The following is a 57,671-nucleotide window of genomic DNA, read 5'->3' as shown; positions in this document are numbered from 1 at the left end:
GACCTGCGGTCGATCCCCGGCCTGCGCCTCGTCGACGCCAGCACGCTCGCGAACCCGGACCACACGTGGCAGGCGACTGCCGACGACGACAGCTCCGTGCTCCCGCGCGCGAATGCGACCGCACAGGTCGCCGACGGTCACCTGCGCGTCGAGGTGCCGCCGGTCTCGTGGAACGTGGTCCGCCTGACGACCCAGGGCTGACGGGCGCGACCCGGGGAGGGCGCTCGGGTCACAGGACGCGCTCGAGGACGTAGTCGTCCTCGATGCGGGAACCCACGCGGAAGTGCTTGGTACCGACCCGGCGGAAGCCGTGCCGGTGGTAGAAGCGCTGCGCGCGCTCGTTGAGCTGGTTCACGCCGAGCCAGCAGCCGAGGGCGCGACGACCCCGCGCGTCCTCCAGGCTCGCGTCCATCAGCAGGTCCGCCACACCCGCGCCGTGCCGCTGCGGGCGCACGTAGCACTTCGAGAGCTCCACCGTGGGCCACAGCGAGAGCGTCGAGCGCACGTCGGGGTCGGCGGGCATGCCCGCCACGAGCATCGCGTACCCCTGGAGCTGCGTGCCGTCCTCGTCGTCCTCCGCGACGAGCACGGTGCGCCGGCCGTCGGCGAGGTAGCCCTCGAACGCGCTCTGCGAGAGCACCGTGTCGACGAACGCGCGCTGGTCCTCGGGGGTCGACCCCGGAGGGCACGCGAGCGGGAACGTCACGGCGGCGAGCTCGGCCAGGGCCGGGGCGTCGTCGTGCCGGGCAAGTCGGACATGAACGGTCACGGCGGACCACCTTAGGCGGCTTGCCCCGGGCGATCAGCCCCCGGTCAGGGCGCTGGCACCCAAGCAGACCGGTCGCCGACGAGGTCGCGAAGCGGCGTTCCCGTCGCAACCGGGACGTAAGGTTCAGGCCCCGCCTGCCTCGGTGACCGCCTGACTTGGTCTGCCGACCGCCGCGGTGGCCGTCGGGCTCGGTGTCCGTCGGGAGCAGCAGGTCACTGGCCGGACGGGGGTGGTGGGCTCAGCGCTCGGCGCGGGACAGGAACGCGCGTCGTGCCGCTCGTGCGGTGACCGCGACCGCCCACGCGCCGCCCGCGAACGTCGCGGCACCCGCGCTGCGGCGGGCCGTGCGACGCGCGGGCCGGAAGTCGCGCACCGGCCAGCCGAGCTGGGCCGCGCGGCGGCGCAGGCGGCGGTCCGGGTTGATCGCGCACGGGAAGCCGACGCTGCGCAGCAGCGGAAGGTCGTTCGTCGAGTCGCCGTACGCGTACGACTGCGTGAGGTCGAGGTGCGCACGCTCGGCCAGCGCCTGGACGGCCCGCGCCTTCGCCTCGCCGTGCAGCATGTCCCCGACGAGCCGGCCCGTGTAGAAGCCGTCGACCTCGTCCGCGATGGTGCACAGCGCGCCGGTCGCTCCCAACCGTCGCGCGAGCAGCTCGGCGATCTCGCGCGGCGACGCCGTCACGAACCAGACCGGGAGGCCCGCCGCCCGGTGTGCGTCGAGCAGCGCGCGCGTGCCGGGGTAGATCCGCAGGTGCAGCACCTCGTCGTACACGTCCTCCGCGATCGCGGTGACCTCCGCGACCGAGTGCCCGCGCATGATCGAGAGCGCCTCGCCGCGCAGCTTGTCGATCTGCCGGCGGTTCTCGCCGAGCATCCGGTACCGCAGCTGGTGGCCCGCGAACCGCACGAGGTCCCACGGCCGGAAGAACCCGCGTCGGTAGAGCCCGACAGCCAGGTGGAACGCGCTCGCACCCCGCACGATCGTGTTGTCGACGTCGAAGAACGCGGCCGCGCGTGGAGCGCCCTCACGGTCGGGACCCGCCGGATCGGCGTCGACGGGACCGCTGGGCTCGGACACCCGGCCACTGTATCCAGGCTCCCTGGGAGCCCCGTGCCGGGCTCGGTCGGACCGTCGACGGCTCGGCGCGCCCGGCCGTCCGTCGCCCGCACCCGCCGCCCGGTGGGCCACGGACGAGGCGCTGCGGCGCTCTGCCGGGCGAGGCGGTCCGGCGCGGTCGGCGTCGGGCGAGGCGTGTCGGGATCGCAGGCGATGGGCGAGACGGCCCCACGACGGCCCTCGTCGGGTCTAGTGTCGGCACGTGCCCGACGAGCCGACGACCGCCGCCCGTGTGGTGCTCTTCTCGCGTGAGGGATGCCACCTGTGCGCCGACGCGCGTGCGGTCGTGGCCGCGGAGGCCACGCTCGCGGGCACGACGTGGCGCGAGGTGGACGTCGACCGCGACGTCGAGCCCGGGCGGGACCTCGGCGAGCTGAGCGAGCTCGTGCCCGTGGTCGAGGTGGACGGCGTCCGTCAGGGGTACTGGCGGATCGAGTCGGCGCGGCTGCGGCGTGCGCTGGCCGCCCGCTGACGGAGCGCACGTGGGCGCGACGAGGAGCATGGCTCTGGCGACCGCGGCGAGCATCCCGGTGGGCACGGACGTCGCCGGTGGGGGCCGATGAGCGCGGCTCAGGTCCCCGACGCGACCGTCGCGCGCCTTCCCCGCTACCTGCACGCGCTCGAGGCGGTGCGCGACGCGGGGGTCGTGACGTCGCAGGAGCTCGCGCGCGCGGCGGGCGTCTCCCCGGAGCAGCTCCGCAAGGACCTGTCGTTCCTCGGCTCGTACGGGCGGCGCGGGGTCGGGTACGACGTGGCGCACCTCGAGCAGCAGATCGGTGTCGTGCTGGGCGTGGCGACGCGGCGCACCGTCGTGATCGTCGGGATCGGGTACCTGGGGCACGCGCTGGCGAGCTACGGCGGGTTCGCCGAGCGCGGGTTCGACGTCGCGGCGCTCGTGGACGTCGACCCGCAGGTCGTCGGGACGCGCGTGGCGGGGCTCGTCGTCGAGCCGATCGAGGACCTGCCGCAGGTCGTGGCGCGCACGGGCGCGTCGGTCGGGGTGATCGCGGTGCCGGCGCAGCACGCGCAGTCCGTGTGCGACGCGCTCGTGGCCGCGGGAGTGACGGGGCTGCTGACGTTCGCACCGCGTGCGCTGCGCGTGCCCGACGGCGTGACCGTGCGCGCCGTCGACGTCGCGAGCGAGCTGCAGATCCTCGCGTTCCACGACGCGCGTCGGCACGCCGACCTCGAGCGCGCCGCGGTCCCGCCGCGCGCCCGCTGACGCGCGGGCTCACGGCCTCGAGGACTCGCACCGCGCCGTGCTCCGGCGCAGACGCCGCGGGGCGGGCCCGACGTGCGGACCCGCCCCGCGGCGGTGAGTGGCTCGCCGACCGGCGAGCGCTGCGTCAGGCCTGCTTGATGGCCGAGACGTCGAGCGTGATGGTGACCTTGTCGGAGACGAGGACGCCGCCGGCCTCGAGGGCCGCGTTCCACGTCAGGTCGAAGTCCTTGCGGGAGATCGTCACGGACGCCTCGAACCCGGCGCGCGTGTTGCCGAACGGGTCGACCGCCGAGCCGTTGAACTCGGTCGCGAGCTCGACCGGACGCGTGACGCCGTGGATCGTGAGGTCACCGGCGATGACGTACTCGCCGCCCTCGGGACGGATCTGGGTCGAGGTGAACGACCACTGGCCGAACTTCTCGACGTCGAAGAAGTCGCCGCTCTTGAGGTGGCCGTCGCGGTTCGCGTCGCCGGTCGAGACGGTCGCGGGGTCCAGCGTCGCCGTGACCGACGTGCTCGCCAGGTCCTCGCCGACCGCGATCTGGCCCTCGGTGACCGCCACCGTGCCGCGAACCTTGGAGATGCCCGCGTGACGGACGGTGAACGCCGCCTCGGTGTGCGAGGGGTCGATCGCCCAGGTGCCCGTGGTGAGGCCGGCGGGGAGGGCGGTGGTCGTGGTGCTCATGGCGAGTGCTCCTGTCGTGGGGGGTCGTGCGGTTCGTCGTTCTCGGGTCGTGGTGCTCGGTCCGTCGAGATCGTTGAACTCTCAACAACCTGTTAGTTCAAAGTTGTACTACAGTGGGGGGCGGAGCGCAAGTGCTCGTGGTGCGCATCACGTCCGTCACGCGTCCCGGCTGCCAGACTGCGAACCGCAGGTTCGTGCGTGTCGAGCAGTCGCAGGGACGCGACCGGCAGGCGAGCGAGCCCGTGCAGGCGTTCCACGCGTCCGCCCGACCCGCAGGCCGGACCCGGCGCGACCGGCTCACGACACCGCCGCGTCGTCGCCCGCACGAGAGAGGTGACCCGTGACCGACCCGACCGCCGCGACCGTCGCGCGCGCTGCCGACGCCCGCGACCCACGCGAGGCGACCGCCGAGACCGACGCCGACCGCACGACCGTCACGGGAGACGCCCTCGACACGAGCCGCGATGCGACTCGCGAGACCGACGCCACCGGTGACGCCGCGGGCGGCGCCGACTCGGCGGAACCGCCCGTGCGCTGGCTCACCGCCGACGAGCAAGTCTCCTGGCGGTCGTTCCGGACCGCCACCGCGATGCTCTCCGACGTGCTCGCGCACGAGCTCGACCAGCAGTCGGGACTCTCCATCCACGAGTACGAGGTGCTCGTGCGGCTCTCGGAGTCGCCCGACCGCACCATGCGCATGTCCGAGATCGCGACCGGCCTCGCGCACTCGCGCAGCCGGCTCACCCACACGATCCGTCGCATGGAGTCCGACGGGCTCGTCGAACGACGCCCGTGCCCGTCCGACGCGCGCGGCGTCGACTGCGTCATGACCGAGCAGGGGTGGCAGCGGCTCGTCGCCGCGGCGCCGGGTCACGTGCGGTCGGTACGGGCCCACCTCGTCGACGTCCTGACTCCCGAGCAGTTCGCCGCGCTCGGCGAGGCGATGGAGGCGGTGCGCGCCCACCTCACCGGTGGCGGGTGTCACTCCGTATGAGGGCGGACCGGGCCACGAGCACACGGGTGCGTGAGGGACACTGACTGCCATGGTCGCGACCACCGTCCATCTGATGCGTCACGGCGAGGTGCACAACCCCGGGGGTGTGCTCTACGGCCGCCTGCCGGGCTACCGCCTGTCCGAACGCGGCCGCGCGATGGCGCGCATCGTCGCCACGCACCTGTCCGGACGCACGTACGACGGCGCGTGGCTGAGCGAGCTCGGGCACGACGACGAGGCCGCCGACACCGTCGCGCGCGGCGCGGTCAGCGACGTGCCTGCGGGACCGCGGCGTGACGTCGTGGCCGTGATCGCCTCGCCCCTCGAGCGTGCGCAGGAGACCGCGGGTCCGATCGCGGCCGCGTTCGGCCTGCCCATCGGCACCGACGCGCGCCTGATCGAGGCCGAGAACCACTTCCAGGGCATGACGTTCGGGGTCGGCGACGGCTCGCTGCGGCACCCCCAGCACTGGCCGTTCCTGCGCAACCCGTTCCGGCCCTCGTGGGGCGAGCCGTACCGCCAGCAGGTCGACCGCATGCTCGCCGCCGTCGAGGACGCACGCGAGCAGGCCCGCGGCCACGAGGTCGTGCTCGTCTCGCACCAACTGCCGGTGTGGGTCACGCGGCTCGCGCTCGAGAACCGCCGCCTGTGGCACGACCCGCGCAAGCGTCAGTGCTCGCTCGCCTCGCTGACGAGCCTGCGCTACGAGGACGACGAGCTCGTCTCGATCACCTACACCGAGCCCGCCGCCGCGCTGCTGCCGGGCGCCGCGACCGTGGCGGGGGCGTGACGTGAGCGTCCGTCAGCGTCCTGCCACGCGCCGTCGCGCCGTCGGTCGCGTCGCGCGCCGCCCGTTCGTCGGCCTCGCCGTGGCCGTGGCCGCGGTCGTCGTGCTCGCCGGGTGCGGCCCCGCGGAGCAGACGAACGACGTCGTCGGCCAGAACTACCAGTCGGGCGACGGGTCGACGACGACCTGGGCCGTCGGCGACCGCCAGGGTCCCGTGGCGCTCTCCGGCACCGACTACGCGGGCCAGGAGCAGGACGTCACGGCGTGGCAGGGCGACGTCGTCGTCCTCAACACCTGGTACGCGGCGTGCCCGCCGTGCCGCGCGGAGGCCCCCGACCTCGTGGCGCTCGCGAACGACTACGCCACCCAGGGCGTCCAGGTCCTCGGGCTCAACTCGCGCGACGAGGCCGGCGCGGCCGAGGCCTTCCAGCGCACGTTCGACATCCCGTACCCGAGCATCGACGACCGCACCGGCGCGGCGGTCGCGGCGCTGCAGGGCGTCGTCCCGCTCAACGCCGTGCCGACGACGGTCGTGCTCGACCGGTCCGGCAAGGTCGCCGCGCGCGTCGTGGGGCTCGCGGACGCCTCCACCCTGCGCACGCTGGTCGACGACCTGCTCGACGAGCCGGTGGCCTCGTGACCCTCGCCGCGACGCTCACGTCGGTGACTTCGGGGACGACGGCGGCCGGCCCCGTGCTGGCCGACGCCGGTGACGCGTTCGGCCGGACCGCCTCGAGCGGGTCGCTCGCGCTCGCGATCCCCGTGGCCGTGCTGGCCGGGCTCGTGTCGTTCGCGTCCCCGTGCGTCCTGCCGCTCGTGCCCGGCTACCTCGCGTTCCTCGGCGGCATGACCGGCGCTGCGTCGGGCCGGACGGCACCCGCCGTCGGTGGAGCTCCCGTGATCGCCGGGGGCATCGTGCGCGGCACGGCACCCGGCCTCCCGCCCGTCGGCTCGTCCGCGGGGTCCTCCGCCTCGGGGTCCTCGACGACCGCCGGCTCGTCGGTGACCTCGGCACCCGGCCGTGGGCGCGTGCTCGTCGGGGTGGGCCTGTTCGTCGCGGGGTTCTCGCTGGTCTTCGTCGTCTTCGGCGTGCTCGCGGGCACGCTCGGCGCCGCACTCGTGCAGTGGTCGGACACGCTGTCGCGGGTCCTTGGCGTCGTCGTCATCCTCATGGGGCTCGCCTTCCTCGGGTTCGTGCCCTTCCTCCAGCAGGACAAGCGTCTGCACCTCGCGCCTCGCGCGGGGCTGTGGGGGGCGCCGCTGCTCGGCGTGACGTTCGGGCTCGGGTGGACGCCGTGCATCGGCCCGACCCTCGCGGCGATCTACACGCTGTCGCTCGACCAGGCGTCCGCCGCGCGCGGGGCGGTGCTCGCGGTCGCGTTCTGCGTGGGCCTCGGGCTGCCGTTCCTGCTCGTCGCGCTCGGCGTCGAGCGTTCCGCGCGCGCGCTGGCCTTCCTGCGCCGGCACCGGCTCGCGATCATGCGGGTGGGCGGCGGCCTGCTCGTCGTCCTGGGGCTCGCGCTCGTGACCGGCGTGTGGGGCCAGTGGGCGCAGTGGCTGCAGGGCGTGTTCACCGACGACTTCGTGCCGGTGGTGTGACATGACCGCCTACCGCCCTGACGGCCTCGAGGACACGTTCGCGACGGCGGGCTCCGACGCCGACACCTCCGACGCCACTGACCCCGCCCACGGCGACGCCACCGGCACCGCCCGAGCGGGCTCGGTCACGCCCGGCCCGCGGGCCGCGGGGGAGCGGGACACCACCGCGGCCCAGCTGCCGTCGCTCGGGTTCGTCGGCTGGGCGCGCTGGGCGTGGCGCCAGCTCACGAGCATGCGCGTGGCGCTGCTGCTGCTCATGCTCCTCGCGGTCGCGGCCGTCCCCGGGACGATGTTCCCGCAGAACTCGCAGGACCCCGCCAAGGTCGCGGAGTACCTCGTCGACCACCCGACTCTCGGCCCGTGGCTCGACCGGCTCGGGTTCTTCGACGTGTACTCGTCGATCTGGTTCTCGGCGATCTACCTGATGCTGTTCATCTCGCTCGTCGGCTGCATCCTGCCGCGGGCCCGCGCCCACCTCGGCGCACTGCGCGGCCGCCCGCCGCGCACGCCCCGCCGGCTCACGCGCTTCCCGGCGCGCGCCGACGCGACGAGCGACGCCACACCCGAGCAGGTCGTCCTCGCCGCACGTGACGCGATGCGGCGCGGCCCCGCGTGGCTCCCGTTCGTGCGGTCCTACCGCGTGGACGTGCACGACGAGGGCCAGGGCACGTGGTCCGTCTCGGCCGAACGCGGGTACCTGCGCGAGACGGGCAACCTCGTCTTCCACCTCGCGCTCGTCGGGCTGCTCGTCTCGATCGCGGCCGGGCAGATGCTGCACTACCGCGGGCAGGCGATCATCCTGCAGGGCCGGGGCATGGCGAACGCCGTCAAGGAGTACGACACGTTCGAGAAGGGCACGGCGTTCCGCGAGGACAGCCTGCAGCCCTTCACGGTCCGGCTCGACGACTTCACCGCACGGTTCGACGAGGAGACCCTCGAGCCGCGCGACTTCGCCGCCTACGTGACGGTCACCGACCCCGACGGCACACCCCACGCGGAGACGATCAAGGTCAACCACCCGCTCGAGCGTGACGGCGGCAAGATCTACCTGCAGGGCAACGGGTACGCGCCGGAGCTCACCGTGCGCGACGGGTCCGGCGAGGTCGCCTTCGCGGGCGCCGTGCCGTTCCTGCCGCAGGACGAGGTCTACACCTCGCGCGGCGTCGTGAAGGTCCCGGACGTGTCCGACGACCAGCCGCAGATCGGGCTCGTCGGCTACCTGCTGCCCACCGCTGTCGAGGTCGCCGACGGCCTGTTCCGGTCGGTGCACCCCCAGCCCGACTCGCCGCTGCTCGTGCTGTCCGTCTGGTCGGGCAACCTCGGGCTCGACACCGGGGTGCCGCAGAACGCCTACCAGCTCGACGAGTCGCGCATGGAGCAGGCGGTCGACGACTCCGGCAAGGCGATCACGCTGTACCTGCGACCCGGCGAGACGGTCGAGCTGCCCGATGGGCTCGGCTCGGTGACGTTCGGGGACGTGTCGCGCTACGTCGCGCTCGACCTGCGGCACGACCCGGCACTCACCTACGTGCTCGTGTTCTCGCTCGCCGCGTTCGCGGGTCTCGCCGCGTCGCTGTTCGCCCCGCGCCGCCGTCTGTGGATCCGCGCGACCCCGACCGCCGGCGCTGGGACGTCCGAGGGGCGGCCCGCACCTGACGGTCAGCCCGCACCCGACGGTCAGCCCGCGCCCGACGGCAAGCCCGCTGCAGACGGTCAGCACGCGTCCGCCGGCGAGCAGTGCGCTGGTGAGCACGGCGCTCGTGACCACGGTGCTCGTGAGCACGGCGCTCGTGAGCAGGGCGCTGACGGTGCGGGTCCGAGCCAGGGATCTACAGTGGTGACCGCCGCCGGGCTCGCGCGCGGCGACGACGTCGGCCTCCAGCCCGAGCTCGAACGCGTGCTCGTCGCGGCGCTCGCCGCCGCCGACCGTGTCCAGCACACGTCGGGGCCGAAGCCGCACGGCGCCGACCGAGCACCGGACGCGCAGCGCGTCACTGATGAGGAGAAGGCATGAACACGGGTGATCTGAGCACGCTGCTCGTCTGGGCGGCGGCGACGGCATTCACCATCGCGCTGATCGCCTACACGGTCGACCTCGCGCGGCTCGCCGACAACGCCCAGCGGCGCGAGGGCGCCGACGCCGACGCGGCCGGTGCCGCGGCCGTCCAGGACCGCGCGAACGTGCCGGCCACCGCGGGCGTCGGTGCGGGTGCGGGCTCGTCGGCACGCGTCTCGTCGCCCCTCTCCGGGAGCGCGACGGGCGGGGGCAGTGTCTCAGCCGTCGCGGGCTCGGCCGCCGAGGCGGCGCCCGGTCGCTCGCCGCGCGCCGAGGGCATCGCGCGCTCCACGACCTATCTCGGCAGCGCGCTGCTGTTCGTCGCGATCGTGCTGCGGGGTGTGGCCGCCGGTCGGTGGCCCACGGCGAACATGTACGAGTTCACGCTCGTCGGTGTGTTCGTCGCGACGACGGTGCTCGCGATCGTGCAGCGCCGTCGCGTCATCGCCTTCCTCGGCGTCGTCGTCATGGGCATCGCGGTCACGGCGCTCGTCGTGGCGCTCGAGAGCTTCTTCGTCCGGGCCGACGCCGTCCGACCTGCGCTGCAGAACTACTGGCTCGTGCTGCACGTGGGCGTCGCGATCATCGCCACCGGCATCTTCACGGTCGCGTTCGCGACCGCGGTCCTGCAGGTGCTGCGGCACGGCCGCGAGACCGGTCGCTCGCACCTCGACCACCCGTGGAAGTCCGCCGACGGCCTCCGTCAGGCCTTCTCGGGCCTGGCCGTCACCGGCCCGCGGTTCCGCTGGCTCGAGCAGGTGCCCGACGCCCGCCGCCTCGAGGCCCTCTCGTTCCGGCTCAACGCGGTTGCCTTCGTCCTGTGGACCCTCACGCTGATCGGCGGCGCGATCTGGGCCGAGGACGCGTGGGGTCGGTACTGGAACTGGGACTCCAAGGAGGTCGGCACGTTCGTCGCGTGGGTCGTGTACGCGGGCTACCTGCACGCACGCACGACGCGCGGGTGGAGCGGTCGCAAGGCGGCCTACTTCGTGTTCGTCGGCTACGCGTGCGTGCTCGCGAACTTCACGGTCGTCAACCTCGTCCTCCCGGGCCTGCACTCGTACGCCTTCTAGCCCACTCACGCGCCTGGGGGCGGCCACCGACTCGCGTGCGAGCACGCGCTGCGTGACCGGGGCGCGCCGTCGCGCGCCGCCCGCATCCTCAGGGTCGGGGGCTGGCCGTCGCACGCCGCCCGCGTCCTCAGGGCTCGGGGGCGGGCGGTCTGCCCGCCGAGACGCGCCCCGTGCTGCGGTCACCCTGTCATGGTGCGCTCCTCCCTCACGTCACGGCGGACGGTCGTCGGCCTCGGGGAGATCGGAGGTCGTGCGCTCGGAGTCCGTGCGGGCTGGGCCGGTGGCGTGCGAGTCGCCGGTGGCGTGCGAGTCGGGCTGGTCGGACGCAACGACGCGGCCGTCGCGCGTGCGGAACGTGTAGCCGACCTGCCGGATCTCGTGCGTGCCCCCACCGGGCGTGCGGGCGATCACGAGGTCGCGGCGGTGCACCTCGTGGTGGTGGTAGCTGCACAGCAGAGCACCGTTCTCGACCGACGTCGCTCCGCCGTCCCGGTCCCACTACTGGATGTGGTGGACCTCGCACCACCGGGCGCGTGCGCCGCACCCTGACCACACGCAGCCCCGATCGCGGGCGATCACCGCGCGCCGCAGGTACCCCGAGTACAGCCGCTGGGTCCGGCCCACGTCGACGGGTCGGCCCTCGGCGTCGACGACGACGCGCGTGAGCTCGCAGTCGCACAGCAACCGCACGACCTCGCTGACGGGGATCGGAGCGCCCTCCTCGTCGGCGGGTGGCGTCACGCCCCGCAGCCCTTCCGCGAGCATCTCCGCGGGGGATCGTCGGGCGGATGTGTCCGTTCGGGGCGGGTGGAGGACGGACGAGAGCGCCGCCCACGTGTCCTGCGAGAGAACCACCGACACGTGCGGCGCCACGGACGCCGAGGGTGGTGAGTCGGGAGCCGACAGCGCGTGCTCTGCGATCGCGACGAGCGCGTCCGCACGACGCTGCTCGAGCGAGCGCGGGTCGTCGGTGGTCGGACGCGGGCTCGCGGCCTCGAGGGCCAGGCGCAGGCGATGACCCGCGCGCAGGTCGAGCAGCCCTCGCACCTGCGTGCCGCCTGGCGTGTCCGTCACGTGGAGGTGCCGGCGCTCCCGCTGGGCGGCGTGGTCCCGCTCGACCGCGACGGGGTCCACAGCCGCCGCCCAGCGGTCGACCGCGCTCGCGAAGTGGCGACCGTCGAGCCGACGCCCGAGCTCCACGAGCGCGAGCTGCTGCTCGGGCTCGGCCAGGGCCGCGGCGACCGCGGGCGTCGCCTTGGCGGCGGTGCGGGCGAGGACGTCGACGTGCCGCTGCGACAGGGTGCGGTTCGCGAGCCCCTCCTCGACGGCGGGCATCGATGTCACGACCTCCGCGGCCCGTACCTCGGCCGAGGCGGCGGGTGCGCCGCCGCGCGTGACTCGCCCACGCCACGCGGCGAAGTCGCGGTCCCCGCTCCCGGCCCAGCTGCCGGCCCGCTGCTCGGCGCTGAGCAGGTGTGCCCGCGCGGCGATGAGCGCGGCGACCGCGTCGTCGATCCCGGCGATCGCCGACTGCCGGTCAGCGCCGGCCCACCGCGCGGACGCACGCGCCGGGGCGAGCAGTGACCGGGCGAGCCTGACGAGCGAGGCCACCGCGCTCGCGACGTCCGTCCCCGACCCAGCGCCGACGTCTGGCGCTCCTCCGCCGGGTCCGCCGTTGCGCGCGGCTCCAGTCCCCGGCCCAGCGCCGGTGTCTGGCCCCCCGACGCCGAGATCGCCCGGGCGCGCGACGCCCGCCCCGGCCCCGGCGTCAGGAGCCACGACGCCGAGCGTGCCGGAGTGCGCTGCGGTGCTCGAGCGCGCGCTGCCGCCCGCGACGACGGCGACCCCCTCGGCTGCCGTCGCCGCGGGAGCACCGGAGTCCCACAGCATCGAACGCATGTACGAATCGTACCGAGATCGCCCGACATGCCCGTGTCGTCATCCACAGAGGGTGGAGCCCAGGGAAGGACGGGCCGGGGCAGCCTCCTGAAGAGGCCTCGCGCTGCGAGCATCTGCCCGCAGTCGGAAGGGTCAGCTAGGAGCGGGGCCCGTCGAGTCGCGGGGCTCGTCGTCGGTCCCACGGCCCTCGCGCCGACGGCGCTCCTGCTCGAGCCGCCACAGGAACTCCGGGTCGTCGTCGGGGGCGACGGGACCGCTCGCCACCGGCCCGGCGGCCTGCCGCGGTGCGCGTCCGGCGCGTCGCGTGCGGCTCACGGCGAGCCACACGACGCCGCCGATCAACGGGAACAGCACGACGAGCAGCACCCACAGCGCGGGGTGCACGCCCAGGCGCTCGTCGTCCTCGCTGCGCACGATGTCGATCACGCAGTACACGACGAGACCGATCAGCAGCAGCGTCCCCAGGTACCTCATCCCGGCAGGCTATCTGCTGGGGGCCGCGCCGTGACGGTCGGTGTGGTGCAGATCGCGGCGGTGGGGCCTCGGCGCGGCCCGACGGGGCCGCGGGCCCGCCTACGCTGGCTCCGTGCCAGTCCTCGTCTACACCCTCCTGCGCCTCGCGCTGTTCGCGGTCGTCACGGTCGCCCTGTGGTTCGTCGGCATGCGTTCCTGGCTCGCGCCGGTCGCGGGCCTGTTCGTCGCGTGGGCGCTGTCCTACGTGCTGCTCGGACGGCAGAGCCGCGCGGCGGCCGCCTGGGTCGAGCAACGCGCCACGGCCCGCGCGGGGTCGCGCCGGGTGACGGCGTCCGACGAGGACGCGAGCTATGAGGACGCGGCGGTCGACGCCGCCGAGGCGCGTCTCGCCGAGCACCCCGAGGACCGAGCGGCTCGCGAGCCGCGTCCGGCCGCGCCGCCGTCCGACGACACCGCGCGGGTCGACGCACAGGCCGAGGCACAGACCGAGGCGGACGCCGACCCGGCCGCACCCCAGGCCGACGAACAGCCGGCCGCACCCCAGGCCGACGAACAGCCGGCCGCACCCCAGGTCGACGAGCAGCCGGTCGAGCGTCAGACCGACGAGCAGCCGGTCGAGCGCCAGACCGACGAGCAGCCGGTCGAGCGTCAGACCGACGAGCAGCCGGTCGGACGTCAGACCGAGCCGCGCGCCTGACGCGTCAGAGCGCGAGCCCCAGCCCGAGCAGCACCCCGAACGCGAGCTCGAGCAGCCCCGTCCCGGCGAGCACGGGCACGAGCGCCCGCCCGCGCGCCCCGAGCAGCACGACGACGGCGAGCACCCCGGCCGGCGCGAGGAGCACGCTGACCATGAGCGCCCACGGCGCCGCGAACGCGCACACGATGCCGAGCAGCACGGGCACGACGACGAGCGCCGCGTACGCCCACCGGGCGCGCCGGTCGCCGAGCCGCACCGCCAGGGTCCGTTTCCCGACGAGCGCGTCGGTGGGGATGTCCCGCAGGTTGTTGACCATGAGCAGCGCGCACGCGAGCAGGCCGACGGCCACGGCCCCGACCCACGCGACCCACGAGAGCCGCCCGGCCTGCGTGTACGTGGTGCCCAGGACGGCGACGAGCCCGAAGAACGTGAACACCCCGACCTCGCCGAGCCCCAGGTACCCGTACGGCGTGCGCCCGCCGGTGTAGCCCCAGGCCGCGAGGATCGCGAGCGCGCCGACGGCCAGCAGCCACCACGTGCCGGACGCGGCGACGAGCCACAGCCCCAGCACGGCCGCGACGCCGAACGCGAGGAACGCGGCGTTGCGGACGTCGGACGGTCGCGCAGCGCCCGACGCGGTCAGCCGCATGGGGCCGACGCGGTCGAGGTCGGTCCCGCGGATGCCGTCGGAGTAGTCGTTCGCGTAGTTCACGCCGACCTGCAGCGCGAGCGCGACGCCGAGTGCGAGCAGCGCGCGCCCGAGATGGGACGCGTCGAGCTGCGCGGCCGCGCCGGTGCCGACGAGCACGGGGGCGGCCGCGGCGGGCAGCGTGCGGGGCCGCGCGCCGGCGACCCATTCCTGCGGTGTGTTCACGCGGGGCTCCCGGATGAGGTGGGCTGGGCGGTGGACGACGCGAGGTGGGTCTCGACGACCGTGCGGGCCGTCCGGCGGTCGGGCTTGCCGGGTCCGCGCAGCGGCAGCGCGTCGACGACGACGAGGTGGCGCGGCGCGAACGGCGCACCGAGCGCGCTCGCGACGTGCGCACGCACCGTGGCGAGGTCGACCGACGGCCGTCCGTCCGAGGAGGTCGCGCCCGACGACGGGGCGGCCGAGGTGTCGAGGACGACGAGGGCCGCGACCGCCTGGCCCCACTCGTCGTCGGGGACGCCCACGACGAGCGCCTCGGCGACCCCCGGCAGCGTCGCGAGGGCCGCCTCGACGGCCGCGGGCGCGACGTTGACGCCGCCGGTGACGACGACGTCGTCGGCGCGCCCGAGCACCGTGAGGCGGTCGTCGTCGATCCGCCCGAGGTCGCTCGTGCGCAGGTAGCGGGTGCCGTCGCGCTCGACGAACGTCGTGGCGTCGAGGTCGGGACGGCCCAGGTAGCCCGCGGCCAGGACGTCGCCGCCGAGCAGCACGCGGCCGTCGTCGTCCAGCCGGAGCTGCACGCCGTCGAGGGGCACGCCGTCGTACACGCACCCGCCGCACGTCTCGGTCATGCCGTACGTCGTGACGACGCGCAGTCCCGCGTCCCGGGCGCGCGCGAGCAGGGGAGCCGCAGCGGCCGCGCCGCCGAGCAGGATCGCGTCGAACGTGCGCGCGGCCGCGGTCGCCGCGTCGTCGTCCAGGATGCGCACGAGCTGCGTGGGCACGAGCGAGACGTACCGCGGCAGCGAGCGGCGGACCGCGGGTCCAGCAGCGGGTTCGACAGCGGGCCGGCCGCCGGGTGCGCTGCTGGTCGCGCCCGCGTCGGCGGTCGCCGCGTCGTCGGTCGCGGTGTCGCCGCGCTCGTCGTCGGTCATGGTGGCGACCGCCGCGGTGAACGCGTCAGGGGTGAAGTGCGCGCCGGCGACGACGGCGGGGCGCGTCCCGGCGAGCACCGAGCGCACGAGCACCTGAAGCCCCGCGACGTGGTCGACGGGCAGCGCGAGCAGCCACCGGCCCGGACCGGACAGGCGCCGCTCGGTCGCCAGACCGGAGGCGCGCAGAGCGGCCGCGGTCAGGAGCGCCGCACGCGGCTCACCGGTCGAGCCGGAGGTCGCGACGACGAGCGCGACGTCGTCGGGCACCTCGTCGTCGCGAGCCCGATCGTCGGACGCCTCGTCGGCCGTGCGGGCGGCGCCCGAACCGGGCGTGCACGACGTCACGCGCAACGCGGGACCCGTGCCGTCGAGCGCCGGGCGCAGGAGGTCGAGCAGGAGGTCGACGCGTGCAGCGACGTCACGCAGCGGCCGGCTCACGTTCCCCAGCCTAGGTCGCGCACGCGCGTCGGCCGAACCCGTCCCGGCCTGCCGCGACGTGATCGACGCGACACGACGCACGCCGTCGTGCGGAGGCGAACCGAGCACGACGGGGAGGAACGAGGGAGAACACGGACGAACGTGGTCCGGATGCACGCGCCCGCTGCCGTCCGTGGCACCCTGGTCCCGCTGACCCTGGGGGGAGACACCGATGACGCCCACGTCCATCCGACGACCGCGCACGAACAGCGTGCGTGTACTCGGCCTGCTCGGCGCGCTCGCGCTGACCTTCACCGCCGCCTGCAGCTCTGCAGACCCGCAGCCGGCGCCCACGCCCGTCACCGAGAAGGCGACGATCGACGCCGACAAGCAGCCGGTCCCGACGCCGTCGGTGGCGGCGACCTGGCCGCTCACGGGCGTCCCGATCGAGGGCGAGCCGGTGAACCGTCCGGCGATCGGCGTGAAGGTCGAGAACACCTCGGCCGCGCGCCCGCAGACGGGCCTCGAGAAGGCCGACGTGGTGTGGGAGACGATCGTCGAGTTCCAGGTCTCGCGGTTCGTCGCGGTGTACCACTCGCAGGTCCCGGAGTCGGTCGGCCCGATCCGCTCGGTCCGCCCCATGGACTGGACGATCCTCAAGCCCCTGAACCCGCTGCTCGCGTTCTCGGGCGGTCAGCCGGGCATCGTGGCGCTCACCAAGGACGCGGGCATCCAGCTCCTCAGCAACGATGCGGGCGTCAAGGGCATGTCGCGCTCGAGCGCACGCCCTGCGCCGCACAACGTCTACGGCGACATGGCGGTCTTCTGGGGCCTCGCCGACGCGAACCACCAGAACTCCCCGGCGGAGCAGTTCGGGTTCGCCCGGACGGCCGAGGAGGCCACGGCGGTCACCAGCGGCACGGCCGCGAGCACGCTCTCGTTCCGCCTGTCGGCGGCGTCGAACCCGACCTGGACGTGGGACGCGGCCAGCGGCACGTGGCTGCGCTCGGAGGGCTCGACGCCCGCGATGGCGGCGAGCGGCGAGCGCCTCTCGGCGGTCAACGTCGTCTCGATCGTCGCGGTGCACGAGCAGACCAAGTTCAAGGCGCAGGGCGGCACGCTCGTCCCGACGTACAAGCTCAAGGGCGAGGGCGACGCCACGATCGCGACCGGCGGCAAGACGATCGCGGTGACGTGGAAGAAGGCCGCGCCCGAGGACCCGATGCGCCTCTACCTGCCGGACGGCACCGAGGCGCTGCTCGCGCCCGGGAACACGTGGGTCGAGCTCGTGCCGCAGGGCAAGGGTTCGCTCACGGTCAGCTGAGTCCACCTGTCGTCGGCCGGGCCGTCCACCCTCGGGTGGAGGCCCGGCCTTCGTGCACCCGCCCGCGGTGGGGTGAGCGCGCTGGGAGGACCGGTCCGGCGGCCGACGCGGTGACCGGTGCCCGCGGACGAACCTGGGTCCATGACCACGGATTCCGCACATGAGCTCGTCGAGCACGATGTCGCCTCCGCAGGCGCGGTCGTCGCGGCGGGCGTCGTCCTGCTCGCTCTCGTCATCGGCGCGGCGTTCGTCGTCGCGCAGGTCGTCGACGTCATGGCCTGGTTCGCGTCCGGCAGCTGACCCGGCGCCGGTGGGTGGGGGGCAGGCGCCGGCCCGACGAGGCCGCGCCGCGACCCGACGCCCGCGTCAGTACGCGTACGGGAAGCTCGACCAGTCCGGGTCGCGCCGCTGCAGGAACGCGTCGCGCCCCTCGACCGCCTCGTCCGTCATGTACGCCAGGCGCGTGGCCTCGCCCGCGAACACCTGCTGGCCCGCGAGGCCGTCGTCGGCCAGGTTGAACGCGAACTTCAGCATGCGGATCGCCTGCGGCGACTTGGTCGCGATGATCCGCGCGTACTCCAGGCCGGCGTCCTCGATCTCGTCGTGCGGCACGACGTCGTTCACCGCTCCCCACGCGTACGCCTCGTCGGCCGAGTACTCGCGCGCGAGGAAGAAGATCTCCCGGGCGCGCTTCTGGCCGACCTGCCGCGCGAGCAGCGCCGAGCCGTAGCCGCCGTCGAACGAGCCGACGTTGGCGTCGGTCTGCATGAACCGCGCGTGCTCGCGCGACGCGATCGTCAGGTCCGCGACGACGTGCAGCGAGTGCCCGCCGCCCGCGGCCCAGCCGTTGACGAGCGCGACGACGACCTTGGGCATGGTCCGGATGAGGCGCTGCACCTCGAGGATGTGCAGCCGGCCGGCGCGTGCGGGGTCGATCGCCTCGGCGGTCTCGCCCTCGGCGTACCGGTAGCCGTCGCGGCCGCGGATGCGCTGGTCGCCGCCCGAGCAGAACGCCCAGCCGCCGTCCTTGGGGCTCGGGCCGTTGCCGGTGAGCAGGACGGTGCCCACGTCCGACGACATGCGCGCGTGGTCGAGCACGCGGTACAGCTCGTCGACGGTGTGCGGGCGGAACGCGTTGCGGACCTCGGGCCGGTCGAACGCGACGCGCACGACGGGCAGGTCGCGCACCGCGTCGCCGGAGCGGTCCACGCCGCGGTGGTACGTGAGGTCCGTGAGCCCCTCGAAGCCGTCGACCACGCGCCAGCGCTGGGGGTCGAACGTGTCGGAGACGCGGGCGGGGACGGGGGCGGACGGCTCGGTGCTCACGGCGCTCACCCTAACGAGCGGGCGGCAAGGCGGCCGACGAGCAGAGGGGGTCGCAGGTGCGGCACGTAACCTGGACCGATGCTCGCCCCGGACGTCGTCGTGTGGTCGGTGCCGATGCGCACCCGGTTCCGCGGCCTGACCTCGCGCGACGGCGTGCTGGTCCGTGGGGACGCGGGCTGGGGGGAGTTCTCGCCGTTCTGGGACTACGACGACGAGGAGTCCTCCTCCTGGTGGCGGGCCGCGCACGAGGCCGCCGAGCTCGGCTGGCCCGAGCCGGTCCGGGACCGGGTGCCGGTCAACGTCACGGTCCCGGCGGTCGACGCGGACACCGCGCGCCGCATCGTGCTCGCCTCGGGCGGGTGCCGCACCGCCAAGGTCAAGGTCGCCGAGCGCGGGCAGGACGTGTCCGACGAGGTCGCGCGCCTCGAGGCGGTGCGTGACGCGATCGGCCCCGACGGCGCGATCCGCGTCGACGCGAACGCCGCGTGGGACGTCGACGAGGCGGTGCGCCGGCTCGCGGTGCTCGACGGCGCGGCGGGCGGGCTCGAGTACGCCGAGCAGCCCGTGCCCACGGTCGACGACCTCGCGGCGCTGCGGCGCCGCACGCACGTCCCGATCGCCGCGGACGAGTCGATCCGCCGCGCGGCCGACCCGCTCGCGGTCGCGCGCGCACACGCCGCGGACGTCGTCGTGCTCAAGGTGCAGCCGCTCGGGGGAGTGCGCGCGTGCCTCGAGCTCGCGGAGCGCATCGGGCTGCCCGTGGTCGTGTCGTCCGCGCTCGAGTCGTCGGTCGGGCTCGCCGCGGGCGTCGCGCTCGCGGCGGCGCTGCCCGAGCTGCCGTACGCGTGCGGCCTGGCCACCGCGCAGCTCCTGACGGCCGACCTCGTCGCCGACCCGCTGCTGCCGGCCGACGGCGCGCTGCCCGTGCGCCGGCCGCTACCCGACGCCGCGCTCGTGGCCGCCGCCGCGGCCGACGACGAGCTCGACGCCCGCTGGCGTGCCCGTACGGCCGCGGTCCGTGGTCTCCTCACGCGTCCGGAACGGGCATGATGTCCGGCGTGACGACGGCGCCCGCTCCCGGATCGCCCGCTGTCGCGGCCGCCCGCGTGCTCGTGCAGGCGCTCGCGGCGCTGGGTGTCGAGGACGTCGTCCTCGCCCCCGGCTCGCGCAGCGCGCCGTTCGCGTACGCGCTCGCGGACGCGAGCGCCCCCGACGGCGAACGCCCCGAGCACGCGCCCGCGCTGCGGCTGCACGTGCGGATCGACGAGCGTGCGGCCGCGTTCCTCGCGCTCGGCCTCGCCAAGGCCTCCGCGCACGCCGACGACGGCCCCGCGACCGCGCGCCCCGTCGCCGTCGTGACCACCTCGGGCACCGCCGCGGCCAACCTGCACCCCGCGGTCCTCGAGGCGCACCACAGCGGCCTGCCGCTCGTCGTCGTCACCGCGGACCGCCCGCACGAGCTGCGCGGCACGGGCGCCAACCAGACCACCGAGCAGGCGGGCATGTTCGGCTCCGCGGTGCGGCTCGGCGTCGACCTGCCCGCGCCCGTCGGCCTGCCGCACGAGGCGCGCGACCTGCGGCGCGTGGCGTCACGTGCGGTCGCCGCGGCCACGGGCGCGCGCACGGGCGACCCGGGTCCTGTGCACCTCGACGTCGCGTTCCGCGAGCCGCTCGTCCCGGGCGACGAGCCGTGGCCGGAACCCTCGCCGGAGGGCCTGACGCATGTGCAGTCGCGTCCGCACCCCGTGGTCCCGACGACGACCGGCGCGATCCCCGCGGTCCTCCAGGCCGCCACGAGCGGCACGACCCCGCGCACGTCCGAGCCCGCCGAGCGCGCGAGCCGGCGCGGCCCCGGCCGGCTGAGCGGCATCCCGACCGTGGTCGTCGCCGGTGACGGTGCCGGCGCCGCCGCGCGGCGCCTCGCCGAGGTCAACGCGTGGCCGCTGCTCGCCGAGCCGTCGTCGGGCGCCCGCGGCGGGCCGTGCGCGATCAGCGCGTACCGCCTGCTCCTGGCCGACGAGCGGCTCGGCGGTCGCGTGCGCCGCGTCGTCGTGCTCGGCCGCCCCACGCTGTCGCGCCCCGTCCAGCAGCTCCTCGCGCGCGACGACGTCGAGGTGATCGTCCTCGCGCCGCGCGGCGCCGACTGGTACGACGCGGCGCGCTCGGCCGACCAGGTGCTGCTCGAGGCGCCCGCGCGCATGCGCCAGGGCCGCATGCGCGGACCCGCGGGCTGGCTCGAGTCGTGGCTCGCGGCCGACGAGGCCGCACGGGCGGCGATCGACGCGGTGCTCGACGACGGACCCGAGGCCGTCCGCGGCCGCCGCTCACGCACGGGTGCGCGGATCACCGGCCCGGTGCTCGCACGCACGCTCGCGCTCGCGAGCGCACCGCAGGACGTGGTCGTCGTCGGCTCGTCCAACCCGGTGCGGGACCTCGACCTCGTCGCGCGCTGGGACACGCCCCCGCTCGTCCTGGCCAACCGCGGCCTGGCCGGGATCGACGGCACGCTGTCGACCGCGACGGGCGTCGCCCTCGGCCTGCCGCACCGCCGCGTGCGTGCGCTCGTCGGTGACCTCACGTTCCTGCACGACGTGGGCGGGCTGCTGCGTGGTCCCGGCGAGCCCGCCGTGGACCTGCAGGTCGTGGTCGCGAACGACGACGGAGGGTCGATCTTCGCGACGCTCGAGCACGGCGAGCCGCACCGCGCCGCGGTGTTCGAGCGCGTCTTCGCCACGCCGCACGGCGCCGACCTCGCCGCACTGTGCGCGGGGTACGGGGTGCGGCACACGCGCGTCGTCGAGGTCGACGCGCTGCTGCCCGCACTCGCCGCTCCGGGGCGCGGGGTGAGCGTCGTCGAGGTGCGGGTGGACCGCGCGGGACGACGAGCGCAGACGCAGCTGCTCGCCCGGAGCGTCGCAGCCGCGGCCGCGCAGGCGCTCGACGCCTGAGCCCGGCCGTGCGGGTGCGTTCCGGCCGCCCTCTCGCGTGTGCACCAAACTTCCAGCGAACTCACAGGTTCATGCAAGCGTGCGCCCAGATGCGCGACGTTCCATGGAGGCCGAACCGAGGAGGAGCTCGCGACCATGACCACGACACCCGAGAACCACCCGCAGGCAGAGCCGACCCAGCCGCTGCCGCCGGTCCCCGCACCGCCGACCCCCGCACCGCCGACCCCCGCGGCGCCCACCGGGGCCGTGCCGACGACTGCCGCGCAGCCCGCGATCCCCGCGGCCGCGCCTGCGGCGGCCCCCGCCGCGTACGCCCCCGTGCACGCCGGCCCGGCGCAGCACCAGCCGCAGCCGAACCCGTGGGCCGCCGGGCCGCAGCCGACCGACCCCGCGGCACCCGCCGCGCCGGAGCGCCCCAAGCGCCGCATCTGGATCCCGGTGACCGCCGCGGCCGCCAGCGCGCTCGTCGCCGCCGCAGCGACGCTCGGCATCACGTCCGAGCTCGACCGCGGTCCGGCCGCACCGGCGGACTCGAACGGCTCGAGCTCGTTCGCGCAGCTCGGCCAGTCGTCCACCGACACGGTGCCGGTCTCCGGCTCGTCGGACGACGCCCCGGACTGGCAGGCCGTCTCCGCCGCCGTGCAGGCCTCCGTCGTCGCGATCGAGACGACGTCCTCGTCGGGCACGGCGCTCGGCTCGGGCGTCGTGATCGACGACGAGGGCCACATCGTCACCAACAACCACGTCGTCGCGGGTGCGCAGGACGACCAGGTCGAGGTCACGCTGACCGACGGCCGCATCTTCACCGCGGACGTGGTGGGCACGGACCCGACCACGGACCTCGCGGTGATCAAGCTCGTCGACCCGCCGTCCGACCTGCAGCCGGCCGCGCTCGGCACGTCCGAGGGCGTGCGCGTCGGCCAGGCGGTCATGGCGGTCGGCAACCCGCTCGGCCTGCAGAGCACCGTGACCACCGGCATCGTCTCGGCGATCGACCGTCCCGTCTCGACGCAGGACGAGTCGGGCTCCGAGACCACGGTGACCAACGCGATCCAGGTCGACGCGTCGGTCAACCCCGGCAACTCCGGTGGTCCGCTGTTCGACGCTCAGGGCCGCGTCATCGGCATCAACTCGTCGATCGCGACGACGTCGCAGCAGTCCGGGTCGATCGGCCTGGGCTTCGCGATCCCCGTCGACCTGGTCAAGAACGTCGCGGGCCAGCTCATCGAGTCCGGCACGGCGAAGCACGCGTTCCTCGGCGTCGGTCTCGACGACGGCACCGCGACGGCCGACGGCGTGACGCGTGCGGGTGCGGTCGTCAAGCAGGTCAACGAGGGATCTCCGGCGGCGAAGGCCGGCCTGGAGGTCGACGACGTGGTCGTCGGGATCGACGGCGACGCCGTGGGCGGCGCGGAGTCGCTGACCGCGTTCGTCCGGGCGCACGCGTCGGGCGACCAGGTCACGCTGACCGTGGTGCGCGACGGCAAGGCGATCGACGTCGAGGTCACGCTCGCGACGCGGGAGGACGCGACGCCGGACCAGCAGCAGCCCGAGCAGCAGCAGCCGGGCGGCGGCCAGGGCCGCAACCCGTTCGGCCAGGACCAGGACCAGGGCCAGGGTCAGGACCAGGGCGGGGACCAGGGCCAGGACCAGGGCAGCCAGATGCCCGACCTGAACAGCATGACGCCCCAGGAGCTGTGGGAGTGGTTGCAGCAGAACCAGGGCTGACCTGAGCTCTCGGCGGGGCTCCCCCCTGAACCCGCCGAGAAGCCGCGGGACCCGGCACCCCCGGTCCCGCGCCGAGGCCCGGTCGAGTCGGCGCACGCCGACCGGCCGGGCCTCGTGCTGCCCGTGCGGGTCAGGCGTGGGCGCGGGCCGGTCGGGCGCGGGTCAGGTGCGCGTCAGGTGCGCGTCAGTCGGATCCGATGGCCGTGCGCATGGGCACGAGCTTGGCCTCGGACTCGGCGAGCTCGGCCGCCGGGTCGGACGCCGCGACGATCCCGCAGCCCGCGAACAGGCGCACGCGGTGCGGGTCGGCCGCCGACGTCTGCGCCGAGCGCAGCGCGATGCCCCACTCGCCGTCGCCGTCGGCGCCGAACCACCCGACCGGGCCCGCGTAGCGCGCCCGGTCCATGCCCTCGATGCGCCGGATGAGCGTCGCGGCGGCCTGGGTGGGCGTGCCGCACACCGCGGCGGTCGGGTGCAGCGCCGCGGCGAGCGCGAGCGAGGAGGGGTGCGCGTGGGCCTCGCCCCCGAGCACGCCGGTGACGTCGGACGCGAGGTGCAGCACGTTCGGCAGGTGCAGCACGAACGGCACGTCGGGGACGTTGGTCGAGGAGCAGAACGGCTCGAGCGCGTGCGCGACGGACCGCACGGCGTACTCGTGCTCCTCGAGGTCCTTCGACGAGTGCGCGAGGATCGCGGCGCGGGCCAGGTCCGCGGCGTCGTCGCCGGTGCGCCGGATCGTGCCGGCCAGCACGCGGGACGTCACGAGGCCCTTCTCGGAGCGCACGAGCAGCTCCGGCGTGGCGCCGAGCATGCCGTCGACGCTGAACGTCCAGCACGACGAGTACCCGTGCGCGAGCCGCTGCAGCGCCCAGCGCACGTCGAGCGGGTGCTCGGTGCGGGCCTCGACGTCGCGCGCGAGGACGACCTTGTCGACCTCGCCGTCGCGCACCGCGGCGATCCCGGCGGCGACCACGTCGCGCCAGCCGTCCGCGGTGACCGCGCCGTCGCCGTAGGTGACCGCGCCGGGCGACGCGGGGGCGGGCGGTGCGCCCACGAGCTCGGCGAGGTCCGGCACGGGCCCGAGCGCGGCGCCCACGGTCATCGTCGTGAGCCACGCGCGCCCGCCTCGTCGTCCGACGACCACGCGCGGCACGACGACGACGCCACCGGCCGCCGAGTGCTCGTCGAACGCGAAGGAGCCGAACGCGACCGGGCCGGTGCCCGGGAGCTGGACCTCGTCGCGGACCACCGCGTGCGCGAGCACCTCGCGCCACGCGCGCTCGGCCTGCGCGAACCGCTCGGCGCCGGCGACCTCGAAGCGCAGCAGCTCACCCCAGCCGACGAGCCCGTCGCCGCGGCGCACCCACGCGAGCGGCGCGGCACCGTCGGCGGCCTCGCTGCCCGGCGCGGGCAGCAGGTCGAGGAGGTCGGTCGGGTCGGCCTCGGGGAGCGTCCCGTCCGTGGGGGGCGCGGCCGCGGGTGTCGCGGGGGCGCCCGGCAGGTCGAGCGCGACGGTCCGCACGACGAGGGGGTGGGGGAGTCGCTCCGCAGGGGCGGAGGTCAGCGTGCTCATCACCGACCAGGGTAGGCCCGTGCGCGCGGTGGTCGACGCCACGCGCCGCGCCGTCGTCGGTGGCCGCGTCGTGCCGAGCCCGCGTGGGCTGGCACGATGGGCGCATGGCGCGAGCGAACCTGGACAAGCAGCCCGACGAGGTCGCAGCGATGTTCGACTCCGTGGCGCAGCGTTACGACCGGACGAACGACGTGCTCTCGATGGGCCAGGACCGGCAGTGGCGCAAGGCGACGCTCGCGGCGCTCGGGGCGCAGCCGGGCGAGACGGTGCTCGACCTCGCGGCGGGCACGGGCACGTCGTCGGAGCCGCTGGCCGACGCGGGTGTGCTCGTCGTCCCGTGCGACCTGTCCGAGGGGATGCTCGGCGTCGGCAAGCGCCGCCGCCCGGACCTGCCGTTCGTCGCGGGCGACGCGCTGCACCTGCCGTTCGCCGACGAGTCGTTCGACGCGGTGACGATCTCGTTCGGTCTGCGCAACGTGCCGGACGTCCCGGCGGCGCTCGCGGAGATGCTGCGCGTGACCAAGCCGGGGGGCAGGCTCGTCGTGTGCGAGTTCTCGACGCCGACGTTCGCGCCGTTCCGGGCGGTCTACACCGGCTACCTCACGCAGGCGCTGCCGCGCGTGGCGCGTGCGGTCGCGCGCGACTCGGACGCCTACGTGTACCTCGCGGAGTCGATCCGGGACTGGCCGGACCAGCGCGAGCTGGGGCTGACCATCAAGCGTGCGGGGTGGTCGGGCGTCGCGTTCCGGAACCTGTCCGGCGGTATCGTCGCGCTGCACCGGGGGACCCGTCCGGCGTGACGGGTGCGGTGCGGTCGCGGTCCGCCCGGGGCCGGGTCGGTGTCCGTTTCCCGGTGTTCGCGGGGACTGGGCCGACTCGCGCCACGAGGTGAGGTAAGCCTTCGCAGACACCCTCCGGAGGGCCCCTATAGACTCGCCCGAGCGCAAGTGAACAACGTCACAAGTGGAGTGAAGTCGTGGTGGTCGCAACCGATGACGCAGACGTCATCGTCGTGGGCGCCGGTCCCGCCGGGGCCGCGACCGCGTACCACTGCGCGCGTGCAGGGCTCGACGTCCTGCTGCTCGAGAAGGCGTCGTTCCCGCGCGACAAGGTCTGCGGCGACGGGCTGACGCCGCGTGCGGTCGCCGAGCTGGTCCGCATGGCCGTGCCGATCCGCGAGCAGGACGGCTGGATCCGCAACAAGGGCCTGCGCGTGCTCGGCGGCGGGCACCGCCTCGAGCTGCCGTGGCCCGAGATCTCCTCGTACCCCTCGTACGGTCTGGCCCGTTCGCGCATGACCCTCGACCAGATCCTGGCCGAGCACGCGCGTGCCGCGGGCGCCAAGCTGCACGAGCTGACGAACGTCACGGGCGCCGTGCACGACGAGCGCTCGGGTCGCGTCGTGGGCGTGACCGCGCGTCCGGTCGACGCCGACGGCAAGCGCGCGGGCGACGAGATCACGTACCGGGCCCGCGTGGTCGTCGCCGCCGACGGCGTCAGCGCACGCCTCGCCACGGGCGTCGGCCGCACCAAGCGCGACGACCGCCCGATGGGCGTGGCCGTCCGCACGTACTTCCGGACCCCGCGGCACGACGACGCGTGGATGGAGTCGCACCTCGAGCTGTGGGACGGCGCGCCCGGCCGGTCGCACCTGATGCCCGGCTACGGCTGGATCTTCGCGCTCGGCGACGGCACGGCGAACGTCGGCCTCGGCTCGGTGAGCTCCACGGCCGCCGCGACCAAGGTCGACTACAAGGCGCTGTTCGCCGCCTGGATGCGCAACGCGCCCGCCGAGTGGGAGTTCACGCCCGAGAACCAGGTGGGCCCGGTGCGCGGCGCCGCGCTGCCGATGGGCTTCAACCGCGGACCGCTGTACGCCGACGGCCTGCTGCTCGCGGGCGACGCGGCCGGCATGGTCAGCCCGTTCAACGGCGAGGGCATCGCCTACGGCCTGCAGGCCGGGCGCGTGGCCGCCGACGCGATCGCGCAGGGCCTCGCGCGCGGCACCGCCGCGGGCCGCGAGCGTGCGCTGCGCACGTACCAGAGCCGCATGAAGGACGACCTGGGCGGCTACTACACGCTCGGCCGCGTCTTCGTGAAGCTCATCGAGCACCCCGAGGTCATGCGCATCTGCACGCGCTACGGCCTGCCGCGCCCGCTGCTCATGAAGTTCGTGCTCAAGCTCCTGTCCGACTGCTACGAACCGCGCGGTGGTGACATCGTGGACCGCACGATCGCCGGCCTCGCCCGGATCGCCCCCGCCGCATGACCCCGCCGCTCTCAGTGCCGAGGAAGGACGCCCGATGACCAACCCGTACGTGCCGCTCCTGTGGCTCATGGGCATCGCCGCCGTCCTCGCCCTCGGTGGCGTCGGCGCGAGCGCCATCCTGGGCCCCAAGCGCTACAACCGCGCCAAGCTCGAGGCCTACGAGTGCGGCATCCAGCCGACCCCGCACGCCATCGGCGGCGGACGGTTCCCGATCAAGTACTACCTGGTCGCGATGACGTTCATCGTGTTCGACATCGAGGTCGTCTTCCTCTACCCGTGGGCGGTCAGCTTCGTCGAGCTCGCGCTGTTCGGGCTCGTCGCGATGGTCGCCTTCCTCGTGCTCATCACGGTGCCGTTCGTCTACGAGTGGCGCCGCGGGGGCTTCGAGTGGGACTGACGCCACGACCGGGCGGGTCCGTGCGGCCCGCCCCGCACACCACCAGCACAGCCCACGCCACGAGCACGTCCGGCACGACGAGGAGGTCCTGACATGGGGATCGAGGAAGCACCCTCGGGTTTCCTGCTGACGACGATCGAGGACCTCGTCGGCTACTTCCGCAAGGGCTCGCTGTGGCCCGTCACGTTCGGTCTCGCGTGCTGCGCGATCGAGATGATGGCCGCCGGAGCGCCGCGCTACGACCTGTCCCGGTTCGGCATGGAGGTCTTCCGCGCCTCGCCCCGCCAGGCCGACCTCATGATCGTGGCCGGGCGCGTGAGCCAGAAGATGGCCCCCGTCGTGCGCCAGGTCTACGACCAGATGTCCGAGCCGAAGTGGGTGCTGTCGATGGGCGTGTGCGCCTCGTCGGGCGGCATGTTCAACAACTACGCGATCGTGCAGGGCGTCGACCACGTCGTGCCCGTGGACATCTACCTGCCCGGCTGCCCGCCGCGGCCGGAGATGCTCATCAACGCGATCCTGACGCTGCACGACCAGATCCAGAACGAGCCGCTCGGCGTGAACCGCAAGGAGGCCGCCGCGGCGGCCGAGGCGGCGGCGCTGGCGGCCACGCCCACCTCGCACATGACGGGTCTGCTGCGATGAGCGACGACGTGAAGAAGGACGCCGACCAGGCGACGAAGCCGGGCGACGGCTCGCTCGAGGCGCAGGCCACGAGCGAGGCCGCGCTCGAGTCCGGCTCGCAGAACGTGCCGGCCGCCGGGGCGCGCACGCCGCTCGACCTGGTCGACGTGCGGCGCGGCATGTTCGGCGCGCACGGCTCGGGTGACACGAGCGGCTACGGCGGTCTCGTCACGACCGTGCTCCTGCCCGGCCCGAGCGAGCGGCCGTACGGCGGCTGGTTCGACGAGGTCGTCGACATCCTCGCCGAGCTGCTGGACGCGTCCGGCACGGGCTTCGGCAACGCGGTCGAGTCGGTGGTCGTGGACCGCGGCGAGCTGACGCTCACCATCGCGCGCGAGCACCTCGTCGAGGTCGTGCAGCACCTGCGCGACGACCAGGACCTGCGGTTCGAGCTGGGCCTGGGCGTCTCGGGCGTGCACTACCCGCACGACGAGGGCCGCGAGCTGCACGCCGTCTACCACCTGACGTCGGTGACCCACTCGCGCAGCCTGCGGCTCGAGGTCGCGGTGCCCGAGAGCGACCCGCACATCCCGTCCACCACGGGCGTCTACCCGGGCCACGACTGGCACGAGCGCGAGACGTTCGACTTCTTCGGGATCATCTTCGACGGACACCCCGGGCTCGCCCGGATCGAGATGCCCGACGACTGGCCCGGTCACCCGCAGCGCAAGGACTACCCCCTGGGCGGGATCCCGGTCGAGTACAAGGGCGCCACCGTCCCGCCCGCGGACCAGCGGAGGTCGTACACCTGATGAGCACCACACGCCCCGCCCCCCACCACAGCCCGCGCGCGACGGGCCACGTCGTCGACGACGAGACGACCGGCGTCCCCTCGTTCGAGGCGTCCGGCGGTGACTGGTCCGAGATCGCCGAGGAGGCAGCCCGCCTCGGCGAGGAGCGCATCGTCGTCAACATGGGTCCGCAGCACCCGTCCACGCACGGCGTGCTGCGCCTCATGCTCGAGATCGACGGCGAGACCGTCACCGAGGCGCGCGCCGGCATCGGATACCTGCACACGGGTATCGAGAAGAACATGGAGTTCCGCACCTGGACCCAGGGCGTGACCTTCTGCACGCGCATGGACTACGTCGCGCCGCTCTTCCAGGAGGCCGCCTACTGCCTCGCGGTCGAGAAGCTGCTCGGCATCACCGACGACGTCCCGGAGCGGGCGAACGTCATCCGCGTCCTGCTGATGGAGCTCAACCGCATCACGTCCCACCTCGTGTGCGTCGCGACCGGCGGCAACGAGCTCGGCGCGACGACGATCATGACCGTCGGGTTCACGGCGCGCGAGGAGCTGCTCAAGATCTTCGAGCTGATCACCGGCCTGCGCATGAACCACGCGTTCATCCGTCCCGGCGGCGTCGCCCAGGACGTCCCGGCGGGCGGCATCGAGGCCACGCGCGAGGCGCTGACGAACGTCGAGCACTACCTGCGCCAGCTCGAGGACCTCATGCTGGCCAACCCGATCCTGCAGCTGCGCCTCAAGGGCGTCGGGCACCTGAACCTGGCGGGCGCGATGGCGCTCGGCGTCACGGGCCCGATCCTGCGCTCGACCGGTCTGCCGTACGACGTGCGCAAGACCGCGCCGTACTGCGGGTACGAGACGTACGACTTCGACGTCCCGACCTCGGACGAGCCCGACGCCTGGGGCCGCCTCGTGCTGCGCCTCGAGGAGATGTACCAGTCGATCAAGATCGCGCGGCAGGCGCTGGACCGGCTCGAGAAGAACCCCGGCCCGGTCATGGTCGAGGACAAGAAGATCGCCTGGCCCGCGCAGCTCGCGATCGGGTCCGACGGCATGGGCAACTCGCTCGCGCACATCAAGGAGATCATGGGCACCTCGATGGAGGCCCTGATCCACCACTTCAAGCTCGTCACCGAGGGCTTCCGCGTCCCCGCCGGTCAGGTGTGGCAGACGGTCGAGCACCCCCGTGGCGAGCTCGGTGTGCACCTGGTCTCGGACGGCGGCACGCGGCCCTACCGCGCGCACTTCCGCGACCCCAGCTTCAACAACCTGCAGGCGACGTCGATCATGTGCGAGGGCGGGCAGGTGGCCGACGTCGTCGTCGCCGTCGCGTCGATCGACCCGGTGCTCGGAGGGGTGGACCGCTGATGTCCGTCGAGGAGCTCGTCCCGCGCGGCGAGGGCCAGGCGCACCGCACGTCGTACGACGAGGCGACGCGTGCCCGGCTCGACGCGGAGGCCGCGCAGATCATCGCGCGCTACCCGCAGGAGCGCTCCGCGCTGCTGCCCCTGCTGCACCTGGTGCAGTCCGAGGACGGCTACGTGAGCCCGCGCGGCATCGCGTTCTGCGCTGCGACGCTCGGGATCACGACGGCCGAGGTCTCGGCGGTCGCGACGTTCTACACGCAGTACAAGCGCCACCCCAACGGCGAGTACACGGTCGGCGTCTGCACCAACACGCTGTGCGCGATCATGGGCGGCGACGCGATCTACGAGCACCTGTGCGACCACCTCGGCATCGGGCACGACGAGACGACCGAGGACGGCAAGATCACGCTCGAGCGGGTCGAGTGCAACGCGGCCTGCGACTACGCGCCGGTGATGATGGTCAACTGGGAGTTCTTCGACAACCAGACGCCCGCGTCGGCGGCCGAGGTCGTCGACCGGCTGCGGGCGGGCGAGGACGTCGCCCCCACGCGGGGCGCGGACAAGGTCGTCTCCTTCAAGGAGATGTCCCACGTCCTGGCCGGCTTCCTGGACGGCCGGGCCGACGAGGGTGTCGGGGCGGGCGAGGCGACGCTGCGGGGCACCGTGCTCGCGCACGACGAGGGCTGGACGGCGCCGCCGTTCCCGGGCGAGGACGAGCCTGCACGTGCGCCGCGCACGAAGACGACCCCGAAGGCAGCGGGCGCGACGACCGCGAGCGCGAAGCCGAGGACGGGTGGCGAGCAGTCGAGCGCCGAGAGGCCCGTGACCTCGGAGAAGGACGCGTCCGCGTCCGAGCAGGACACCAAGCAGGCCTCGGCCGACGCGAAGGAGGACTGAGGTGGCCACGACCCTCGCTCCCGTGCTGAGCGACCACTGGGACGCCGACCGTTCCTGGACCCTGGCGACGTACGAGGCCCACGGCGGCTACCGCGGGCTGCGCCGCGCGCTGACGATGTCCCCCGCGGACGTCGTGACGACCGTGAAGGACTCGGGCCTGCGCGGCCGTGGCGGCGCCGGCTTCCCGACGGGCATGAAGTGGGGCTTCCTGCCCGCGCCCGACGGCGGTCCGCGCTACCTCGTCGTCAACGCCGACGAGTCCGAGCCGGGCACGTGCAAGGACATCCCCCTCATGCTGGCGAGCCCGCAGCACCTGATCGAGGGCGTGATCATCACGTCCTACGCGATCGGCTGCCACCACGCCTTCATCTACGTGCGCGGCGAGGTCGTGCACGTGTACCGCCGGTTGCTGCGCGCGGTCGAGGAGGCGTACGCCAAGGGGTACCTGGGCACGAACATCCTGGGCTCGGGCTACGACCTGGAGCTCACGGTGCACGCCGGCGCGGGTGCGTACATCTGCGGTGAGGAGACCGCGCTGCTCGACTCGCTCGAGGGGCTGCGCGGCCAGCCGCGGCTCAAGCCGCCGTTCCCGGCGGTCGCGGGCCTGTACGCGCGGCCGACCGTCGTCAACAACGTCGAGTCGATCGCCTCGGTCCCCGCGATCGTCGTCGGGGGTGCCGACTGGTTCAAGCAGATGGGCACCGAGCGTTCGGCCGGTCACGGGCTGTTCTCGCTGTCGGGGCACGTGGAGCGTCCCGGCCAGTACGAGGCGCCGCTCGGGATCACGCTGCGCGAGCTGCTCGACATGGCGGGCGGCATGCGCGGCGGGCGTCAGCTCAAGTTCTGGACGCCCGGTGGCTCGTCCACGCCGATCTTCACCGCCGAGCACCTCGACGTGCCGCTCGACTACGAGTCGGTCGGCGCGGCGGGCTCGATGCTCGGCACGCGAGCGCTGCAGATCTTCGACGAGACCACGTCGGTGGTCCGCGCGGTCACGCGGTGGATCGAGTTCTACAAGCACGAGTCGTGCGGCAAGTGCACGCCGTGCCGCGAGGGCACGTTCTGGCTCGCCCAGATCATGCAGCGGCTCGAGCGCGGGCAGGGCACGTCGGCCGACATCGACCTGCTGCTCGACCTGTGCGACAACATCCTGGGTCGTGCGTTCTGCGCGCTGGGCGACGGTGCGACGAGCCCCGTGACCAGCGCGATCCAGTACTTCCGGGAGGAGTTCGAGGCCGGGTGCCACACGCCGGCCGACGTCCTGTTCCCGCCCGAGCGCAGCGCGCTCTTCGACTACACGCCGCGCCGCTCGGGCGCGGCCCTCGCGGGGGTGCACGCATGACGATCACCTCGGACCGCTCGCAGGCCGCCGGGACCCCGCTGGTCCCGGCCGCACCGACCCCGGTGCCCGCCGAGCCTGCGGCCACGGTCACGTTCAGCATCGACGGCGTCGAGACGACCGTGCCGAAGGGCACGCTCGTCATCCGCGCCGCCGAGCAGCTGGGCATCGCCATCCCGCGGTTCTGCGACCACCCGCTGCTCGCACCCGCCGGCGCGTGCCGCCAGTGCCTCGTCGAGGTGTGGGCGCCCGGCCGCGACGGTCAGCTGGCGAAGATGCCGAAGCCGCAGGCCTCGTGCACGCTCGAGGCCACGCCCGGCATGGAGGTCAAGACGCAGCACACGTCGGCCGAGGCCGACAAGGCGCAGCACGGCGTCATGGAGCTGCTGCTCATCAACCACCCGCTCGACTGCCCCGTGTGCGACAAGGGCGGCGAGTGCCCGCTGCAGAACCAGGCGATGAGCAACGGCCGGCCCACGAGCCGGTTCGTCGACATCAAGCGCACGTTCCCCAAGCCGATCGCGATCTCGACGCAGATCCTGCTCGACCGCGAACGCTGCGTCCTGTGCCAGCGGTGCACGCGGTTCTCCGAGGAGATCGCCGGCGACGTGTGGATCGACCTGCAGAAGCGCGGCGCGCAGCAGCAGATCGGCACGTTCGACGTGCAGGTGCTCGGGTTCGCGGGCGACACGCCCGTGGGCGCCTCCAGCGTCGACACGAGCGGTCGCCCGTTCGCGTCGTACTTCTCGGGCAACACCGTGCAGATCTGCCCCGTCGGCGCGCTGACGTCGGCCGCGTACCGGTTCCGCGCCCGTCCGTTCGACCTGGTCTCGACGCCCGGCGTCTCCGAGCACGACTCGCAGGGCTCCGCGATCCGCGTGGACCACCGTCGCGGTGTCGTCATGCGACGCCTCGCGGGGGAGGACCCGGCGGTCAACCAGGAGTGGATCACCGACAAGGACCGGTTCGGCTTCCGCTGGCAGTCGTCGCCCGACCGCATCACGACGCCGCTCGTGCGCGACCGGCTCGCCGAGGGCACGCGTGGCGAGCTGCGTCCCGCGAGCTGGTTCGAGGCGTACGGCGTCGCGGCCGAGGGCCTGCGCACGGCGCTCGAGGCGGGCGGCGTGGGCGTGCTGCCCGGCGGTCGCGTGACGCTCGAGGACGCGTACGCCTACGCCAAGTTCGCGCGCGTCGCGCTCGGCACGAACGACGTCGACCACCGCGCGCGCCCGCACTCCGACGAGGAGGCCGCGTTCCTCGGCCACCACGTCGCGGGCCGCACGCTCGAGGTCACGTTCGCCGACGTCGCCGCGGCGCCGACGGTGCTCCTCGTCGGCCTCGAGGCCGAGGAGGAGGGCGGGATCCTCTTCCTGCGGCTGCGCGACGCGGTCGTCAAGCGCTCGACGAAGGTCTTCTCGCTCGCGGCGCTCGACAGCCGGGGCCTGCAGCGCCTGTCCGGCACGCTCGTGCCGGCGGCGCCCGGCACGGAGGCCGAGGTGCTCGACGGCGTCGTCGCCGACGCGGAGGAGGACGCGCTGTCCTCGCTCGCGCAGGCGCTCGCCACGCCGGGTGCCGTGGTGCTCGTGGGTGAGCGCGCGGCCTCGTCGGCCGGTGCGCTGTCCGCCGTCCTGCGGCTCGCCGCGCGCACGGGTGCCCGCGTCGCGTGGGTGCCGCGTCGTGCCGGTGAGCGCGGTGCGGTCGAGGCCGGGACGCTCCCGACGCTGCTGCCGGGCGGTCGCCCGGTCGCGGACGCGGCTGCGCGCGTCGACCTCGCGGCCGCGTGGGGCGTCGAGACGCTGCCCGCGACCCCGGGACGCTCGGCGTCGCAGATCATCGCCGCCGCGCGCGACGGTGGCCTCGGCGGCCTCGTCGTCGGTGGCGTGGACCCCGCGGACCTGCCGGACCCGGCGCTCGTGCGCGACGCGCTCGACAAGGTCGGCTTCGTCGTCTCGCTCGAGGTGCGCCCGTCCGACGTCACCGAGCGCGCCGACGTGGTGCTGCCCGTGGCGCCGCCCGTCGAGAAGCCCGGCACGTTCGTGACGTGGGAGGGCCGTCCGCGGCCGTTCCCGCAGGCGCTCGTGTCGCACGCGCTGCCCGACCACCGTGTGCTGCACTCGCTCGCCGACGCGCTCGGGGTCGACCTCGGGCTCGACTCCGTCGCCGACGTGCACGCCGAGCTCGACCAGCTCGGCGGCTGGGACGGCGCGCGCGTGCAGGCGCCCGACGTCGCGCCCGGTGAGCCGCCGGCGGTCCCGGCCGGCCACGCCGTGCTCGCGACGTGGCACCACCTGCTCGACTCCGGTCGCCTGCAGGACGGCGAGCCGCACCTGGCGGGGACCGCGAAGCGGCCCGTCGCCCGGGTGTCCGCAGCGACCGCCGCGTCGGTGGGCGTCGCGGACGGCGAGCCGCTCGCGGTGGGCACGGACGCCGGCACGATCACGCTGCCCGTGCTCGTCACGGACATGCCGGACTTCGTCGTCTGGCTGCCGACCAACTCGCCCGGCTCAGCCGTGCGCGACACGCTGCACGCCGTCGGTGGTGCGCTCGTCCGGCTCGCGCCGGGCACCGCGCCCACCGCCGCGGCGGACGACGAGGAGGCCTGAGGTGCACAGCGTCCTGGCTGCGGGGCTGGTGACGGCGACCGAGGGGTCGACCGCCGCCGACTTCAGCAACGACACGTGGTGGATCTGGCTGATCAAGTCGGTCGGGATCCTGATCTTCCTGCTCACGAGCGTCCTCATCGCGATCTGGTTCGAGCGCAAGGTCGTCGCGCGCATGCAGGTGCGACCGGGCCCGAACGTGCACGGCCCGTTCGGTCTGCTGCAGTCGCTCGCCGATGCCATGAAGCTCCTGTTCAAGGAGGACATGACGGTCAAGGCGGCCGACAAGGTCGTCTACATCGTCGCGCCGCTCATCGCGGTGTTCTGCTCGCTGCTGACGTTCGCGGTGATCCCGCTCGGGCCGACCGTGAACATGTTCGGGGTCGAGACGCCGCTGCAGCTGACCGACTTCCCGGTCGCGGTGCTCTACATCCTCGCGTGCGCGTCGGTCGGCGTGTACGGCATCGTGCTCGGCGGCTGGTCGTCCAACTCGACGTACCCGCTGCTCGGCGCGGTGCGCTCGACCGCGCAGGTGATCTCCTACGAGCTCGCGATGGGCATGTCGCTCGTGAGCGTGTTCATCCTCGCGGGGTCGATGTCGACGTCCGAGATCGTCTCGTCGCAGACCCAGCTGTGGTGGTTCCTGCCCCTGCTGCCTGCGTTCCTCATCTACATCGTGTCGATGGTCGGCGAGACCAACCGACTGCCGTTCGACCTCCCCGAGGCCGAGGGTGAGCTGGTCTCCGGCTACATGACCGAGTACTCGTCGATGAAGTTCGCGTGGTTCTTCCTCGCCGAGTACATCAACATGCTCAACGTCTCCGCGGTCGCCACGACGCTGTTCCTCGGCGGGTGGCGCGCGCCGTTCCTCCCCGCGGACAGCTTCCTGCAGCAGGGCTACTGGCCCGTGCTGTGGTTCCTGGTCAAGCTCTGGGCGCTCATGTTCTTCTTCGTCTGGGTCCGCGGCTCGGTGCTGCGGTTCCGGTACGACCAGTTCATGAAGCTCGGTTGGAAGGTGCTCATCCCGGCGGCGCTGACCTGGCTCGTCATGGTCGCCGTGGTCCAGGGGCTGCGCCAGTTCCCGGAGTTCGCGGACCTCGAGCTGCGCACGATCCTGTTCGGGATCGCGGGCGTCGTGATCGTCGGCGTCGTGATCTCGCTGCTCATCCCCGAGAAGAAGCCGACGCCGGCGCCCACCACGCCGCGCGTGCTCGACGCGTTCGCCGACGGCTACCCGGTGCCGCCGCTGCCGGGGCAGGTCCTGCCCCCGTCGCCGCGCCGCGCGCGGGTGACGGCCGGCGCCCCCGCCGACGAGTCCGCCGCCACGGCCGATACGACGACCGACCCGAAGGAGGTGCACGGTGGCTGAGCCGCGCAAGAAGCCGCCCGCCCCGCGCCCGCAGCAGCCCGCCGGCTCGTCGCCGCGGCCGGCCGGTGCCACGCCCGGCAAGGCCGTCGCGCCGCGCACGTCCGCCGGCGAGGTCGGCGCACCCGCGGTGCCGCAGTACGAGTCGCTCATCCCGAAGTCCTCGGGCGTGCGCGCGCTGCTCGCACCCGTCGGCGGGTTCGGCGTCACGCTGTCGAACATGTTCCGCAAGACCGTCACGGAGCAGTACCCGCGCGAGACGGTCCCGACGAAGCCGCGCTACCACGGCCGGCACCAGCTCAACCGCTACGCGGACGGGCTCGAGAAGTGCATCGGCTGCGAGCTGTGCGCGTGGGCGTGCCCCGCGGACGCGATCTACGTCGAGGCGTCCGACAACACGCCCGACGCGCAGTTCTCGCCCGGTGAGCGGTTCGGCAGCGTCTACCAGATCAACTACCTGCGCTGCATCTTCTGCGGGCTGTGCATCGAGGCGTGCCCGACGCGTGCGCTGACGATGACGAACGAGTTCGAGCTCGCAGGCCCGAGCCGCGCGGGCATGATCTACGAGAAGGACGACCTGCTCGCGCCGCTGCGCGAGGGGATGCTCGCCGCGCCGCACCCGATGGTCGAGGGCACGACCGACACCGAGTACTACCGCGGTGAGGTCACCGGCCCGACCGAGGCGCAGCGCGCGTGGGTGCGCGAGCACCGGCCCGACGACCCGACGCTGCCCGAGGGGGCGGGAGTGACCGCCGCCGAGCAGGTCGGCCCGACCGCCGCCGTCATGGCGCAGAACGTCGCCGCCGCGCACCGCCAGGGTGGTGTGCGATGAGCGCGCTCGTCGGTGCGGCCGAGGTGGTCGCCGGGAACCTGCCCGGCGTGGCCGGCCTGCTGCCGCAGGCCGTGGACTCCGCGGGTGACGCCTCCACCGCCGAGGCCGTGCTGTTCTGGGTCCTCGCCCCGATCATGGTGATCGCGTCGTTCGGCCTGCTGTTCGCGCGCAAGGCCGTGCACGCCGCGCTCAGCGTGATCCTCGTGATGGTCAGCCTCGCGTTCCTCTACGTCACGCAGGGCGCGGTGTTCCTCGGGGTCGTCCAGGTCGTCGTCTACACCGGCGCGATCATGATGCTGTTCCTGTTCGTGCTGATGCTCGTCGGCGTCAGCTCGGCGGACTCGCTCGTCGAGACGATCCGCGGCCAGCGGTGGATCGGCTGGCTCGCGGGGATCGGCCTGCTCGTCGTCCTCGCGGGCGTGATCGGCACGGCCGCGTACCCCACGCCGGTCGGCCTGGGGGCCGCGAACGAGGACACGAACCCGACGGGCATCGCGCGCGTGATCTTCGGCGAGTACGTGTTCGCGATGGAGGTCGTGGGTGCGCTGCTCGTGACCGCCGCGCTCGGCGCGCTGGTGTTCACGCACCGTCGCCGCCTCACGCCGCGCCTCGGCCAGCGCGAGCGCGCCGACGCGCGCGTGCGCGCCGGCCAGCACCTCGCGCCGCTGCCCGCGCCCGGTGTCTACGCCAAGCACAACGCGATGGACGTCCCGGCGCTCGACCCGTACGGCCGGCCGATCGAGAGCTCGGTGCCGCGCGTGCTGCGCGTGCGTGGGCAGGAGGCCGACGCCGCCGAGTACGCCGCGCGCATCGACCGCGTCATCGCGGGCAAGGCGGCCGTCGAGTCCGGGCGCACCGCGCTCGACGAGCAGCAGGACAACCCGCCGCCCGTCGCCGACCCGGCAGGAGCGCCCGTGGGTGCGCCGCACATCGGTGACGCGGTCGCGGGCGTGGACGCCTCGGCGCCGGACTCGGAGGAGGGCAAGTGACGCTCACCCACTACCTGGTGCTGTCGGGGATCCTGTTCTCCGTCGGGGCCGCGACCGTCCTGCTGCGACGCAACGCGATCATCGCGTTCATGGGTGTCGAGCTCATGCTCAACGCGACCAACCTGAGCCTCGTGACGTTCTCCCGCATGCACGGTGAGCTCACCGGTCAGGTGCTGGCGTTCTTCGTCATGGTCGTGGCGGCCGCCGAGGTCGTCGTCGGCCTGGCGATCATCGTGGCGATCTTCCGTACTCGTCGATCGGCGTCGATCGACGACGTCAACCTCCTGAAGAGCTGAGGGAGCGCGCGTGCACACCCTGACCTCTGTCGTCGACGGGCTCGTCCCCGCGGCGACGCTGGCCACCGACACCCTCTCCCCGGCGGGCGAGACCGTCAGCGGCGGGATCTTCTCCGTCGCACCGCTGCTCGTCGGTCTGCCGCTGGCCTCCGCCGCGATCCTGCTGCTGCTCGGCCGCCGTGCCGACACGTGGGGTCACTGGCTGGGCGTGCTGGCCTCCGCGGGCGCGTTCGTCGTCGGCCTGCTGACCTTCCTGCGGATCCTGGACCGCCCGGCCGACGAGCGCGTGCTCGACGTCCACCTCGGCACCTGGATCGACGCGGGCGCGTTCCACCTGGACGCGGGCATGCGGCTCGACCCGCTGTCGCTCACGTTCGTCCTGCTCGTGACGTTCGTCGGCACGCTCATCCACGTGTACTCCGTGGCGTACATGGAGCACGACGCGGACCGGCGGCGGTTCTTCGCGTACCTCAACCTGTTCGTCGCGGCGATGCTCGTGCTGGTGCTGGCGAACTCGTTCCTCCTGCTGTTCGTCGGCTGGGAGGGCGTGGGCCTGGCCTCGTACCTGCTCATCGGGTTCTGGAACCACCACATGCCGTACGCGGTCGCCGCCAAGAAGGCGTTCGTCGCGAACCGCGTGGGTGACCTCGGCCTGCTCATCGCGATGGGGCTGATGTTCGCGCACTTCGGCGCGCTGGACTTCGCGACGGTCCTCGACGACCCCGCGGCGCACGCGAGCGAGGGCACGCTCACCGCGATCGGGCTCATGCTGCTGCTCGCCGCGTGCGGCAAGTCGGCGCAGTTCCCGCTGCAGTCCTGGCTCGGCGACGCGATGGCGGGCCCGACCCCGGTCTCCGCGCTCATCCACGCCGCGACCATGGTCACCGCGGGCGTCTACCTGATCGTCCGCTCGGGCGCCGTGTTCGAGGCCGCGCCGGACGCGCAGCTCGTCGTCGTCATCATCGGGGCGATCACGCTCCTGTTCGGGGCGATCGTCGGCTGCGCGAAGGACGACATCAAGAAGGCGCTCGCCGCCTCGACGATGTCGCAGATCGGCTACATGGTGCTCGCCGCGGGGCTCGGCCCGGTCGGCTACGCGTTCGCGATCTTCCACCTCGTCACGCACGGCTTCTTCAAGGCCGGGATGTTCCTCGGCGCCGGCTCGGTCATGCACGGCATGGACGACCAGGTCGACATGCGTCGCTTCGGCGGCCTGGCCCGCTACATGAAGATCACGTGGATCACGTTCATGATGGGCTGGCTCGCGATCCTCGGCATCCCGCCGTTCGCCGGGTTCTTCTCCAAGGACAAGATCATCGAGGCCGCGTTCATCCCGACCGACGGTGCGCAGTGGCGCGCGTGGGTGTTCGGGACGGTCGCGCTCCTCGGCGCGGGCATCACCGCGTTCTACATGTCGCGCCTGTTCTTCATGACGTTCGAGGGCGAGCGCCGGTGGACGACGAAGCGGGACGGGTCCGAGCAGCACCCGCACGAGTCGCCCGCGCTGATGACCTGGCCGATGATCATCCTCGCCGTCGGGTCCGTGGGCCTGGGCCTGGTGCTCTCGCTGGGCGGCCGGTTCGTCGGCTGGCTCGAGCCGGTCACCGGTCACGCCGAGCACGGCGAGCCCGTCCTGCCCGAGTGGCTGCTGATCGCGCTCACGCTCGCCGTGGTCGTCGTCGGCCTGGTCGTCGCATGGCGCCGCTACGCGGTCTCGACCGTGCCCGTGGTGCCGCCGCTCGGCACCGCGCTCACGCGGGCCGCGCGCGTCGACCTCTACCAGGACGCCGTCAACGACGCCGTGCTGGTCGAGCCCGGCCAGCACCTCACCCGGTCCCTGGTCTACGCCGACCACGCGGTCGTCGACGGCGGGGTCAAGGGCCTCGCCCACTCGACCGTCGGCCTCGGCAGCCTCCTGCGCCGCGCGCAGACCGGTTACGTCCGTACCTACGCCGCGACGATGCTCGGGGGCCTCGTGGTCCTCCTGGTCGTCGTGCTCGTCGTCCAGAGCTGAGGAGAGCGATGTCGCCCGACTTCCCCTGGCTGACCACGCTCATCGCGTGGCCGGTCCTCGGTGCGCTGCTGCTGTGGTTCGCCCCGAAGGCGCTGCGCCCGCGTGCGCGCGTCCTGGCACTCGGCATCGCGCTCGTCGAGCTCGTCGTCGCGGTCCTCGCGATCACCGCCTTCGACACCGCGGACGCCGGCTCGGTCCAGCTGCTCGAGACGCACCGGTGGATCCCCGCGATCGGAGCGTCGTACGCGGTCGGCGTCGACGGCGTCGGGATCGCGCTCATCGCGATGTCGGTGCTGCTCGTGCCGCTCGTCGTGCTCGCCGGCTGGCGGGAGCAGGGCTCGGACACCACGTCGTCCGACGCGCTGCGCAAGTACCTCGCGCTCGTGATCGTCCTCGAGGCGTTCATCGTCGCGGTGTTCGCCGCGCGCGACGTCTTCCTGTTCTACGTGCTCTTCGAGGCCATGCTCATCCCGGTCTACTTCATGATCGGCGGCTTCGGGGGAGCGGGCCGGCGCTACGCCGCGGTGAAGTTCCTGCTGTTCTCGCTCGCGGGCGGGCTGATCATGCTGATCGGCGTCATCGCGCTCTACCTGCAGGGGCCGGGTGGTCCGGACGGGTTCCTCACCGAGAAGCTGACCGGTGTGGCGCTCGACCCGACCACCGAGAAGTGGCTGTTCGTCGCGTTCTTCGTCGCGTTCGCGATCAAGGCGCCGATGTTCCCGGTGCACACCTGGCTGCCGGACGCGGCCGAGCAGGCGCCCGCCGGCACCTCGACGCTGCTCGTCGGCGTGCTCGACAAGGTCGGCACCTTCGGGATGCTCACGCTGTGCCTGCCCCTGTTCCCGAACGCCTCGCGCTGGGCCGCGCCCACGATCATCGTGCTCGCGGTCGTGTCGATCCTGTACGGCGCGCTGCTCGCGATCGGGCAGAAGGACCTCATGCGGCTCATCGCGTACACGTCGGTGTCGCACTTCGGGTTCATCGTGCTCGGCATCTTCGCGTTCACGTCGACGTCGATCGCCGGCTCCTCGTTCTACATGGTCAACCACGGGCTCTCGACCGGTGCGCTGTTCCTGCTCGCCGGGTTCCTGGTCGCCCGCCGCGGCTCGCAGCAGATCGCGGACTTCGGCGGCCTGGCCAAGCTCGTCCCGGTGCTGGCGGGGCTGTTCCTCGTCTCCGGTCTGTCGGCGCTCTCGCTGCCCGGCCTGTCGACGTTCGTCTCCGAGTTCATGGTCATCGTGGGCACGTTCGGCCGGCACCCGGCCGCGGCGATCGTCGCGACCCTCGGTGTGGTGCTCGCCGCGATCTACGTGCTGTGGACCTACCAGCGGATCTTCTCCGGGACGCCGCGCGACGAGCTCGCCGGCATGCGTGACGTGACCGCGACCGAGCGCTGGGCCGTCGCGCCCCTCATCGCGGCCATGCTCGTGCTCGGGTTCGTCCCGGCTCCCGCGCTCGACCTCGTGCGACCGCCCGCCCACGTGACGCTCGACGTGATCGACGTCGAGGACGCGCCGGCCGCCGCTGCTCTCGAAGGGAGCGACCAGTGAGCTTCACCGCACCGGACATCGCGTGGGGCGCGCTGTCGCCCGTGCTGATCGTGCTCGCGGCCGGCGTGCTCGGCGTGCTCGCCGAGGCGTTCGTGCCGGACCGTGCGCGCCGCCCCGTGCAGCTGACGCTGACGTTCGGCGCGCTCGTCGGCTCGATCGTCGCCGTCGCCGCGCTGTGGAGCGGCGTGAAGTCGGACGGCGGGCACGACGTGCTCGACGGCTCGTTGCTCGTCGACGGACCGACGCTGGTGCTGCAGGGCGCGATCGCCGTGCTCACGCTGCTCGCGCTGCTCGTGGTGGCCGACCGCACCGCGACCGGCGAGGACGCGTTCGCGCCGACCGCCGCGTCGGTGCCCGGCTCCGAGTACGAGGAGCTCGCCCGCAGCAAGGGCATCACGCAGACCGAGGTCTACCCGCTGCTGCTCCTGGCGACCGGCGGCATGATGATCCTGCCCGCGACGGGCGACCTGCTCACGCTGTTCGTCGCGCTCGAGGTCCTGTCGCTGCCGCTGTACCTGCTCACCGGCATGGCCCGCCGCCGTCGCCTGCTGTCGCAGGAGGCCGCGCTCAAGTACTTCCTGCTGGGGGCGTTCGCGTCCGCGTTGCTGATCTTCGGCGTCGCGCTGCTCTACGGGTACTCCGGCTCGCTGCGCTACGCGGAGATCGCCGTCGCCGTCGGCGACCCGTCGTCGCTCGACGGGCTCCTGCTCGTCGGCTCGGTGCTGCTGCTCGTCGGCCTGCTCTTCAAGGTCGGCGCGGTGCCCTTCCACGCGTGGACCCCGGACGTCTACCAGGGCGCTCCCACGCCCATCACGGGCTTCATGGCCGCCTGCACCAAGATCGCCGCGTTCGGCGCGCTGCTGCGCGTGTACTACACGGTGTTCCCGGGCCTGCAGTGGGACCTCGACGTGCTGCTGTGGACCGTCGCGATCGCGACGATGGTGCTCGGCACGGTCGTCGCGCTCGTGCAGACGGACATCAAGCGCCTGCTCGCGTACTCCTCGATCGCGCACGCTGGGTTCGTGCTCACGGGCGTGATCGCGCTCGACGAGGCGGGCATCACGGCCGTGCTGTTCTACCTGCTCGCCTACGGCGTTGCGACGATCGGTGCGTTCGGCATCGTCTGGCTCGTGCGTGAGCGCAGCGTCGTGCCGCTGGGCGCTGCCGCGGACGGCGACGACAACACGCTCGCCGACGACGAGGGCGGGGACCTGCGCACCACGGTGCTCGGCGAGGCGACACACCTGTCGCAGTGGGCGGGGCTCGGTCGCACGAGCCCGGTCCTGGCCGGCGCGTTCGCGCTGTTCCTGCTGTCGTTCGCGGGCATCCCCCTCACCGCCGGGTTCATCGGGAAGTTCGCGGTGTTCTCCGCGGCCGTCGAAGGCGGCGCGTGGCCGCTCGCGCTCGTGGGTGTCCTGAGCTCGGCCGCCGCCGCGTTCTTCTACGTGCGCATCATCGTGCTCATGTACTTCACGCCCGCCGCGCACGAGGCCACCCAGGAGGGCGCTGTGCCGGCCACGGCCGCCGGCACGCCGGCTGCGGCCGAGCCCGCGGCTGCCGAGGGCACCGACGTCGCGCTCGCGACCGAGGGCGGCACGACCGCCGTCGCGACCCTCGTCGAGCCGTCCGCCCCGACGACGACCACCACGGTCGTGCCGTCGGAGGGCCTCGCCGCGGTGGCGATCGGGGTCTGCGCGCTCGTCACCGTCGTGCTCGGCGTCTTCCCGACACCCGTGCTCGACCTCATCTCCGACGTCGCGCGGTTCCTGCCCTGATCGGCACGACCCGTCGGGATGTCCGGATCGCCCCGGCGCCTGCGTCCGCGATGCGGAGGCAGGCGTCCGGGCGGGATAGGTTCGACCCGTGACTTCGACCGCGGCCATCCCGCTGGCCGACCCGGCCCTCGCTGATCGCCTGACCGCCCGCCTCGCCCTCGTGGAGGAGGCGCTGCGGGACACGGTCGCGCACGCCGACGCGCTGGCCGACGACGCCTCACGGCACCTCGTCAACGCGGGCGGCAAGCGCCTGCGCCCGCTGCTGACCCTGCTCGTGGCCGAGCTCGGTGACGGTGCGCGGCGTGAGGTCGTCGACGCGGCCGTCGTCGTCGAGCTCACGCACCTGGCGACGCTCTACCACGACGACGTCATGGACTCCGCCCCGCTGCGCCGCGGCGCGCCCTCCGCGCACGAGGTGTGGGGCAACTCGGTGGCGATCCTCACCGGCGACCTGCTGTTCGCGCGCGCGTCCACGACCGTCGCGGGGCTCGGCCCCGAGGCCGTGCGGATCCAGGCGCGCACGTTCGAGCGGCTGTGCCTCGGCCAGCTGCACGAGACCGTCGGCCCGCGCGAGGGCGACGACCCCGTCGCGCACTACCTGCAGGTGCTCGCCGACAAGACCGCCTCGCTGCTCGCGACCTCGGCACGCCTCGGCGCGATGTTCGCCGGGTGCCCGCCGGCCGTCGTGAGCACCGTGACGGAGTTCGGCGAGCGCATCGGCGTCGCGTTCCAGCTCGCCGACGACGTGATCGACCTGACCGCCGACGGCTCGCTGACGGGCAAGACCCCCGGCACCGACCTGCGCGAGCGCGTGCCCACCATGCCCGTGCTGCTCCTGCGCGAGCTGTGTGCGAGCCCGGACGCGACCGACGAGGACCGCGCGGTCCTCGCGCTGCTCGACGGCGACCTGACCGACGACGCCGCTCTGCTGACGGCCGTCGCCGCGCTGCGTGAGCACCGCGTCGTCGCCCTGACGCGTGAGCGGGCCGTCGCGCTCGCGATGGACGCCGTGCGCGTGCTCGACCCGCTGCCCGAGGGCCCGGTGAAGTCCGCGCTGGTCTCGTTCGCCGACGCCCTCGTCGACCGCGCGTCCTGACTCCGCCGCCGCCCTCGGTCGCGGCCGAGGAGCGCCGCACCACCTGGACGTGTGAACGCCCATCGGCCTGAGCGGACATCTCTGGCACGATGCTCGCGGCGGGACGCGATGCCTGACCCCGCCTGACGAGAAGGGGACACGGTGAGCGCCCAGAAGTGCAGCACGTGCGGTGCCGAGCTCGACAGCGGTGCGATGTTCTGCGCCGAGTGCGGTGCGCGCGTCACGGCGGTGCCGCCCGCACCCGTCGTGCCCTACCCGCACGCGGCCGCGCCGTACACGCCGCTGCCGCCCGTCCCGTCGTCGGGCCCCGTCGCGCCAGCGCCCGGCCCGTACGCCACGACGCAGCCGGCCCCCGGCCCGCACGCGGCACCCGTGTCGCCGGGTACCTACCCGCCGCCCCCGGCCGGCGCAGCCGCTGCGTACCCGCCGCCCCCGGCGGGTGATGCCGATGCGTACCCGCCGCCCCCGGCCAGTGCCTCGGGCGCGTACCCGCCGCCCCCGGCCGCGGCGCCGCCGGGCACCGGCCCGACGAGCGCTGCGCCGACCAGCGCTGCACCGACCAGCGCTGCGCCGCCGGCCGCTGCGTCCGGTCTCGCTCGTCCGGCGCCCGCCGGGCCCGCCCCTGCTGCGGCCGGTGCTGCGGGGCCCCCGGCGCCCGCCTCCCGTGCGCCGGGCGAGCCGGGCACGCGGTCGGCCGTCCGGGTCGGCGAGACCTTCCCCGTCGTGCCTGGCAGCGTCGCGCCGGTGGGGCGCCGGGTCGCCGCGTTCGCGATCGACGCCGCGGGGCTCATGCTCCTGGGGGGTATCGGCGTCGTGATCATGCTCGCCACGTCGGGCGAGCCCGAGGTGAGCCCCTCGTCGGTCGCGTCGTCGTTCGTCCCGTCGGTGCTCGTCGGCCTCGGCGGCATCGCGCTGTGGATCAGCGAGTCGATCACGGGCGCGACGCTCGGCGGCGCGCTCCTGGGCATCCGGACCGTCTCGGCGCAGACCGGTCGCCCCGCCGGCCTGCTGCGCATCCTGCTGCGGCAGCTCGTCGTCAGCCTGGGCTACGTCGTGTGCTTCGTCGGCGAGTGGCTCGTCGTGTCGTCCGGCGTCTTCGACAAGTCGCCCGCGCAACGCGGCTGGCACGACAAGGCGGCCGGCACGATCGTCCTGCTGGCGAGCGCGACGGGTGTCGCGCGCGCCGAGGACCCGTCGCGGGCATGGGACCAGGCCGTCGCGCGTGCGGTCGGGCCGGTCCCGCCGCCGCCGCCCCCGCCGCCGTCGTCGGCGCCGTCTCCGGTCCCCGCGGCGGCCGGGCCCGGCGTCGTGCCGGCCGCGCCGACCGCCCCGGAGCCTCCGGCGGCACCGGCCGGGGAAGGGGCGACGAGCCCCGGCACACCCGCGGCGGCCTCCGCCGGGTCCGACTCCGCCGCCCCGACGCACGCCGCACCGCTCCCGACGACGAGTGCAGCGACCGCGAGCACACCCGGCGCGACGACCCCCGGCACGCCGGAGATCGACGTCCCGCCCACCATCGGGCTCGTCCCGCTGCCTCCCGGGGTAGGGACGGGTCGTCCGTCGCAGCAGGCGTCCGGGCCGCTCATCACGGGCTTCCCGGGATCGTCGGGTCCGCAGACCCCGACGACCCCGTCCACGGGCACGTCCGAGCCGCTCGCGGGCGACACGCTCTCGGTACGGACCCTCGGCGACACCCCTCCGTCGGGGCACGAGCAGGTCATCGGCTCCCCGGCCGGGGCGTCGCGCGACGAGCAGGGTGCTGGCGTCAGCGGGCCCGAGGGTCACCACCCGGCCACCGGCGCGCAGGCGGTCCTCCCGCAGCCCGCCGTCCACCCGCTCGCGGACCCGGTCTCCGCGCCCCCGACCGCGACCGACCGGCACCGCGCCGACGACCCGCGCCCGGCCGCCACGCCCGACGTCACGTCCGTGCGGTGGGGGGTCGAGGAGCTCGACGAGATCGAGCTGACGCGGCTGCGCACGCCCGCGACCGGGATCGCGCCGGTCCCGCAGGGCCTGCGGCTCGCGTTCGACACCGGTGAGCGCGTCGACGTCGTCGGCGACGGCCTCGTCGGCCGCGACCCGCAGGGCGACGCCGAGCACAAGGTCTCGATCGACGACCCCGCACGCTCGCTGTCGAAGACGCACCTCGCGTTCGGCCTGGCCGCACCCGGCGAGCTCTGGGTCGTGGACCGCGGCTCGACCAACGGCACCGTCGTCGTGCGCCCGGACGGCGCCGCCGCCGCGCTGCCCGCCGGGATGCGTGCGGTCGTCACGGTCGGCTGGTCGCTGCGCCTCGGCGAGCGCACCGTCCACGTCGAGAGCCGCTGACCACCGCCACCACCGAGGCCCGCTGCCCTCCTGAACGGTGACGGGTCAGCCACCCGCAAGTACCCGTTCGTCGCCTCCGCGCGGCTGTTCGTCGTCCCGGCGTCGTTTCGTCGCCGCGAGCCGACGACCCGGCGTCGGACCGACGAACCGATGCCGGACCGACGAACCGACGCCGGACCGACCTCCGACGCCGGACCGACGAACCGGCGTCGGACTGGCGCCCGACCGTCGCCGGACCCGCCGGGCCGGTGGCGGCGGGTCAGGTCGTGGAGGGCGTCCAGGCGAGCTGGACGACCTGCAGGCCCGCGTCGCGCGTCACGAGCTGAGCGCGCCCCGGCACGGACGCGACGGGCCGCGCCGAGCCGACGAGCGCACCCTCGTCGGGGCTGCCCGACATCACGATGCCGGGCGCGGCGAGGTCGCGCAGCGCCTGCACGACGGGGTCGAACAGCGCGCGCGAGGCGCCACCCGTGCGTCGCGTCAGGACCAGGTGCAGCCCGACGTCGCTGGCCTGCGCGAGCAACGGCACCAGCGCCGCGAGCGGGTTGCCCGCCGACGTCGCGACGAGGTCGTAGTCGTCGACGAGCACGTACACCTCGGCGCCCGACCACCACGAGCGGGCGCGGAGCTGCTCGGGTGTGACGTCGGGGCCGGGGAGCCGCCCACGCAGGTACGCGGCGAGCTCGGAGATCTCGGCACCGGCCTGCTCGTGCGTCGTCAGGTAGCTCGTCAGGTACTCGTCGGGGATCTCGCCCAGCAGCGCGCGGCGGAAGTCCACCGCGATGATCTGCGCCTCCTGCGCGGTGTGCAGGCGCTGGATCTCGCGGGCGACGAGCCGCAGCAGCCCGGACTTGCCCGCGCCGGAGTCGCCGAACGCGTACAGGTGGTGCTCCTCGCGCACGTCGAGCACCACGGGCGCGAGCGCGGCCTCGTCGATGCCGAGCAAGAGCCCGGGGGCGCGGGGCGCGCGGGCGCGCAGCTCGTCGAGCGCGACCTGCTCGGGGAGCAGGCGCAACTTGGGCGGGGGCGCGCCGTGCCACGACTGCGCGACGGACTGCACGAGGTGCTGCACGCCGGCGCCGAGGGTGTCGGCCGAGCCGTCGCCGTCGACGCGCGGCAGCGCGGTCAGGACGTGGTGCTTGGAGACGACCATGCCGCGCCCGGGACGGTCGCGCGGCACCGCGGCGGCGACCTTGCGGTCGAGCTCGGAGTCCGTCGGGTCACCGAGGCGCAGCTCGAGTCGCGTGCCGAACAGGTCCTTGACCTGCGTGCGGAAGTCCATCCAGCGGCTCGCGGCGGCCAGCAGGTGCATGCCGAACGTCAGGCCACGCCCGGCGAGCGCCTGCAGGCGCGGCTCGAGCTCGTCGAACTCGGCGCGCACGGTCGACCAGCCGTCGACGAGGAGGAAGACGTCGCCGTACCCGTCGTCGACCTGCCCCGCCGCGCGGCGCTGGCGGTACGTCTCGATCGAGTCGATCCCGTGCGCGCGGAAGTACCGTTCACGCGCGTCGACGATGCCCTCGACCTCGGCGACGATCCGGCGCACCACGTCGGGCTCGGCGCGTGTGCCGATGCCCGCGACGTGCGGCAGGCCGCCGATCGGCGTGAATGTGCCGCCGCCGAAGTCCAGCACGTAGAACTGCACCTCGAGCGGGGTGTGGGTGAGCGCCAGGCCGGTCACGACGGACCGCAGCGCGGTGCTCTTGCCCGAGCGCGGACCGCCGACGACGGCCATGTGCCCGCCGGCGCCCGCGAGCGACACGGTGAGGTTCTCGCGACGCTGCTCGAGCGGCCGGTCGACGATCCCGAGCGGGAAGGTCAGCGGCCCGGCCGCGCGCCAGCCCGGCGACACCAGGCCGAGCGCGGGGTCGACCGTGAGGTCCGGCATGAGCCGGTCGTAGGTCTCGGGCACGACGAGCGGCGGCAGCCAGACCTGGTGCGCGGCGGGACCGCGGCCGGCCATGAGCGAGACCGCGATGTCGAACGTCGCGCGCTTCTCCTGGTCGTCCTCGAACGGCTCGTCGGGCTCGTCGCGCGCGGGTGTGGCCGACAGCACGGGCGCGGCCGTGAACGACTCGAGGCGCGCGCGTCCGGTGGCGACGGGCCCCACGCCACCGACCGCGGTGCGTCGTCGCGCGGGCGGCGGCCCGGACACGTAGGAGGCGCGGAACTGGATCATCGTCGTCGGGTCGGGCTTGAGGAAGCCGACGCCCGGGACCGGCGGCAGCTCGTAGGCGTCGGGCACGCCGAGGACCGTGCGGGACTCGGCCGCGGAGAACGTGCGCAGACCGATCCGGTACGACAGGTGCGACTCCAGGCCCCGCAGACGCCCCTCCTCGAGGCGCTGGCTGGACAGCAGCAGGTGCATCTGGAGCGAGCGGCCGAGCCGCCCGATCGCGACGAAGAGGTCGACGAACTCGGGCTTGGCGGACAGCAGCTCGGAGAACTCGTCGCACACGATGAGCAGCGCGGGCAGCGGCTGCAGGTCGGGCCGGTCGGTGCGCCGGGCCTTCTCGTAGTCCGCGACGTTCGCGAAGTTGCCCGCGGCGCGCAGGAGCTCCTGGCGGCGCACCATCTCGCCCTGCAGCGCGTCCTGCATGCGGTCGACGAGCGTGAGCTCCTCGCCGAGGTTGGTGATGATCGCGGAGACGTGCGGCATGTCCGCCATGCCCGCGAACGTCGCACCGCCCTTGAAGTCGACGAGGACGAAGTTGAGGTCCTCGGAGGAGTGCGTGAGCGCGAGCGCCAGCACGAGCGTGCGGAGCACCTCGGACTTGCCGGACCCGGTCGCGCCGATGATGAGGCCGTGCGGGCCCATGCCCTGCTGCGCGGACTCCTTGATGTCGAGCGCGACGGGCTGGCCCTGCGGCGTCAGGCCGATCGGGACGCGGAGGCGGTCGCGCGGCAGGCGGGGTCGCCACGCGCGTGCGAGGTCGAGGTCGCGCACGTCGCCCAGTCCGAGCAGGTCGACGAGCTCGGCGGAGACCTGGCCGTCGGTGCGCTGCGGCCCGGCGTCGACGAACAGCGGCAGCAGGCGGCGCGCGGTCGCCTCCGCCTCGGGGACGGAGAGCTGGTCGCCCTTGAGGCGCGTCGGCTCGAGCCCGACGCGCAGCACCTCGACGGGCACGCCGCCGTCGGGCAGCGCGGCGCCCAGCAGGAAGCGCAGGACGTTCGGGTCCTCGAGGTCCTCCCAGTGCTCGGGCAGCTCGAGCACGGTGATGCCGAGCACGCCGTCGGACGTGAGGATGCCGTTGCCGACCGGCACGTGCCCGCCGTCGACGACGACGAGGACGTGCGGCGTGGGTGTCGAGCCGGGCGCCGCGGGGCCGAAGCGCGGCCGGTCGGCGAGGCCCTCGGGGAGCAGCCCCTCGATCTCGGCGAGGGTCGTGCCGATCATGCGGGCGGGGCCCACCGCGTCGCGCTCGCGCGTCGAGTGCGCGTGCGGCAGCCACTTGACCCAGTCCCACGCCGGCATCGCGCGCTCGCTCGCGAGCACGGCGATCTGCAGCCGCTCGGGGGAGTGGAACGTCGCGAGCTGGGCGACGACCGCGCGCGCGAGCGCCCGGGCCTCCTGCTCGGCGCCCGCGACCTCGATGCGCGCCGCGCTGCGCACGTCGACCGACAGTGGGATGTCCTGCTGCACGCGGTGCGTCACCAGGAACCGGTGCGCGGCCGAGGCGGCGACCGGGTCGAGCTGCGCGAGGGGCGGGGTCTGCGGTGCCTCGAGGCGCAGCGAGAGCTGCTGCGCGCCCGTGCCGAGGCGAGCCCGCAGGAACTCGGGGTGGTCGGGCGTGCGCTCCCACGCGCGCGTGCGCTCCTCGGCGACCGCCGGCAGCGCGCCCGGCTCGGGCGCGTACCACTGCGCCGCACGCCGCTGCGCGCGGGCGGCCTGCCGGACCGTGCGGCGCAGGTCAGCGAGGTAGGCCAGGTACTCGCGTCGCGCGCCGACGACCGTCGCCTGGTGCTGGGCGCGCTGGCGCCAGCCGTTGACCGCCACGAACCCGAGCGAGGCGACGAGGAACATGCCGCCTGCGATCATCCCGCGCCCACCGGGCTGGGACATCGCGATGAACACGATCGACCCGACGGACCCGAGCATCGGCACGAGGTTCGACAGGACGCCGCTCACGCCGTCGGACGGCTGGATCTCGGGCGGCGGCTGCATCACGACCTGGCCCGTCGGGACGGGCGGAGGGCCGGCCTGCACGTTCCGGTCGGCGACGATCGACATGGGACTCCCTGCTGCCCGGCGGGTGCCGGTGTTCGACAGACGGCGCAACGCTACCGGCAAGCCGGGCGATCCGGACCCGTAGCATGTGGGCGGTGGCGCCCCGGTCGCCCACCGTCCGACGAGGTCCGTACCAGGCAGCACACCAGGGGAGGTGGTCGTGACGGCATCCGCCGCGCCCGCGACCACCGCGTCCCAGGCACACGTGCGGCTCGTCGTCGCGGTCGGTACCGAGCAGCGCCACGTCGCCCTGCGCCGCGACGTCGTCCTGGCCGACGCGCTGCGCGCCGCGCTCGTGCCGCTCGACGTCCCCGGCACGCTCGTCCTGGACTCGGCCGGCCGGCCGATGGACGTGCGGGCGGCGGTGGGCGCGCTCGTCGAGGACGGTGCCGCGCTGCACGTCGTCCGGCCCGCGCCGCGACCGCGCGGCCGTCGCGAGGTCGACCCTGAGGTGCTCGCGCGTCGTCCTCGGCCTCAGGCGGGCCTCCTCGCGCTCGCGGGAGCGCTCGGTGCGGTCCTGCTGCTGATGGCGATGGCGGGGCCCGTGGCGGACCTTCCCGCGGCAGCCTCCACCGGGACGACGAGCGTGCTCGCGCTCCTCGCGCTCGTCGTCGCCGGGACCGGCCGCACCGGCCGGGGGACCGCGGGAGTGGCCGCGGTCGTCGCGACGCTCGCCGCACCGGTGCTCGCCGCGGCGGCGGGGGCGTGGGCGACGCTGCCGGAGACCTCCGAGCAGCGTCGGCTCGCGGTCGTCGTCGCCCTCGTCTGCGCGACCGTCGTCGCCGGGCTCCGCGCGGTCGTCACGCGGGCGCTGCGGGCCGGGGACGACGAGGCCGTCGTGGTGCTCGGCGCGCTCGTCGTCGCCGCTTCCGTGCAGTCCGGCACGCTCCTGCTCGACCTGCCGCAGCAGGTCGGCCCCGCGCTGCTCGTCGGACTCGCTCCTCTCGTGCTGCGCGCTGCGCCGCGCGTGGCCCTCGCGATCCCCGACGAGCAGCTCGTCGACGTCTCGCAGGTCGCGCGCACGGCCGAGTCGGTGCGCTCGCCGCGGCCCCGTGCGCTCGGCCGGGTGAGCGCACGGCTCGTCGCGCGGACCGTCGACGGCGCGGAACGTCGCGTCACGACGGCGGTGGCGCTGGCGTGCGCGACGACCGTGCTCCTCGCCCCGGGTGTCCTGGCGGCACCCGAGCGCGGGTCGGTCGACCGGTGGGGCGCGGTCGTGCTGCTCGTGTGCGTCGTCCTGGCGTTCGTGCTCGTGCCGCGCGCGTCACGCGGCATCGCGGGCCGGTGGCTGCCGCGGCTCGCGGCCGGGCTCGTGCTGCTCGAGGCGGGCCTCGCCGTGCCGCCCGCCTGGCGCGTGGTCGCCGCGGTCGGCGCGCTCGTGCTCGGCGCCCTGGTCGCGGCCGTCGCCGCAGCGCTCGCGCGCGGGTGGCACTCGGTGGTGGCGTCCCGGTTCGCCGACGGGATCGAGGGGCTGGCCGTCGTGCTGGCGCTGCCCGCGTCGGTCGTCGCGTCCGGCCTGGTCGGCGTGCTGCGAGGAATGGTGGGCTGATGAGTGAGCTGACGTGCGGGGCATGCGGTCGACCGCTGCGCGAGGGGGCGCGGTTCTGCACCGGCTGCGGTGCGCCCGCGGCGCCGATGATCGTCGTCGAGGCGCAGCCGCCGACGCGCCGGACCTCCGCGCGGGGCGGCGCAGGCGGCGGCCGGTCCCGGCGGGCCCCGCGCCCCCAGACCCGGTCGCGTGCCGTGGCGGCCCCGGGCCGTCCGTCGGCCCAGCCCGGCGCCGCCGGCGCGTCCGGCGCCCCCGGTGCGCTCGGTGCGGCGTTCGACGGCGTGCGGACCGCCCGCGTCGGAGCGCGACTCGGTGCGTTCGCGCTCGACACCCTCGCCGTGGCCCTGGCCGCCGCGGCCGTCGTCGCCGCGACACGCAACGCCGTGCTCGCCGCGCTCGTCGCCGCCGAGCTCGCGATCGGCCTGGTCGTCTGGGAGGCGCGCACGGGCCGCACGGTCGGCAACCTCCTGCTCGGGCTGCGAGCCGCGCGTGAGGAGTCGCCGTACGCGCCCGGGCTCGCCCGGTCGGTCTCGCGCGCGCTCGTGCTCCTGGGAGGCCACCTCGTGGCCGGGGTCGGGCAGTGGGTCGTCGTGGGGTCCGTCGGGGCGGACCGCGGTCCGCTGCGTCAGGGCTGGCACGACAAGGCGGGCCGCGCGGTCGTCGTGGACGTCCGCGGGCCTCGTGACACGTCCGGCGCGGGCCTGGCCGCGCACGGGGCGGCCGTGCAGGCAGGGGCTCGGGCCGGTCTTCAGACGGACCCGACGGTGCGTGGCGCTGCCTCCGTCCCGGTCGGCGCTCCGGTGCCGGTCGGCGCAGCCGTGCCGAGCGCCGCGCCCGTCCTGACCGGCGTCGCCGGGCAGGGCGCCGTGCCGACGCCGGGTGCGACACCGTACGGCGGTGGGGCCGCCGGGTCGCTCTCGGGTGGACCGGTGCCGGGGTTCGCCTCGACGCCGCCGCACCCGCCGGTGCCGCAGGCCGTCACCCGGCCACGCACGTTCGTGCTGACGCTCGACACGGGCGAGGCGATGAGCGTGAGCGGTCCGGGCGTCATGGGCCGTGCGCCACGTCCCCGGGACGGCGAGCGCTGCGACCACGTCGTGACGATCGACGACCCGCAGCGGTCGTTGTCACGCACGCACGCGCGGTTCGGCATCGACGCGCGCGGGTTCTGGGTGGCCGACGCCGGCTCGGGGAACGGCACGGTCACCGTGCTGCCGTCGGGGCAGAGCGTGGTCGTCGAGCCCGAGCGGCCGACGTACGTGCCCAGCGGCTCGACGATCCGCCTCGGAGACCGCACGGTGCTCGTCGAGCAGCTCGGCTGACGCGCCATGCGGCCGACGCGCCGCACCGACCGGTGTCCCGGTCGCCTCGGGCGTACCGGCGCGCGCCTCGTCGAGACCGCAACTGCTGTCCCGACGCGAACGGGGCGGCACCGTGCGGGTGCCGCCCCGTGGGCGTGTCGTTCAGGCGCGTGCGGAGGTCACCAGGTCTCGTCGTCCTCCGCGGCGTCGACCGCGACCTTGGGCGCGTCGGCGCGCGAGCCGCGGTTGAGACCCGTCGCGCGTGCTGTGGGCGCCTCCTCGTCCTCGAGCTCGGGCGCGAGGTAGCCGAGCGAGCCGGCGCGACGCTTGGCGTCCTTGCCGGCACCCCCGGCACCGCCCATCGCGCCACCCATCATGCCTGCGGGCGCTCCGCGGCCACCGGTCACCGCACCACGGGCGCCGCCGGCCGCCGCCCCGGCCGCACCCGTCGACCCCCCGAGCACGGCGCCACCCAGCTGGCCCGCGGCGGCACCACCGAGACCGGCCGTGCCACCGCCGCCGAACCGCGCGGCACCGAAGGCCCCGAGCGCCGTGCCACCGACGGCGACGCCGCCCGCGAGCGCACCGCCAGCGGCGCCACCCGCACCGCCGCCACCGGGTCCGGAGGTGGAGCTGCCCAGACCGGGGTGCGAGCCCAGCGAGGGGCTCCCCCCGGTCCCGCCACCGCCGCCACCGCCGACGGGGCCGCCGGTGACCGGGTTCGGCCCGTACACCGTGCCGTCGCCGGGCCGGTCGTCGCCGTGCGTGTCGTCGTCGTCACCGGGGCCGGGCCACCGCGGGTCGTCGGGTCCGGGGACGTCCGGGTCCTCACCAGGAGGGGTCCGGCCGTCGTCGCCCGGGGGTGGCGGCTGCGGGGTGACCGGTCCGGGGTCGTACGGGTCGCGGTCGCCGGGGTTCCGCGGGTCGTCCTCTCCACCGGAGGGTGGCGGGGTCCCCGGCACGTACGACGACGGCGGTCGCGTGCCCGGCGGGACGTACGGGGACGGAGTGCGGGACCCGGGACCGCTGCCCGGCGAGCTGCCCCCTGGCGTGTCCTCGCGGTAGTGGTCCGCGGCCTCGGGGAGTTGCTTGGTGAGCTCCCCGAGCGTGGTCGCCGCGGCCGCGACGGCCGTCGCGGCGGCGTCCTCGCGTGCAGCGGCGAGCCCGGCCTCGATGTACGGCAGACCCGTGGTCGAGCCGGCCTCGATCAGGCGCTGGCGCTCGGTGTAGGTCAGGTACCCGCGGGGGAGGTCGTGGTAGGCCGATTGCGCGGCAGCGATCGTCGTCGCCGCCTCCTTGGCGATGCCGGCGATCCCGACGAGCGCGTCGACGCGGCCGAGCATCGCCTTCGCGACCTTCGCGAGGCTCTCCTTGGCCGCGTCACCGGACAGACCCTCGAGCCCGAGGTCGCTCGACATGCGCTTCAGCGTCGTGCTCACCGCCTGCAGGGGCTCCTGCAGCGCCTCGAGGTCCGCCGCGTCGGCGAGCGCGGCGCTGACGTCGGCCTGCAGCGTCTTGGCGAGCTCGGCCGCCTGGGTGTCGGTCATGTCACTGTCCCCCTGGTCGTGGATCCTGGCCGGGTCGGTGCGTGGGTGGTGCGGCGTCTGCCCCGTCTGCTCCGCCGCGCGTCGAGCGGGCTCGGCGCACCGCGAGCCCGACGACCGCGACGAGCGCCGCGACGATCGCGGCGGCACCGACGAGCAGCGGGACGGTGGAGTCGGAGTCGTCCGCGGTGGCGTCGTCGCCGGGCGTGGGCTGCTCGCTCGTCGCGCTGGTCGGCTCGCCGCTCGGGGCGGCTGTGGGAGCTTCGCTGGGCGTCGCCGCCGCGAGCGGCGTGGGGTCGGCGATCTCGGCGATGCTCGGGACGGCGTCGGGGTCGTCGGAGAGCAGCGGGTTCTCGTCGGGGTACGTCGTCGGGTCGTGCTCGAGCATGTGCCGGACGTTCACCACGCCGTAGCCGTACTTCTCGTCGAAGTACAGCTCGTGGTCCTCACCGTCGGTGTTGCGCACGAGCGTCTGCAGGATCTGGTTGGCGGTGGCGTCGGGGTAGGCGGACCAGACCAGGGCCAGCGCACCAGCCGTGTACGCGGTCGCGCTCGAGGAGCCGTTCGTGAGGTGGTAGCCGTCGAACTCCTCGGTGAAGGCGCGGATCTGCTCGCCGGGCGCGACGACCTTGCCGCCGCCGGCGCCCTGCCACACCTGACCGTCCGGGCCGATCGAGTCCACCCCGACGACGCCGTTGAGCCGCGCGGGGTACCCGGTGTCGTCGTCGGGTTCCGCGGCCACGATCACGACGCCGGCGTGCAGCGCACGCGCGACCGCGGGTGCGTCGAGGGGCAATGAGACACCCAGCGAGATCGAGATGATGTCGGCGCCGTCGGCCACCGCCTGGTCGATCGCCCGCGCGAACCAGCCGGTGTCCACGCCCGCGTCCGGGTCGTAGGCGGTCTGGGGGCATCGCACGTCGGCATCCGCGGGCAGCGTCATGTTCGCGTAGAAGTGGACCTCGGCGTCGGGGGCGATCCCGAGCAGGCCTCGCTCGCCGCCGATGCCCTTCCCGTTGCCGACGATCAGGGAGACCATGCCCGTGCCGTGCGCGGCCGCGGGGTCGTCGGCCGCCGCGGGCATCGCCGTGCCCCCGGCCTGCGCCGCGCAGTACGACGGTTCGCGCACGTGGAGATCGACGCCCTGCAGCTCCGGGACGTCCGGGTTGATCGCCGTGTCGATGACCGCGATCTGGACGCCCTTGCCCGTCGTCGTCTCGTGCCGCTCGGCCGTCTGGGTCTTCGTGAAGTACCACAGACCGTCGTCGGGGTCGGTGGAGGTGGTCGCGGTGGCCTGCACGGGCACCGCGACCAGGAGCAGTCCCGCACCGAGTCCGCAGGCCGCGGCTCGCAGTCGGTTCACCAGGCCACCCGGTTGCCGTCCGTGGGCATCGGGGGACGGCCGGGCAGGTACGGGCCCGGGGTCGGCGCGGGTGCGCCCTCCTCGGCGATGGTGTTGAGCCGGCTGAAGATCGCCGCGACCTCGGCCTCCGTGGCCTCGAGGTCCGCCGCTCCCTTGTCGAGCGCGGTGCGCATGTTCTCCAGCTCGGTGCGGATGGTGCGCAGGTCGTTCTCGATCTTGGCGATCTGAGCGCGGTAGACCGCCGCGAACTGCGTGGCGGCGGGGAACGGCGACCAGGTCGAGCTGTCCTGGTTGACGCGCACGCGGGTCGTCTTGGTGGTCGCAGCCTCGACCTCGTCGAACTGGGTCAGCAGTGCGCTGACCTGCTGCTTCAGGACGTCCAGATCCTCGATCCGCAGGCTGCCGGCCACGGTCCCCCCGTAGTGCTCGATGTCGCAGTGCTCGATGTCGCGATGTGCTCACCCGCGATCGCCGCCCGTCCTGCCGGCCCGACGGGCGGGGCGACGTGCGGGTGCGGTGGTGCGGTGCTGAGCGAACCGTGCCGGCGGTCCGCCACGGCTGACGTGCTGACCGGGCCGTGGCGGTGGTCCGCCACGGCCCGGTGGGTGGTCACCAGCGGGCGGCGTTGGCGCGCTCGGTGGCCTGGTA

General features: G+C 74.4%; 49 protein-coding genes (1 of these 49 running past the window's edge). 35 read left to right on the top strand and 14 right to left on the bottom strand.

Annotated features, from left to right (window positions below):
• Nucleotides 1-201 carry the end of an arabinosylfuranosidase ArfA gene (arfA, locus tag CPE01_RS13675; RefSeq protein WP_146807376.1) on the top strand. 1,314 nt of this gene lie to the left of the window's left edge, so 201 of the gene's 1,515 nt are visible here — the last part of the coding sequence; its start codon lies off the left edge, out of view; the stop codon is at nucleotides 199-201.
• A 28-nt stretch (nucleotides 202-229) separates the two neighbouring features.
• Here the strand turns inward: arfA and CPE01_RS13670 are convergent, their stop codons facing one another.
• Entirely contained in the window at nucleotides 230-769 is a 540-nt protein-coding gene (locus CPE01_RS13670; RefSeq protein WP_146807375.1) for a GNAT family N-acetyltransferase, read from the bottom strand.
• Between the two features lie 238 nt (nucleotides 770-1,007).
• Entirely contained in the window at nucleotides 1,008-1,847 is an 840-nt protein-coding gene (locus CPE01_RS13665; protein WP_146807374.1) for an HAD family hydrolase, read from the bottom strand.
• A gap of 241 nt (nucleotides 1,848-2,088) precedes the next feature.
• On the opposite strand from CPE01_RS13665, the gene CPE01_RS13660 reads away from it, so the two are divergent.
• Both CPE01_RS13660 and CPE01_RS13655 read left to right on the top strand, forming a co-directional pair.
• Entirely contained in the window at nucleotides 2,089-2,358 is a 270-nt protein-coding gene (locus CPE01_RS13660; protein ID WP_146807373.1) for a glutaredoxin family protein, read from the top strand.
• An 87-nt stretch (nucleotides 2,359-2,445) separates the two neighbouring features.
• Nucleotides 2,446-3,108: a redox-sensing transcriptional repressor Rex gene (locus CPE01_RS13655; protein ID WP_146807372.1), complete on the top strand. Its 663-nt coding sequence runs from the start codon at nucleotides 2,446-2,448 to the stop codon at nucleotides 3,106-3,108.
• Nucleotides 3,109-3,232: 124 nt separating this feature from the next.
• Here CPE01_RS13655 and CPE01_RS13650 read toward each other — a convergent pair whose 3' ends face one another.
• On the bottom strand, nucleotides 3,233-3,793 hold the full coding sequence (locus CPE01_RS13650) for a YceI family protein (RefSeq protein ID WP_146807371.1): 561 nt from the start codon (nucleotides 3,791-3,793) through the stop codon (nucleotides 3,233-3,235).
• A 340-nt stretch (nucleotides 3,794-4,133) separates the two neighbouring features.
• Between CPE01_RS13650 and CPE01_RS13645 the strand changes: the two genes are divergently transcribed.
• Genes CPE01_RS13645 through ccsB form a run of 6 tightly spaced genes read left to right on the top strand, consistent with a single transcriptional unit; the run spans nucleotide 4,134 to nucleotide 10,302 of the window.
• Complete coding sequence (locus CPE01_RS13645; protein WP_307723706.1) at nucleotides 4,134-4,787, top strand: MarR family winged helix-turn-helix transcriptional regulator; 654 nt, start codon at nucleotides 4,134-4,136, stop codon at nucleotides 4,785-4,787.
• A 49-nt stretch (nucleotides 4,788-4,836) separates the two neighbouring features.
• Complete coding sequence (locus tag CPE01_RS13640; RefSeq protein WP_146807370.1) at nucleotides 4,837-5,577, top strand: histidine phosphatase family protein; 741 nt, start codon at nucleotides 4,837-4,839, stop codon at nucleotides 5,575-5,577.
• Between the two features lies 1 nt (nucleotide 5,578).
• Nucleotides 5,579-6,214, top strand: coding sequence for a TlpA family protein disulfide reductase (locus CPE01_RS13635; protein ID WP_146807369.1), 636 nt, complete (start codon nucleotides 5,579-5,581; stop codon nucleotides 6,212-6,214).
• A 23-nt stretch (nucleotides 6,215-6,237) separates the two neighbouring features.
• Entirely contained in the window at nucleotides 6,238-7,173 is a 936-nt protein-coding gene (locus tag CPE01_RS13630; RefSeq protein ID WP_146807368.1) for a cytochrome c biogenesis CcdA family protein, read from the top strand.
• A 1-nt stretch (nucleotide 7,174) separates the two neighbouring features.
• Nucleotides 7,175-9,187, top strand: coding sequence for a cytochrome c biogenesis protein ResB (gene resB / locus CPE01_RS13625; protein ID WP_246783947.1), 2,013 nt, complete (start codon nucleotides 7,175-7,177; stop codon nucleotides 9,185-9,187).
• Nucleotides 9,184-10,302 carry a c-type cytochrome biogenesis protein CcsB gene (gene ccsB / locus CPE01_RS13620; protein ID WP_146807367.1) on the top strand — a complete coding sequence of 373 codons (1,119 nt, stop codon included), beginning with the start codon at nucleotides 9,184-9,186 and terminating at the stop codon, nucleotides 10,300-10,302. Before resB ends, ccsB begins: the two co-directional genes overlap by 4 nt.
• 210 nt (nucleotides 10,303-10,512) lie before the next feature.
• Here ccsB and CPE01_RS13615 read toward each other — a convergent pair whose 3' ends face one another.
• From CPE01_RS13615 to CPE01_RS13605, 3 genes are all read right to left on the bottom strand, one after another.
• Nucleotides 10,513-10,731: a hypothetical protein gene (locus CPE01_RS13615; protein WP_146807366.1), complete on the bottom strand. Its 219-nt coding sequence runs from the start codon at nucleotides 10,729-10,731 to the stop codon at nucleotides 10,513-10,515.
• Between the two features lie 69 nt (nucleotides 10,732-10,800).
• Entirely contained in the window at nucleotides 10,801-12,201 is a 1,401-nt protein-coding gene (locus tag CPE01_RS13610) for a DUF222 domain-containing protein (protein WP_146807365.1), read from the bottom strand.
• A 132-nt stretch (nucleotides 12,202-12,333) separates the two neighbouring features.
• Nucleotides 12,334-12,675, bottom strand: coding sequence for a PLD nuclease N-terminal domain-containing protein (locus CPE01_RS13605; protein WP_146807364.1), 342 nt, complete (start codon nucleotides 12,673-12,675; stop codon nucleotides 12,334-12,336).
• Nucleotides 12,676-12,787: 112 nt separating this feature from the next.
• Here CPE01_RS13605 and CPE01_RS16655 point away from each other — a divergent pair, with 112 nt between their 5' ends.
• Nucleotides 12,788-13,372 (top strand): DUF4229 domain-containing protein, encoded by a 585-nt coding sequence (locus CPE01_RS16655; protein WP_146807363.1) that lies wholly within the window; start codon nucleotides 12,788-12,790, stop codon nucleotides 13,370-13,372.
• A gap of 4 nt (nucleotides 13,373-13,376) precedes the next feature.
• On the opposite strand, the gene CPE01_RS13595 is transcribed toward CPE01_RS16655, so the two are convergent.
• Both CPE01_RS13595 and CPE01_RS13590 read right to left on the bottom strand, forming a co-directional pair.
• A complete protein-coding gene (locus CPE01_RS13595; RefSeq protein ID WP_146807362.1) occupies nucleotides 13,377-14,246 on the bottom strand; it encodes a 1,4-dihydroxy-2-naphthoate polyprenyltransferase in 870 nt (289 codons plus the stop codon).
• Nucleotides 14,243-15,613, bottom strand: coding sequence for an AMP-binding protein (locus CPE01_RS13590; protein WP_246783946.1), 1,371 nt, complete (start codon nucleotides 15,611-15,613; stop codon nucleotides 14,243-14,245). The genes CPE01_RS13595 and CPE01_RS13590 overlap by 4 nt, the downstream gene beginning before the upstream one ends.
• 211 nt (nucleotides 15,614-15,824) lie before the next feature.
• On the opposite strand from CPE01_RS13590, the gene CPE01_RS13585 reads away from it, so the two are divergent.
• Together CPE01_RS13585 and CPE01_RS16505 are read left to right on the top strand one after the other, a co-directional pair.
• Nucleotides 15,825-16,916, top strand: a complete 1,092-nt coding sequence (locus CPE01_RS13585; RefSeq protein ID WP_146807360.1) for a DUF3048 domain-containing protein — start codon at nucleotides 15,825-15,827, stop codon at nucleotides 16,914-16,916.
• A 141-nt stretch (nucleotides 16,917-17,057) separates the two neighbouring features.
• Entirely contained in the window at nucleotides 17,058-17,216 is a 159-nt protein-coding gene (locus CPE01_RS16505) for a hypothetical protein (RefSeq protein WP_186811546.1), read from the top strand.
• A 66-nt stretch (nucleotides 17,217-17,282) separates the two neighbouring features.
• On the opposite strand, the gene CPE01_RS13580 is transcribed toward CPE01_RS16505, so the two are convergent.
• Nucleotides 17,283-18,242 carry a 1,4-dihydroxy-2-naphthoyl-CoA synthase gene (locus CPE01_RS13580; RefSeq protein WP_146807359.1) on the bottom strand — a complete coding sequence of 320 codons (960 nt, stop codon included), beginning with the start codon at nucleotides 18,240-18,242 and terminating at the stop codon, nucleotides 17,283-17,285.
• Between the two features lie 78 nt (nucleotides 18,243-18,320).
• Here CPE01_RS13580 and CPE01_RS13575 point away from each other — a divergent pair, with 78 nt between their 5' ends.
• From CPE01_RS13575 to CPE01_RS13565, 3 genes are all read left to right on the top strand, one after another.
• A complete protein-coding gene (locus tag CPE01_RS13575; protein WP_146807358.1) occupies nucleotides 18,321-19,292 on the top strand; it encodes an o-succinylbenzoate synthase in 972 nt (323 codons plus the stop codon).
• Nucleotides 19,289-21,190, top strand: coding sequence for a 2-succinyl-5-enolpyruvyl-6-hydroxy-3-cyclohexene-1-carboxylic-acid synthase (gene menD, locus CPE01_RS13570; protein ID WP_146807357.1), 1,902 nt, complete (start codon nucleotides 19,289-19,291; stop codon nucleotides 21,188-21,190). Before CPE01_RS13575 ends, menD begins: the two co-directional genes overlap by 4 nt.
• 135 nt (nucleotides 21,191-21,325) lie before the next feature.
• A complete protein-coding gene (locus CPE01_RS13565) occupies nucleotides 21,326-22,918 on the top strand; it encodes a S1C family serine protease (RefSeq protein ID WP_146807356.1) in 1,593 nt (530 codons plus the stop codon).
• Between the two features lie 184 nt (nucleotides 22,919-23,102).
• On the opposite strand, the gene CPE01_RS13560 is transcribed toward CPE01_RS13565, so the two are convergent.
• Complete coding sequence (locus CPE01_RS13560; protein WP_146807355.1) at nucleotides 23,103-24,491, bottom strand: isochorismate synthase; 1,389 nt, start codon at nucleotides 24,489-24,491, stop codon at nucleotides 23,103-23,105.
• 104 nt (nucleotides 24,492-24,595) lie between these two features.
• Between CPE01_RS13560 and CPE01_RS13555 the strand changes: the two genes are divergently transcribed.
• The 18 genes from CPE01_RS13555 (at nucleotide 24,596) to CPE01_RS13470 (ending at nucleotide 47,038) form a co-directional block, all read left to right on the top strand.
• Nucleotides 24,596-25,291: a demethylmenaquinone methyltransferase gene (locus tag CPE01_RS13555; RefSeq protein ID WP_146807354.1), complete on the top strand. Its 696-nt coding sequence runs from the start codon at nucleotides 24,596-24,598 to the stop codon at nucleotides 25,289-25,291.
• Nucleotides 25,292-25,467: 176 nt separating this feature from the next.
• Nucleotides 25,468-26,760 (top strand): geranylgeranyl reductase family protein, encoded by a 1,293-nt coding sequence (locus tag CPE01_RS13550; RefSeq protein WP_146807353.1) that lies wholly within the window; start codon nucleotides 25,468-25,470, stop codon nucleotides 26,758-26,760.
• A gap of 34 nt (nucleotides 26,761-26,794) precedes the next feature.
• A complete protein-coding gene (locus tag CPE01_RS13545) occupies nucleotides 26,795-27,157 on the top strand; it encodes an NADH-quinone oxidoreductase subunit A (protein WP_146807352.1) in 363 nt (120 codons plus the stop codon).
• A gap of 93 nt (nucleotides 27,158-27,250) precedes the next feature.
• Complete coding sequence (locus tag CPE01_RS13540; RefSeq protein WP_141319868.1) at nucleotides 27,251-27,802, top strand: NuoB/complex I 20 kDa subunit family protein; 552 nt, start codon at nucleotides 27,251-27,253, stop codon at nucleotides 27,800-27,802.
• Nucleotides 27,799-28,593, top strand: coding sequence for an NADH-quinone oxidoreductase subunit C (locus CPE01_RS13535; RefSeq protein WP_146807351.1), 795 nt, complete (start codon nucleotides 27,799-27,801; stop codon nucleotides 28,591-28,593). Before CPE01_RS13540 ends, CPE01_RS13535 begins: the two co-directional genes overlap by 4 nt.
• Entirely contained in the window at nucleotides 28,593-29,957 is a 1,365-nt protein-coding gene (locus CPE01_RS13530; RefSeq protein WP_146807350.1) for an NADH-quinone oxidoreductase subunit D, read from the top strand. The genes CPE01_RS13535 and CPE01_RS13530 overlap by 1 nt, the downstream gene beginning before the upstream one ends.
• Entirely contained in the window at nucleotides 29,957-30,853 is an 897-nt protein-coding gene (gene nuoE, locus CPE01_RS13525) for an NADH-quinone oxidoreductase subunit NuoE (RefSeq protein ID WP_146807349.1), read from the top strand. Before CPE01_RS13530 ends, nuoE begins: the two co-directional genes overlap by 1 nt.
• A gap of 1 nt (nucleotide 30,854) precedes the next feature.
• Nucleotides 30,855-32,195 carry an NADH-quinone oxidoreductase subunit NuoF gene (nuoF, locus tag CPE01_RS13520; RefSeq protein WP_146807348.1) on the top strand — a complete coding sequence of 447 codons (1,341 nt, stop codon included), beginning with the start codon at nucleotides 30,855-30,857 and terminating at the stop codon, nucleotides 32,193-32,195.
• On the top strand, nucleotides 32,192-34,795 hold the full coding sequence (locus tag CPE01_RS13515) for an NADH-quinone oxidoreductase subunit G (protein WP_146807347.1): 2,604 nt from the start codon (nucleotides 32,192-32,194) through the stop codon (nucleotides 34,793-34,795). Before nuoF ends, CPE01_RS13515 begins: the two co-directional genes overlap by 4 nt.
• Before the next feature lies 1 nt (nucleotide 34,796).
• Nucleotides 34,797-36,161, top strand: a complete 1,365-nt coding sequence (gene nuoH / locus CPE01_RS13510) for an NADH-quinone oxidoreductase subunit NuoH (protein ID WP_246783944.1) — start codon at nucleotides 34,797-34,799, stop codon at nucleotides 36,159-36,161.
• Nucleotides 36,154-36,990: an NADH-quinone oxidoreductase subunit NuoI gene (gene nuoI, locus CPE01_RS13505; protein WP_371862010.1), complete on the top strand. Its 837-nt coding sequence runs from the start codon at nucleotides 36,154-36,156 to the stop codon at nucleotides 36,988-36,990. The genes nuoH and nuoI overlap by 8 nt, the downstream gene beginning before the upstream one ends.
• Nucleotides 36,987-37,979 carry an NADH-quinone oxidoreductase subunit J gene (locus CPE01_RS13500; protein WP_146807346.1) on the top strand — a complete coding sequence of 331 codons (993 nt, stop codon included), beginning with the start codon at nucleotides 36,987-36,989 and terminating at the stop codon, nucleotides 37,977-37,979. The genes nuoI and CPE01_RS13500 overlap by 4 nt, the downstream gene beginning before the upstream one ends.
• Nucleotides 37,976-38,275: an NADH-quinone oxidoreductase subunit NuoK gene (gene nuoK, locus CPE01_RS13495; RefSeq protein ID WP_146807345.1), complete on the top strand. Its 300-nt coding sequence runs from the start codon at nucleotides 37,976-37,978 to the stop codon at nucleotides 38,273-38,275. Before CPE01_RS13500 ends, nuoK begins: the two co-directional genes overlap by 4 nt.
• Before the next feature lie 10 nt (nucleotides 38,276-38,285).
• Complete coding sequence (gene nuoL / locus CPE01_RS13490) at nucleotides 38,286-40,289, top strand: NADH-quinone oxidoreductase subunit L (RefSeq protein ID WP_146807344.1); 2,004 nt, start codon at nucleotides 38,286-38,288, stop codon at nucleotides 40,287-40,289.
• Between the two features lie 8 nt (nucleotides 40,290-40,297).
• Nucleotides 40,298-41,839 (top strand): NADH-quinone oxidoreductase subunit M, encoded by a 1,542-nt coding sequence (locus CPE01_RS13485; protein ID WP_146807343.1) that lies wholly within the window; start codon nucleotides 40,298-40,300, stop codon nucleotides 41,837-41,839.
• On the top strand, nucleotides 41,836-43,614 hold the full coding sequence (gene nuoN, locus CPE01_RS13480; RefSeq protein ID WP_146807342.1) for an NADH-quinone oxidoreductase subunit NuoN: 1,779 nt from the start codon (nucleotides 41,836-41,838) through the stop codon (nucleotides 43,612-43,614). The genes CPE01_RS13485 and nuoN overlap by 4 nt, the downstream gene beginning before the upstream one ends.
• 88 nt (nucleotides 43,615-43,702) lie before the next feature.
• Nucleotides 43,703-44,710 carry a polyprenyl synthetase family protein gene (locus CPE01_RS13475; RefSeq protein ID WP_146807341.1) on the top strand — a complete coding sequence of 336 codons (1,008 nt, stop codon included), beginning with the start codon at nucleotides 43,703-43,705 and terminating at the stop codon, nucleotides 44,708-44,710.
• 141 nt (nucleotides 44,711-44,851) lie between these two features.
• The gene (locus CPE01_RS13470) at nucleotides 44,852-47,038 is read left to right on the top strand and encodes an RDD family protein (protein WP_146807340.1); all 2,187 of its coding nucleotides are present in this window, start codon (nucleotides 44,852-44,854) and stop codon (nucleotides 47,036-47,038) included.
• A gap of 259 nt (nucleotides 47,039-47,297) precedes the next feature.
• Here CPE01_RS13470 and eccCa read toward each other — a convergent pair whose 3' ends face one another.
• On the bottom strand, nucleotides 47,298-51,269 hold the full coding sequence (gene eccCa / locus CPE01_RS13465) for a type VII secretion protein EccCa (protein ID WP_146807339.1): 3,972 nt from the start codon (nucleotides 51,267-51,269) through the stop codon (nucleotides 47,298-47,300).
• 157 nt (nucleotides 51,270-51,426) lie between these two features.
• On the opposite strand from eccCa, the gene CPE01_RS13460 reads away from it, so the two are divergent.
• On the top strand, nucleotides 51,427-52,815 hold the full coding sequence (locus CPE01_RS13460) for a hypothetical protein (RefSeq protein WP_146807338.1): 1,389 nt from the start codon (nucleotides 51,427-51,429) through the stop codon (nucleotides 52,813-52,815).
• Nucleotides 52,815-54,137 (top strand): RDD family protein, encoded by a 1,323-nt coding sequence (locus tag CPE01_RS13455; protein WP_146807337.1) that lies wholly within the window; start codon nucleotides 52,815-52,817, stop codon nucleotides 54,135-54,137. The genes CPE01_RS13460 and CPE01_RS13455 overlap by 1 nt, the downstream gene beginning before the upstream one ends.
• A 158-nt stretch (nucleotides 54,138-54,295) precedes the next feature.
• Here CPE01_RS13455 and CPE01_RS13450 read toward each other — a convergent pair whose 3' ends face one another.
• Genes CPE01_RS13450 through CPE01_RS16500 form a run of 3 tightly spaced genes read right to left on the bottom strand, consistent with a single transcriptional unit; the run spans nucleotide 54,296 to nucleotide 57,433 of the window.
• Entirely contained in the window at nucleotides 54,296-55,663 is a 1,368-nt protein-coding gene (locus CPE01_RS13450; protein ID WP_146807336.1) for a hypothetical protein, read from the bottom strand.
• Nucleotide 55,664: 1 nt separating this feature from the next.
• On the bottom strand, nucleotides 55,665-57,023 hold the full coding sequence (locus CPE01_RS13445; RefSeq protein WP_186811544.1) for a S8 family peptidase: 1,359 nt from the start codon (nucleotides 57,021-57,023) through the stop codon (nucleotides 55,665-55,667).
• The gene (locus CPE01_RS16500; RefSeq protein WP_186811543.1) at nucleotides 57,020-57,433 is read right to left on the bottom strand and encodes a hypothetical protein; all 414 of its coding nucleotides are present in this window, start codon (nucleotides 57,431-57,433) and stop codon (nucleotides 57,020-57,022) included. The genes CPE01_RS13445 and CPE01_RS16500 overlap by 4 nt, the downstream gene beginning before the upstream one ends.
• Nucleotides 57,434-57,671: the final 238 nt, after the last annotated feature.

Origin of the sequence: Cellulomonas persica (assembly GCF_007989825.1) — a bacterium.
GTDB lineage: Bacteria > Actinomycetota > Actinomycetes > Actinomycetales > Cellulomonadaceae > Cellulomonas > Cellulomonas persica.
The sequence above is the reverse complement of the archived record's forward strand: the minus strand, read 5'-3'. Positions and strand labels throughout refer to the sequence as shown.

Excerpts from the sequence above, each read along its gene's own strand:
- CPE01_RS13455 (WP_146807337.1), top strand. The coding sequence starts at position 52,815 with ATGAGTGAGCTGACGTGCGGGGCATGCGGTCGACCGCTGCGCGAGGGG.
- CPE01_RS13545 (WP_146807352.1), top strand. The coding sequence starts at position 26,795 with ATGACCAACCCGTACGTGCCGCTCCTGTGGCTCATGGGCATCGCCGCC.
- CPE01_RS13585 (WP_146807360.1), top strand. The coding sequence starts at position 15,825 with ATGACGCCCACGTCCATCCGACGACCGCGCACGAACAGCGTGCGTGTA.
- resB (WP_246783947.1), top strand. The coding sequence starts at position 7,175 with ATGACCGCCTACCGCCCTGACGGCCTCGAGGACACGTTCGCGACGGCG.
- CPE01_RS13640 (WP_146807370.1), top strand. The coding sequence starts at position 4,837 with ATGGTCGCGACCACCGTCCATCTGATGCGTCACGGCGAGGTGCACAAC.
- CPE01_RS13650 (WP_146807371.1), bottom strand. The coding sequence starts at position 3,793 with ATGAGCACCACGACCACCGCCCTCCCCGCCGGCCTCACCACGGGCACC.
- CPE01_RS13605 (WP_146807364.1), bottom strand. The coding sequence starts at position 12,675 with ATGAGGTACCTGGGGACGCTGCTGCTGATCGGTCTCGTCGTGTACTGC.
- CPE01_RS16505 (WP_186811546.1), top strand. The coding sequence starts at position 17,058 with ATGACCACGGATTCCGCACATGAGCTCGTCGAGCACGATGTCGCCTCC.
- nuoE (WP_146807349.1), top strand. The coding sequence starts at position 29,957 with ATGTCCGTCGAGGAGCTCGTCCCGCGCGGCGAGGGCCAGGCGCACCGC.
- CPE01_RS13450 (WP_146807336.1), bottom strand. The coding sequence starts at position 55,663 with ATGACCGACACCCAGGCGGCCGAGCTCGCCAAGACGCTGCAGGCCGAC.
- CPE01_RS13655 (WP_146807372.1), top strand. The coding sequence starts at position 2,446 with ATGAGCGCGGCTCAGGTCCCCGACGCGACCGTCGCGCGCCTTCCCCGC.
- CPE01_RS13535 (WP_146807351.1), top strand. The coding sequence starts at position 27,799 with ATGAGCGACGACGTGAAGAAGGACGCCGACCAGGCGACGAAGCCGGGC.
- eccCa (WP_146807339.1), bottom strand. The coding sequence starts at position 51,269 with ATGTCGATCGTCGCCGACCGGAACGTGCAGGCCGGCCCTCCGCCCGTC.
- CPE01_RS13575 (WP_146807358.1), top strand. The coding sequence starts at position 18,321 with ATGCTCGCCCCGGACGTCGTCGTGTGGTCGGTGCCGATGCGCACCCGG.
- CPE01_RS13515 (WP_146807347.1), top strand. The coding sequence starts at position 32,192 with ATGACGATCACCTCGGACCGCTCGCAGGCCGCCGGGACCCCGCTGGTC.
- CPE01_RS13560 (WP_146807355.1), bottom strand. The coding sequence starts at position 24,491 with ATGAGCACGCTGACCTCCGCCCCTGCGGAGCGACTCCCCCACCCCCTC.
- CPE01_RS13610 (WP_146807365.1), bottom strand. The coding sequence starts at position 12,201 with ATGCGTTCGATGCTGTGGGACTCCGGTGCTCCCGCGGCGACGGCAGCC.
- menD (WP_146807357.1), top strand. The coding sequence starts at position 19,289 with ATGATGTCCGGCGTGACGACGGCGCCCGCTCCCGGATCGCCCGCTGTC.
- CPE01_RS13530 (WP_146807350.1), top strand. The coding sequence starts at position 28,593 with ATGAGCACCACACGCCCCGCCCCCCACCACAGCCCGCGCGCGACGGGC.
- CPE01_RS13555 (WP_146807354.1), top strand. The coding sequence starts at position 24,596 with ATGGCGCGAGCGAACCTGGACAAGCAGCCCGACGAGGTCGCAGCGATG.
- CPE01_RS13485 (WP_146807343.1), top strand. The coding sequence starts at position 40,298 with ATGTCGCCCGACTTCCCCTGGCTGACCACGCTCATCGCGTGGCCGGTC.
- ccsB (WP_146807367.1), top strand. The coding sequence starts at position 9,184 with ATGAACACGGGTGATCTGAGCACGCTGCTCGTCTGGGCGGCGGCGACG.
- CPE01_RS13540 (WP_141319868.1), top strand. The coding sequence starts at position 27,251 with ATGGGGATCGAGGAAGCACCCTCGGGTTTCCTGCTGACGACGATCGAG.
- CPE01_RS13565 (WP_146807356.1), top strand. The coding sequence starts at position 21,326 with ATGACCACGACACCCGAGAACCACCCGCAGGCAGAGCCGACCCAGCCG.
- CPE01_RS13500 (WP_146807346.1), top strand. The coding sequence starts at position 36,987 with ATGAGCGCGCTCGTCGGTGCGGCCGAGGTGGTCGCCGGGAACCTGCCC.